This is a genomic window from Pantoea sp. sgz302252 (assembly GCF_047713085.1).
Lineage (GTDB): Bacteria > Pseudomonadota > Gammaproteobacteria > Enterobacterales > Enterobacteriaceae > Scandinavium.
On record NZ_JBLFJW010000009.1, the window covers coordinates 1 to 56436 of the forward strand.

General features: G+C 53.7%; 53 protein-coding genes, 1 pseudogene and 1 riboswitch. Of the genes and pseudogenes, 23 read left to right on the top strand and 31 right to left on the bottom strand.

Annotation, left to right across the window (positions count from 1 at the left end):
• From ACLW56_RS08760 to ACLW56_RS08775, 4 genes and pseudogenes are all read left to right on the top strand, one after another.
• On the top strand, positions 1 to 2226 hold a 2226-nt coding region (locus ACLW56_RS08760; RefSeq protein ID WP_330983393.1), incomplete at its 5' end, for an RHS repeat domain-containing protein.
• 9 nt (positions 2227 to 2235) lie between these two features.
• Positions 2236 to 2607 carry a hypothetical protein gene (locus ACLW56_RS08765; RefSeq protein WP_330983394.1) on the top strand — a complete coding sequence of 124 codons (372 nt, stop codon included), beginning with the start codon at positions 2236 to 2238 and terminating at the stop codon, positions 2605 to 2607.
• 70 nt (positions 2608 to 2677) lie between these two features.
• A pseudogene (locus ACLW56_RS08770) lies at positions 2678 to 3007 on the top strand (RHS repeat-associated core domain-containing protein); the annotation flags it as partial.
• 325 nt (positions 3008 to 3332) lie between these two features.
• The gene (locus tag ACLW56_RS08775) at positions 3333 to 3755 is read left to right on the top strand and encodes a hypothetical protein (RefSeq protein WP_330983395.1); all 423 of its coding nucleotides are present in this window, start codon (positions 3333 to 3335) and stop codon (positions 3753 to 3755) included.
• A gap of 396 nt (positions 3756 to 4151) precedes the next feature.
• On the opposite strand, the gene ACLW56_RS08780 is transcribed toward ACLW56_RS08775, so the two are convergent.
• Together ACLW56_RS08780 and bioA are read right to left on the bottom strand one after the other, a co-directional pair.
• Entirely contained in the window at positions 4152 to 4628 is a 477-nt protein-coding gene (locus ACLW56_RS08780) for a kinase inhibitor (RefSeq protein WP_330983396.1), read from the bottom strand.
• Between the two features lie 38 nt (positions 4629 to 4666).
• A complete protein-coding gene (bioA, locus tag ACLW56_RS08785) occupies positions 4667 to 5956 on the bottom strand; it encodes an adenosylmethionine--8-amino-7-oxononanoate transaminase (protein ID WP_330983541.1) in 1290 nt (429 codons plus the stop codon).
• Between the two features lie 87 nt (positions 5957 to 6043).
• On the opposite strand from bioA, the gene bioB reads away from it, so the two are divergent.
• Genes bioB through bioD form a run of 4 tightly spaced genes read left to right on the top strand, consistent with a single transcriptional unit; the run spans position 6044 to position 9659 of the window.
• Positions 6044 to 7084, top strand: a complete 1041-nt coding sequence (gene bioB, locus ACLW56_RS08790; RefSeq protein WP_330983397.1) for a biotin synthase BioB — start codon at positions 6044 to 6046, stop codon at positions 7082 to 7084.
• Positions 7081 to 8238 carry an 8-amino-7-oxononanoate synthase gene (bioF, locus tag ACLW56_RS08795; protein ID WP_330983398.1) on the top strand — a complete coding sequence of 386 codons (1158 nt, stop codon included), beginning with the start codon at positions 7081 to 7083 and terminating at the stop codon, positions 8236 to 8238. The genes bioB and bioF overlap by 4 nt, the downstream gene beginning before the upstream one ends.
• Positions 8222 to 8977 (top strand): malonyl-ACP O-methyltransferase BioC, encoded by a 756-nt coding sequence (gene bioC, locus ACLW56_RS08800; protein ID WP_330983399.1) that lies wholly within the window; start codon positions 8222 to 8224, stop codon positions 8975 to 8977. The genes bioF and bioC overlap by 17 nt, the downstream gene beginning before the upstream one ends.
• Positions 8970 to 9659 carry a dethiobiotin synthase gene (gene bioD, locus ACLW56_RS08805; protein ID WP_330983400.1) on the top strand — a complete coding sequence of 230 codons (690 nt, stop codon included), beginning with the start codon at positions 8970 to 8972 and terminating at the stop codon, positions 9657 to 9659. The genes bioC and bioD overlap by 8 nt, the downstream gene beginning before the upstream one ends.
• Here the strand turns inward: bioD and ACLW56_RS08810 are convergent.
• Positions 9634 to 10356, bottom strand: a complete 723-nt coding sequence (locus tag ACLW56_RS08810; protein WP_330983401.1) for an ABC transporter ATP-binding protein — start codon at positions 10354 to 10356, stop codon at positions 9634 to 9636. The two genes, bioD and ACLW56_RS08810, sit on opposite strands and share 26 nt — an antisense overlap.
• A gap of 754 nt (positions 10357 to 11110) precedes the next feature.
• On the opposite strand from ACLW56_RS08810, the gene uvrB reads away from it, so the two are divergent.
• Positions 11111 to 13132 (top strand): excinuclease ABC subunit UvrB, encoded by a 2022-nt coding sequence (gene uvrB, locus ACLW56_RS08815; protein WP_330983402.1) that lies wholly within the window; start codon positions 11111 to 11113, stop codon positions 13130 to 13132.
• Between the two features lie 281 nt (positions 13133 to 13413).
• Here uvrB and pmrB read toward each other — a convergent pair whose 3' ends face one another.
• From pmrB to ACLW56_RS08835, 4 genes are all read right to left on the bottom strand, one after another.
• Positions 13414 to 14490 carry a two-component system sensor histidine kinase PmrB gene (pmrB, locus tag ACLW56_RS08820; protein ID WP_330983403.1) on the bottom strand — a complete coding sequence of 359 codons (1077 nt, stop codon included), beginning with the start codon at positions 14488 to 14490 and terminating at the stop codon, positions 13414 to 13416.
• Positions 14491 to 15162, bottom strand: coding sequence for a two-component system response regulator PmrA (gene pmrA, locus ACLW56_RS08825; protein WP_330983404.1), 672 nt, complete (start codon positions 15160 to 15162; stop codon positions 14491 to 14493).
• Positions 15163 to 16803, bottom strand: a complete 1641-nt coding sequence (eptA, locus tag ACLW56_RS08830; protein WP_330983405.1) for a phosphoethanolamine transferase EptA — start codon at positions 16801 to 16803, stop codon at positions 15163 to 15165.
• A gap of 158 nt (positions 16804 to 16961) precedes the next feature.
• Positions 16962 to 17858: a LysR family transcriptional regulator gene (locus ACLW56_RS08835; protein ID WP_330983406.1), complete on the bottom strand. Its 897-nt coding sequence runs from the start codon at positions 17856 to 17858 to the stop codon at positions 16962 to 16964.
• Between the two features lie 192 nt (positions 17859 to 18050).
• Here ACLW56_RS08835 and ACLW56_RS08840 point away from each other — a divergent pair, with 192 nt between their 5' ends.
• Positions 18051 to 18746, top strand: a complete 696-nt coding sequence (locus ACLW56_RS08840; protein ID WP_330983407.1) for an HAD family phosphatase — start codon at positions 18051 to 18053, stop codon at positions 18744 to 18746.
• A 41-nt stretch (positions 18747 to 18787) separates the two neighbouring features.
• Here the strand turns inward: ACLW56_RS08840 and yvcK are convergent, their stop codons facing one another.
• Entirely contained in the window at positions 18788 to 19696 is a 909-nt protein-coding gene (gene yvcK / locus ACLW56_RS08845; RefSeq protein WP_330983408.1) for a uridine diphosphate-N-acetylglucosamine-binding protein YvcK, read from the bottom strand.
• A gap of 224 nt (positions 19697 to 19920) precedes the next feature.
• A riboswitch (molybdenum cofactor riboswitch) is annotated at positions 19921 to 20053 on the top strand.
• Here yvcK and moaA point away from each other — a divergent pair.
• From moaA to ACLW56_RS08875, 6 genes are all read left to right on the top strand, one after another.
• On the top strand, positions 20041 to 21030 hold the full coding sequence (moaA, locus tag ACLW56_RS08850) for a GTP 3',8-cyclase MoaA (protein WP_330983409.1): 990 nt from the start codon (positions 20041 to 20043) through the stop codon (positions 21028 to 21030). (Overlaps the previous riboswitch by 13 nt.)
• Positions 21031 to 21062: 32 nt before the next feature.
• Positions 21063 to 21575, top strand: a complete 513-nt coding sequence (moaB, locus tag ACLW56_RS08855) for a molybdenum cofactor biosynthesis protein B (protein WP_330983410.1) — start codon at positions 21063 to 21065, stop codon at positions 21573 to 21575.
• Between the two features lie 3 nt (positions 21576 to 21578).
• Positions 21579 to 22058 carry a cyclic pyranopterin monophosphate synthase MoaC gene (gene moaC, locus ACLW56_RS08860; RefSeq protein WP_330983411.1) on the top strand — a complete coding sequence of 160 codons (480 nt, stop codon included), beginning with the start codon at positions 21579 to 21581 and terminating at the stop codon, positions 22056 to 22058.
• Positions 22055 to 22300 (top strand): molybdopterin synthase sulfur carrier subunit, encoded by a 246-nt coding sequence (gene moaD / locus ACLW56_RS08865; protein ID WP_330983412.1) that lies wholly within the window; start codon positions 22055 to 22057, stop codon positions 22298 to 22300. The genes moaC and moaD overlap by 4 nt, the downstream gene beginning before the upstream one ends.
• A 2-nt stretch (positions 22301 to 22302) precedes the next feature.
• Complete coding sequence (gene moaE, locus ACLW56_RS08870) at positions 22303 to 22755, top strand: molybdopterin synthase catalytic subunit MoaE (protein ID WP_330983413.1); 453 nt, start codon at positions 22303 to 22305, stop codon at positions 22753 to 22755.
• Between the two features lie 75 nt (positions 22756 to 22830).
• A complete protein-coding gene (locus tag ACLW56_RS08875; RefSeq protein ID WP_330983414.1) occupies positions 22831 to 23535 on the top strand; it encodes a Bax inhibitor-1/YccA family protein in 705 nt (234 codons plus the stop codon).
• An 89-nt stretch (positions 23536 to 23624) separates the two neighbouring features.
• Here the strand turns inward: ACLW56_RS08875 and ACLW56_RS08880 are convergent, their stop codons facing one another.
• Genes ACLW56_RS08880 through ACLW56_RS08890 form a run of 3 tightly spaced genes read right to left on the bottom strand, consistent with a single transcriptional unit; the run spans position 23625 to position 26586 of the window.
• On the bottom strand, positions 23625 to 24587 hold the full coding sequence (locus ACLW56_RS08880) for a YbhN family protein (RefSeq protein WP_330983415.1): 963 nt from the start codon (positions 24585 to 24587) through the stop codon (positions 23625 to 23627).
• Complete coding sequence (gene clsB, locus ACLW56_RS08885; RefSeq protein ID WP_330983416.1) at positions 24587 to 25828, bottom strand: cardiolipin synthase ClsB; 1242 nt, start codon at positions 25826 to 25828, stop codon at positions 24587 to 24589. Before clsB ends, ACLW56_RS08880 begins: the two co-directional genes overlap by 1 nt.
• The gene (locus ACLW56_RS08890) at positions 25825 to 26586 is read right to left on the bottom strand and encodes an endonuclease/exonuclease/phosphatase family protein (RefSeq protein ID WP_330983417.1); all 762 of its coding nucleotides are present in this window, start codon (positions 26584 to 26586) and stop codon (positions 25825 to 25827) included. The genes clsB and ACLW56_RS08890 overlap by 4 nt, the downstream gene beginning before the upstream one ends.
• A 131-nt stretch (positions 26587 to 26717) precedes the next feature.
• Here ACLW56_RS08890 and ACLW56_RS08895 point away from each other — a divergent pair, with 131 nt between their 5' ends.
• Entirely contained in the window at positions 26718 to 27128 is a 411-nt protein-coding gene (locus tag ACLW56_RS08895) for a YbhQ family protein (protein ID WP_330983418.1), read from the top strand.
• Here ACLW56_RS08895 and ACLW56_RS08900 read toward each other — a convergent pair.
• The 5 genes from ACLW56_RS08900 to cecR all read right to left on the bottom strand — a co-directional run bounded on the left by ACLW56_RS08900 (position 27090) and on the right by cecR (position 32823).
• On the bottom strand, positions 27090 to 28196 hold the full coding sequence (locus ACLW56_RS08900; RefSeq protein WP_330983419.1) for an ABC transporter permease: 1107 nt from the start codon (positions 28194 to 28196) through the stop codon (positions 27090 to 27092). The two genes, ACLW56_RS08895 and ACLW56_RS08900, sit on opposite strands and share 39 nt — an antisense overlap.
• Before the next feature lie 103 nt (positions 28197 to 28299).
• Complete coding sequence (locus tag ACLW56_RS08905) at positions 28300 to 29433, bottom strand: ABC transporter permease (RefSeq protein ID WP_330983420.1); 1134 nt, start codon at positions 29431 to 29433, stop codon at positions 28300 to 28302.
• On the bottom strand, positions 29423 to 31162 hold the full coding sequence (locus ACLW56_RS08910; RefSeq protein WP_330983421.1) for an ATP-binding cassette domain-containing protein: 1740 nt from the start codon (positions 31160 to 31162) through the stop codon (positions 29423 to 29425). The genes ACLW56_RS08905 and ACLW56_RS08910 overlap by 11 nt, the downstream gene beginning before the upstream one ends.
• A complete protein-coding gene (hlyD, locus tag ACLW56_RS08915; RefSeq protein ID WP_330983422.1) occupies positions 31155 to 32150 on the bottom strand; it encodes a secretion protein HlyD in 996 nt (331 codons plus the stop codon). Before hlyD ends, ACLW56_RS08910 begins: the two co-directional genes overlap by 8 nt.
• Positions 32151 to 32154: 4 nt before the next feature.
• Complete coding sequence (gene cecR / locus ACLW56_RS08920; RefSeq protein ID WP_330983423.1) at positions 32155 to 32823, bottom strand: transcriptional regulator CecR; 669 nt, start codon at positions 32821 to 32823, stop codon at positions 32155 to 32157.
• Positions 32824 to 33056: 233 nt separating this feature from the next.
• On the opposite strand from cecR, the gene rhlE reads away from it, so the two are divergent.
• Entirely contained in the window at positions 33057 to 34448 is a 1392-nt protein-coding gene (gene rhlE, locus ACLW56_RS08925) for an ATP-dependent RNA helicase RhlE (protein WP_330983424.1), read from the top strand.
• Between the two features lie 187 nt (positions 34449 to 34635).
• On the top strand, positions 34636 to 36813 hold the full coding sequence (gene dinG, locus ACLW56_RS08930; RefSeq protein ID WP_330983425.1) for an ATP-dependent DNA helicase DinG: 2178 nt from the start codon (positions 34636 to 34638) through the stop codon (positions 36811 to 36813).
• Here the strand turns inward: dinG and ACLW56_RS08935 are convergent.
• From ACLW56_RS08935 to ACLW56_RS08955, 5 genes are all read right to left on the bottom strand, one after another.
• On the bottom strand, positions 36800 to 37303 hold the full coding sequence (locus ACLW56_RS08935; RefSeq protein WP_330983426.1) for a fimbrial protein: 504 nt from the start codon (positions 37301 to 37303) through the stop codon (positions 36800 to 36802). The genes dinG and ACLW56_RS08935 overlap by 14 nt on opposite strands.
• On the bottom strand, positions 37300 to 38286 hold the full coding sequence (locus ACLW56_RS08940) for a fimbrial protein (RefSeq protein WP_330983427.1): 987 nt from the start codon (positions 38284 to 38286) through the stop codon (positions 37300 to 37302). The genes ACLW56_RS08935 and ACLW56_RS08940 overlap by 4 nt, the downstream gene beginning before the upstream one ends.
• Positions 38287 to 38306: 20 nt before the next feature.
• Entirely contained in the window at positions 38307 to 40850 is a 2544-nt protein-coding gene (locus ACLW56_RS08945; protein ID WP_330983428.1) for a fimbria/pilus outer membrane usher protein, read from the bottom strand.
• A 21-nt stretch (positions 40851 to 40871) separates the two neighbouring features.
• Positions 40872 to 41546 (bottom strand): molecular chaperone, encoded by a 675-nt coding sequence (locus tag ACLW56_RS08950; protein ID WP_330983429.1) that lies wholly within the window; start codon positions 41544 to 41546, stop codon positions 40872 to 40874.
• A gap of 66 nt (positions 41547 to 41612) precedes the next feature.
• Entirely contained in the window at positions 41613 to 42149 is a 537-nt protein-coding gene (locus ACLW56_RS08955) for a fimbrial protein (RefSeq protein WP_330983430.1), read from the bottom strand.
• A gap of 266 nt (positions 42150 to 42415) precedes the next feature.
• Here ACLW56_RS08955 and ybiB point away from each other — a divergent pair, with 266 nt between their 5' ends.
• Positions 42416 to 43378: a DNA-binding protein YbiB gene (gene ybiB, locus ACLW56_RS08960; protein WP_330983431.1), complete on the top strand. Its 963-nt coding sequence runs from the start codon at positions 42416 to 42418 to the stop codon at positions 43376 to 43378.
• A gap of 146 nt (positions 43379 to 43524) precedes the next feature.
• Here the strand turns inward: ybiB and ybiJ are convergent, their stop codons facing one another.
• The 3 genes from ybiJ to ACLW56_RS08975 all read right to left on the bottom strand — a co-directional run bounded on the left by ybiJ (position 43525) and on the right by ACLW56_RS08975 (position 45261).
• Positions 43525 to 43785, bottom strand: a complete 261-nt coding sequence (gene ybiJ, locus ACLW56_RS08965; protein WP_330983432.1) for a DUF1471 family protein YbiJ — start codon at positions 43783 to 43785, stop codon at positions 43525 to 43527.
• Positions 43786 to 44219: 434 nt separating this feature from the next.
• On the bottom strand, positions 44220 to 44483 hold the full coding sequence (gene bhsA / locus ACLW56_RS08970; protein WP_330983433.1) for a multiple stress resistance protein BhsA: 264 nt from the start codon (positions 44481 to 44483) through the stop codon (positions 44220 to 44222).
• A 163-nt stretch (positions 44484 to 44646) separates the two neighbouring features.
• Positions 44647 to 45261 (bottom strand): flavin reductase family protein, encoded by a 615-nt coding sequence (locus tag ACLW56_RS08975; RefSeq protein WP_330983434.1) that lies wholly within the window; start codon positions 45259 to 45261, stop codon positions 44647 to 44649.
• A gap of 94 nt (positions 45262 to 45355) precedes the next feature.
• Between ACLW56_RS08975 and rlmF the strand changes: the two genes are divergently transcribed.
• Complete coding sequence (rlmF, locus tag ACLW56_RS08980) at positions 45356 to 46282, top strand: 23S rRNA (adenine(1618)-N(6))-methyltransferase RlmF (protein ID WP_330983435.1); 927 nt, start codon at positions 45356 to 45358, stop codon at positions 46280 to 46282.
• 151 nt (positions 46283 to 46433) lie between these two features.
• Here rlmF and ybiO read toward each other — a convergent pair whose 3' ends face one another.
• The 6 genes from ybiO to rhtA all read right to left on the bottom strand — a co-directional run bounded on the left by ybiO (position 46434) and on the right by rhtA (position 53790).
• Entirely contained in the window at positions 46434 to 48656 is a 2223-nt protein-coding gene (gene ybiO, locus ACLW56_RS08985) for a mechanosensitive channel protein (protein WP_330983436.1), read from the bottom strand.
• A gap of 117 nt (positions 48657 to 48773) precedes the next feature.
• Positions 48774 to 49496, bottom strand: coding sequence for a glutamine ABC transporter ATP-binding protein GlnQ (glnQ, locus tag ACLW56_RS08990; protein ID WP_330983437.1), 723 nt, complete (start codon positions 49494 to 49496; stop codon positions 48774 to 48776).
• On the bottom strand, positions 49493 to 50152 hold the full coding sequence (gene glnP, locus ACLW56_RS08995; RefSeq protein ID WP_330983438.1) for a glutamine ABC transporter permease GlnP: 660 nt from the start codon (positions 50150 to 50152) through the stop codon (positions 49493 to 49495). The genes glnQ and glnP overlap by 4 nt, the downstream gene beginning before the upstream one ends.
• A gap of 104 nt (positions 50153 to 50256) precedes the next feature.
• On the bottom strand, positions 50257 to 51003 hold the full coding sequence (glnH, locus tag ACLW56_RS09000; protein WP_330983439.1) for a glutamine ABC transporter substrate-binding protein GlnH: 747 nt from the start codon (positions 51001 to 51003) through the stop codon (positions 50257 to 50259).
• A gap of 360 nt (positions 51004 to 51363) precedes the next feature.
• A complete protein-coding gene (dps, locus tag ACLW56_RS09005; protein WP_330983440.1) occupies positions 51364 to 51867 on the bottom strand; it encodes a DNA starvation/stationary phase protection protein Dps in 504 nt (167 codons plus the stop codon).
• A gap of 1032 nt (positions 51868 to 52899) precedes the next feature.
• Positions 52900 to 53790: a threonine/homoserine exporter RhtA gene (gene rhtA, locus ACLW56_RS09010; RefSeq protein WP_330983441.1), complete on the bottom strand. Its 891-nt coding sequence runs from the start codon at positions 53788 to 53790 to the stop codon at positions 52900 to 52902.
• Between rhtA and ACLW56_RS09015 the strand changes: the two genes are divergently transcribed.
• Positions 53778 to 54107: a hypothetical protein gene (locus ACLW56_RS09015; RefSeq protein ID WP_330983443.1), complete on the top strand. Its 330-nt coding sequence runs from the start codon at positions 53778 to 53780 to the stop codon at positions 54105 to 54107. The two genes, rhtA and ACLW56_RS09015, sit on opposite strands and share 13 nt — an antisense overlap.
• A gap of 37 nt (positions 54108 to 54144) precedes the next feature.
• Positions 54145 to 54657: an outer membrane protein OmpX gene (gene ompX / locus ACLW56_RS09020; protein ID WP_330983444.1), complete on the top strand. Its 513-nt coding sequence runs from the start codon at positions 54145 to 54147 to the stop codon at positions 54655 to 54657.
• Positions 54658 to 54774: 117 nt separating this feature from the next.
• Here ompX and ACLW56_RS09025 read toward each other — a convergent pair whose 3' ends face one another.
• Entirely contained in the window at positions 54775 to 56358 is a 1584-nt protein-coding gene (locus ACLW56_RS09025) for a phosphoethanolamine transferase (protein ID WP_330983445.1), read from the bottom strand.
• Positions 56359 to 56436: the final 78 nt, after the last annotated feature.

Genomic DNA, 56436 nt, shown 5'->3' on the forward strand with positions numbered 1-56436 from the left:
GTGCTCCCGGACAGCACCCGCCGGGAAACGCAGTTCGACGCCGCCGGGCGACCGGTCAGTACCACTTCCGGCAGCCTGACCCGGCAGATGGCATATGATGATGCCGGGCGTGTCATTCAACTGACCAATGAAAACGGCCGCCACACGGAATTCACCTGGGATGCACTGGACCGCCTGATGCAGCAGACCGGGTTCGATGGCCGCACGCAGCGCTACCAATACGGGCTGACCGGCAAACTCACCCAAAGTGACGATGAAGGCCTCATCACCCTCTGGCACTACGATGAATCTGACCGGCTGACGCACCGCACGGTCAGCGGCGAACCGGCGGAGCAGTGGCAGTATGATGAGCGCGGCTGGCTGAGCGGTATCTGTCACCTCAGCGAAGGCCAGCGCGTGGCCGTTCACTATGACTACAACGACCAGGGCCGCCTCACACGTGAACGGCAGACCGTCCACGCCGCGGACTCTGAAGAACTGCTGTGGCAGCACGACACCCGCCACGCATGGCAGGCCGGACTCGCCACCTGCGTCACACCTGACGGTCTCCCGGCCGCAGAGTGGCTGACCTACGGCTCCGGCCATCTGGCAGGCATGAAGCTCGGTGACACACCGCTCATCGACTTCACCCGCGACCGCCTGCACCGCGAGACGCAGCGCACTTTCGGGAATTTTTCCCTCACCACCGGCTACATGCAGACAGGTCAGCTCAGTGACCGTACGGCCACGGTCCCGTCGCTCAGCCGGGCGTACCGCTGGAACGACAACGGCGAACTTATCACCCTGAGCGGCCCGCATACCCAGCGCCAGTATCAGTATGAGAACGGTCGTCTGCACAGCACGCATATCAACGACCAGCTGTACATCTCACTGACGGACCCGGCGGGCAACCGCCTGACCGGCAATCCGCTGCTGCCAGCGGTCTGGCCGGACAACCGTCCCGGACAGGACGCACATTTTTATTACCACCACGACCACCACGGCAATCTGACAGAGAAAGACGAACGGGCCATCCGCAAATTCGGCAGCCACACGCACCATTATCGCTACGACCCGCAGCACCGGCTGGTGGAGTATCAACAGAGGCAAAATGGCTATATCCACATAAAAAGCCGCTACCGCTATGACCCGCTGGGCCGCCGCATCAGCAAACAGGTGTGGAAGGCGACAGTATTCCACGACGGCAGCTGCAGCCAGCCGGAACTGAAGCAGACGGTGTGGTACGGCTGGGACGGCGACCGCCTGACCACCACGGAAACGGAAGGCACCCGCGTCCAGACAATTTATCTGCCGGGCAGCTTCACGCCGCTGCTGCGCATCGAAACACCGGCTGCGGAGCTGAGAAAAGCGGTCCGCCGCACGCTGGCGGAAAAGCTGCAACAGGAAGGCAGCGTGACGCTGCCGCCGGAACTGACCTCGCTGCTGGACAGGCTTGAACTGGAAATTCAGCAGAACGGCGTCAGCGAGGACATCCGCCAGTGGCTGGCAGGCTGTGGGCTGACGGTGGAGCAGATGGCCGGGCAGATGGAGCCTGTTTATATTCCGGATCGGAAAATTCATCTGTACCACTGCGACCACCGCGGACTGCCGCTGGCGTTAATCAACATGGACGGCAGCCTCGCCTGGCAGGCGGAATATGACGAATGGGGCAATCTGCTGCACGAGGATAATCCACAAAACCTGCAACAGCTTATCCGTCTGCCGGGCCAGCAGTCCGATGAAGAAACCGGGCTGTATTACAACCGCCACCGTTACTACGACCCGATGCAGGGGCGGTATATTACTCAGGACCCGATTGGGCTGCGGGGTGGGTGGAATGCTTATGGGTATCCGTTGGATCCTCTAAGAGAGGTTGATGCATTAGGATTAGAAAGAACTAAAATTGATGGCAGAAATATAACTGTCCATAATGCGGACGTTGACCCATGGCCGAGTGACCCGCATGGCCATATATATGATTCAAATGAAGTTATTGATAAAGATGGTAACATCTATGATAAGTCAACCGGTAAATATAGATGTGCTTTAGGGAAGAAATCATTGGCAAAGTGGACAGAGTTTTTAAAAGGGATTGGGAAAATATCTGCTATAGGTGATTTGTTTTTCATGCAAGATTTAAGCATGCTGATTACCAAAGAACAATGTATTATGGGTGATATGTCTGCGTGCAAAATATACAAGAAACTTGGTGGCGAAATAGCTAGCGAGCAACCTGAAATGATATAGGGATTTAAAATGAAAAACAAAACAATATATGCAGTGGTTTCCCCTTCTATAAGTATCGCTCAGTGGTTATCTCTTTGTGAAAAGTGGGATTCTGAACCTGACATTACCATGGATACATCATTAATTAACAGCAGTGAAGAGATAATGCACGTAGCTAAGCTTGCTTTCTTAACCAAAAATAGGTTTTTTTCATTGTCAGTAATGTCAAACCTGGCAGAAAAAGAATTAATTTCTAATGAATTGTTAGATACTATTTTTGATATTGGTGATCAAGCATGCAAGGAAACAGTTTGCTTAAGAAAAAATTTAAGCAAAGAACTAGATAGAAAATGCAAATCTGTGCCACTAACTCATCATTACAAAAAAAATAAAGAGCTTTGATGATGATATTCAGCCAAGAATACCATGCCAGATAAGAAAAATGATAATAACAGTCTGCTTATTGATCCGCCGTAGCCTGCCGCAGGCGCTGATAAACGAAGACGGCAGCACAGCATGGCAGGCAGACCACGACGCCTGGGGCAATGTGCTGACGGAAACAAATCCGCACAAGCTGAGCCAGCTTATCCGTCTGCCGGGCCAGCAGTCCGATGAAGAAACCGGGCTGTATTACAACCGCCACCGTTACTACGACCCGATGCAGGGCCGGTATATCACTCAGGATCCGATTGGACTGCGGGGTGGGTGGAATTTGTATACATATCCGTTGGATCCTTTAAGAGAGGTTGATGCATTAGGGCTTTTTCAGATGTGCCATAGAACATTTGATCCTATCCCAGTGCCTTATGCAAGACATTGCTATATAAAATTTGAAGATGGAACTACATCAAGTTTTGATAATAATGGTACCCATGCAGATCCGGCACCTAATAAGTCGGGAACAGTTTGCACTGAGCCTCAAAATCCTTCATTAGATGAGTGCATTCGAGAGTCAATGAAAAATTGTAAAGGTGAAAATTATAATTTCACCAAATTTAATTTTTGCCATTGTGCAGAATAGGCTATGAAAGCATGCGGGAAATCTATTCCTAAAACATCATGGCCAAACTCCCCAATCAATCCCGGGCCCCAACCTGGAGAGGCCGGATACAACCGGAGTCCAGTTTTTGGGCCAGATCCTGGTAATCATTGAAATGGGAAAAAAATTCCTCACTGATTTGTTATGGATATTGCTTTTTTTGTTTTTTTTGTTCCTTTGGTCATCGTTTGATGAGTATGTTTATGCACGATTAAATATTCATGGTGATTATGTTTTATATATAATTTGGGGGTTGCCATTAATTTGTGGTGGTAGAGTTTCATACATGTTAGGTTTTAGTGGTTTATGGTTTTGTTTCGGTTATGCATCAATTATTTTTATTGCCGTTTTTGTATTTAATTTCATTGCATATAGTTTTCATCAAGCGTCCGACTTCCCTGGGTGGGTGGGGGGGATATGGATAGCAACTATTTTTTTCACCTTAAGCTTTGCAGTGATGCTTTTAGGGTGTTTAGTCGGGGCCATTTCACGGAGTATATTTAAAAAATGAAACGGTCAATATTTAACTCAAGAAAGTTTTACAGGTTAATAGGGCAATGATATCTACACTGTGGCTGATATCATGGTATATCTATATGTTATTTAGTAGAGATATAAATAATGATGTAATTACTGATATGCCATAGTTAATATGAAAAATATGTTGCCATTGAGCTTTTTGGGGAGGGGAAGTCAACTCAGAATGAGTTTAGATTAAGAATGTATGAATGTTTTTAATGACTCGATACTTAGCGATGAGCCACATTTTCATCAGAAAATAGTGCTGAGATATATCTGAAAAATATCCTTCACAAGGAAAGAAAGATGACACTTATAAAGCTAATAGTGAAGGTAAACACCAGAAAAACATTGAACATTGAGCCTTCCTTTACGAAGGCTCAATGGGTCAGCTAAACATCGCCGTCACAGACGCACTTGCCAGGCTGTGGAAATGCACGTTAAAGCCGACCATGGCACCGCTTGCCCCTTCGTCTACTTCAATTTTGGCCACGTCCAGCGCATGCACCGTAAAGATGTAACGGTGCGTTTCGCCTTTCGGTGGAGCTGCTCCGCCGTAGCCTGCTTTGCCAAAATCGGTACGGGTCTGAATCGCGCCATCTGGCAGGTCGGCGATGCCTGAACCTGCGCCTTGCGGTAACACTCGCGTGTCGGCAGGCAGATTCACCACAACCCAGTGCCACCAGCCGGAACCGGTTGGCGCGTCCGGGTCATAGCAGGTCACGACAAAGCTTTTCGTGCCGGAGGGCACATCGTCCCACGCCAGGTGTGGCGACAGGTTGTCACCGTCGTAGCCCATGCCGTTGAACACCTGACGGTGCGGGAGCTTATCGCCGTCTTTAAAATCATGACTGACAAGTTTCATCGCTTTTCCTCGCCTCTGAATTAACGACTCAGTGTAGCTCAGCGGCTGAAAAGTGTGTTGTCACTTAGCGCGGCTTTTACCGCTTTCGTCAACTGATTTAACTGTTCCGGTGTAATGATAAACGGGGGCATCAGGTAAATCAGTTTGCCAAAAGGACGAACCCAGACTCCTTGTTCGACAAAGAATTTTTGCAGCCGCGCCATGTTGACGGGCTCTTTCGTTTCCACCACACCGATAGCGCCGAGAATGCGCACATCCGCCACCAAAGGCGAGTCGATGGCTTCTGAAAGCTCACATTTAAGCTGTGCCTCAATAGTTGCCACTTGCTGCTGCCAGTGGCCTTCTTCCAACAGCGCGAGGCTTTCTGCTGCCACGGCGCAGGCCAGCGGGTTGCCCATGAAAGTTGGGCCGTGCATAAAGCAACCGGCTTCCCCATTGCTGATGGTTTCTGCCACTTCGCGGGTGGTCAGGGTGGCGGAAAGCGTCATGGTGCCGCCAGTCAGGGCTTTGCCCAGACAGAGAATATCGGGCGCAATCCCGGCATGTTCACAGGCAAACAGTTTGCCTGTACGGCCAAATCCGGTGGCGATTTCATCGGCAATCAGCAGAATTCCTTCGCGGTCACACATCTTGCGCAGACGACGCAGCCACTCCGGGTGATACATGCGCATCCCGCCCGCGCCCTGAACGATAGGCTCGACGATAACGGCGGCAATCTCGCTGCGATGAGCCGCCATCAGGCGCGCAAAGGCCACCATATCGCGTTCATCCCACTCACCGTCAAAGCGGCTTTGCGGCGCAGGCGCGAACAGGTTTTCCGGCAGATAACCTTTCCACAGGCTGTGCATCGAATTGTCTGGATCGCAGACCGACATCGCACCAAACGTATCGCCATGATAGCCGTTGCGGAACGTCAGGAAGCGGCTACGAGATTCGCCTTTCGCCTGCCAGTATTGCAGGGCCATTTTCATCGCCACTTCCACCGCGACCGATCCTGAATCGGCCAGGAATACGCATTCGAGCGATTCCGGCGTCATTGCCACCAGTTTGCGGCACAACGCGATGGCGGCAGGGTGGGTTATCCCGCCAAACATCACATGCGACATCTGCTCAATCTGTTGGGTCATGGCGGCATTGAGGCGAGGATGGTTGTAGCCGTGGATCGCCGCCCACCATGACGACATGCCATCCACAAGTTGCTCACCGGAGGCGAGCTGCAACTCGCAGCCGTGCGCAGACACCACGGGGTAAACCGGGAGCGGGGAGGTCATTGACGTGTAGGGGTGCCAGATATGGCGCTGATCGAAAGCGAGATCGTCCTGGGTCATAATCGACTTGTAAACCATTTTAAAAAGTTTTAGGTTTACGATCCTACACTGAACCAAGAAACAACTGAACCCCTTTTGGAGACGCCAATGGCTCACCACCCACGCTGGACACTGTCGCAGGTCACTGAACTTTTTAATAAACCCTTGCTGGAACTGCTGTTTGAAGCGCAGCAGGTGCATCGTCAGCACTTCGATCCTCGCCAGGTGCAGGTCAGCACGCTGCTGTCGATTAAGACAGGCGCTTGCCCGGAAGACTGCAAATATTGCCCGCAAAGTGCTCGCTACAAAACCGGGCTTGAAGCCGAACGTCTGATGGAGGTTGATCAGGTGCTCGACTCTGCGCGTAAAGCGAAAAACGCCGGGTCGACCCGTTTTTGCATGGGCGCGGCGTGGAAAAATCCACATGAACGCGACATGCCCTACCTTGAGCAGATGGTCAAAGGCGTGAAAGAAATGGGCCTGGAAGCCTGCATGACGCTGGGCACGCTGTCCGATTCACAGGCACAGCGTCTGGGTGCGGCCGGGCTGGATTATTACAACCATAACCTCGATACCTCACCGGAGTTTTACGGCAACATTATCACCACTCGTACCTATCAGGAACGTCTGGATACGCTGGGCAAAGTGCGTGATGCGGGGATAAAAGTTTGCTCTGGTGGCATCGTAGGCCTGGGGGAAACGGTGAACGATCGCGCCGGTTTGTTGCTGCAACTGGCAAACCTGCCAACGCCGCCAGAAAGCGTGCCCATCAACATGCTGGTGAAGGTCAAAGGCACGCCGATGGAGAACAACGAAGACGTGGATGCGTTTGAGTTTATCCGCACCATCGCAGTGGCTCGCATCATGATGCCAACTTCGCACGTGCGCCTCTCCGCAGGCCGCGAGAAGATGAACGAGCAGACTCAGGCGATGTGTTTTATGGCGGGCGCAAACTCGATTTTCTATGGCTGCAAGCTGCTGACCACGCCGAACCCGGAAGAGGATAAAGACCTGCTGTTGTTCCGCAAACTGGGGATCAATCCGCAGCAGACTGAAGTGCTTTCAGGCGATATCGAACAGCAGCAGAAGCTGGAGCAGGCGCTGTTAACACCGGACACAGACGATTACTACAACGCGGCGACGGTATGAGCTGGCAGCAACGCATAGACACAGCGCTGGCAGAACGACGCTCGGCGCAAACCTTTCGCCAGCGTCAACCCGTTACGCAAGGTGCGGGCCGCTGGTTACAGCAGGGTGAGGAGCGCTGGCTGAATTTTTCCAGTAACGACTATCTGGGGCTGAGTCACCACCCGCAGATTGTCGCCGCCTGGCAGCAAGGCGCTGCGCTTTACGGCACAGGTAGCGGGGGGTCCGGGCATGTGACGGGTTACAGCGACGCGCACCAGCAGCTTGAACAGCAGCTGGCGGAGTGGCTGGGTTATCCTCGCGCGCTGCTGTTCATCTCTGGATTTGCCGCCAATCAGGCGCTGATTGCCGCGCTGATGGGCAAAGACGACAGGATTGTGGCCGATCGTCTGAGTCATGCCTCCTTGCTGGAAGCGGCTTCTCTCAGCCCGGCCCAGCTTCGACGCTTTGCGCACAACGACAGTGGGCAGCTTGCACAATTGCTGGCGAAACCGACTACAGGCCTTCAGCTCACGGTAACGGAAGGCATTTTCAGCATGGATGGTGACAGTGCGCCGCTGGCAGAGATTGCCGCAGCCACTCGTGAGGCTGATGGCTGGCTGATGGTGGATGATGCGCATGGTATCGGCGTTTGCGGTGAAGAGGGGCGAGGAAGCTGCTCGCAGCAGCAGGTTAAGCCCGATCTTCTGGTGGTCACCTTTGGCAAAGCTTTTGGCCTGAGCGGCGCGGCAGTGTTATGCAGTGAAGCCACCGCCGATTATCTGCTGCAATTCGCTCGCCATTTGATTTACAGCACCAGCATGCCTCCCGCGCAGGCTGTGGCGCTAAGCCAGGCTCTGGCAGTCATTCGAAGTGAGGAAGGCGATAGGCGGCGAGAAACACTGCGCAGTCACATCGCCCGTTTTCGCCACGGGGCAGAGCAACTGGGGATGACGCTGACCGCTTCACAAAGCGCCATTCAGCCGCTGATAGTCGGCGAGAACGAGCGAGCGCTGCGGTTAGCGCACCACTTGCGCGAACAGGGACTGTGGCTGACGGCTATTCGCCCCCCAACCGTGCCCGCAGGCACCGCACGTTTGCGGGTGACGCTGACGGCAGCGCATCAACCGGAAGATATCGACAAGCTATTGGAGGTGCTGAATGCCACCGGTCAATAAATCCGCTGTGGCCGCCGCTTTTGGCCGGGCTGCCGGTCACTATCAGCAGCATGATGCGCTACAGCGTCAGTGCGCAGCGGCGTTGAGGGCCCAGCTCCCCTCGCAGCCATTTGAGCGTGTGTTAGATGCAGGCTGTGGACCGGGAAGCGTCAGTCGCTTGTGGACGGAAGCCGGGAGTGAAGTCACCGCGCTGGATCTTTCGCCGCAGATGCTGGCAGAAGCACTACGCCAGAACGCCGCGCGTCACTATGTTCAGGCTGATATCGAATCTATGCCGTTAGCCGAGGGTCAGTACGATTTGGTCTGGAGCAACCTGGCCGTGCAGTGGTGTGAATCGTTGTGCGTGGCGCTACAAGAGCTCACTCGCACGGCACGTCCCGGCGGCGTGGTGGCGTTCAGCACGCTGTTGGCGGACTCGCTGCCTGAGCTGAATCAGGCCTGGCAGAGCGTCGACGGCCAGCCACACGCCAATCGTTTTTTATCGCAGGAGCACATTCTCTCGGTGTTAAAGCCGTACCGTTTTGAGCACCAGACTCAGACGTTCAGCCTGACGTTTGACGATGCGTTGAGCGCCATGCGCTCCCTGAAAGGGATTGGGGCGACGCATCTCCATGCGGGCAGAGCGGCTCAAACCCTGACGCGCAGCCATCTGCAACAGCTTCAGTTGGCCTGGCCGAAACAGCAGGGGCGCTGCGTGCTGAGCTACCACATTTTTACAGGAGTGATTTACCGTGACTGAACGTTTCTTTGTCACCGGCACCGATACCGAAGTGGGCAAGACGGTCGCCAGTTGCGCCTTATTGCAGGCAGCAACCCGTCTTCGCTATCAGACTGCGGGCTTTAAGCCTGTAGCCTCGGGCAGCGAAATGACAGCGCAAGGGCTGCGCAACAGCGATGCGGTGGCGTTGCAGCACAATAGCGCCGTCGTCTTAAGCTATGAAGAGGTCAACCCGTACACCTTCGCGGAACCCACCTCTCCGCACATTGTGAGCGAAGATGAGCAGCGCCCGATCGACATGCAGGTAATGTCGCGGGGATTACGAGCGCTCGAAGCCAAAGCCGATTGGGTGCTGGTTGAAGGCGCTGGAGGCTGGTATACGCCGCTTTCATCGTCCACAACCTTTGCTGATTGGGTTAAGGCTGAACAGTTGCCGGTGATTCTGGTGGTGGGGGTAAAACTCGGCTGCATCAATCACGCGGTGCTCACGGCGCAGGCCATTCAGCAGGCAGGGCTGACATTAGCGGGCTGGATAGCCAACGACGTTGTTCCACCTGGCAAACGGCATCAGGAATATCTGGCGACGCTAACGCGCATGCTGCCAGCGCCGTGTCTGGGGGAAATTCCCTGGCTGGAACAGGGCCCGGAGGCCGCTGAGCCAGGGCAGTATCTCACGCTCACAGCACTTCATTCTGGGTCATAAACTGTTCCAGTAGCCGGGTATCCAACTGCTGAACATTGCCTTGCGCCACGTTACGCCCACGGTGCAGCAGGCAAAATCTGTCGGCGACCCGGCTAATAAACGACAGGTGTTGCTCGGCGAGCAACACCGTCAATCCGAGCTCGCGATTCAGGCGCACAATAAAATCCCCCAATTTATGCATGAACCCTTGCCCCATGCCTCGCGTCGGCTCGTCGAGGATCAGCAGTTTCGGCTGTGTGACCAGTGCGCCAGCCAGTGCCAGCTGATATTGCGTGTCTTCACTCAGCGCGGACCCCTTCACTTGCCGTAACGGGTAGAGTTCTGGCAGGAGCTCATAGATATCGTGTCCCTGAGGCGTAAAACCGTCGCTGCCTGCTCTCTGTGCAATACGCAGATTTTCCTCGACGGTCATTTGCGAAAAAATGCGTTTGTCCTGCGGGACGTAACCGATGCCCATTGCGGCCCGTAGCGGCGGTGAAAGGGTCTGCAAATCACAAGGCGGCCCACTGGCCTCATGCCAGAAGATGCTGCCGCTTTCGATGTCCTGATAGCCCGCAATACAGTTGATGAGGGTGGTTTTTCCCATTCCCGGCAGTCCCATCAGGCAGGTGCAGCGCCCGGGTTCGAGGTCGAGGTCAACGTTCCAGAGCGTATGCTGACTGCCGTAATAGTGATTCACTGCGCGTAAACTCAACATGGGCCTCTCCTTCGTGGTGTGCCATCGGTGGCGATAAGATTCTGCAATTCCCTTGCCAGAACAGCGAAACATCCCGCCCGGCGCTTTTTTTCAGACAGAGCCGTAAGAAACCGCACAATTGACAGGCTAAAGGCGCAACGGGTGCACTTTGGCAGTGCCTGTTATGAAGCGCTGTGGTGCAGTGAGAATGCTGGATTTGCGAGCGATCTCTCAGTGCAAAATGGCAGATGCTTTACTGATTAAACGCAAAAAAGAACGATAAATATTTTTTCCCTGACGCGTTGTCTGACCTGAAGCGTTTTGCGCGAGTGGCAGGGGCGTTGGGCTGCAGACAGTTATCCACCATTCCTGTGGATAACCTTGTGCATTAGAGTTAGAAAACTAACGATGAGCGAGAGAATACGCGGCTTCCCGCCGAATTGCTGCGAAACGCGGCTTTTTAATATTTTCTTTTTTAATCAAGTGGTTGTATAAAATCAATGCCTGTAAGAAAAGTGTCACCCGCCGCCACAAAAGATTCATTACCTATATTGACAAATGTTAAAAATGGAAAAGTTCTGGGGATAACCCACCCGGACAGGTGTTTTATCTTGTCACAGCGTAAATTTCCGCCACAGTTGCTTGCTTGTGGAAGCGGTAACACAGATACGATAATGCGGTACTGTTTTTTTATCCAGTATTTTTGATTGGCAAATTTTGCTGCGGAGAGTAGAATTAAGCGTCCGCCCGTTTCCCCTTCATCAGGTTGTTACCCATGAGTAAACCGTTAAAACTGCATTCTGCTTTTCGTCCCTCCGGGGATCAGCCTGAAGCCATTCGTCGCCTGAAAGAAGGGCTGGAAGATGGCCTGGCGCATCAAACGCTGCTGGGCGTAACCGGGTCAGGGAAAACGTTTACTATCGCCAACGTGATTGCGGATCTTCAGCGCCCCACCATGATCCTCGCGCCCAACAAAACCCTGGCGGCACAGCTTTATGGCGAGATGAAAGAGTTCTTCCCAGAGAACGCGGTGGAATTTTTCGTCTCCTACTACGATTACTACCAGCCTGAAGCGTACGTCCCAAGTTCCGATACCTTTATCGAGAAAGACGCTTCGGTGAACGAACACATCGAGCAGATGCGCTTATCCGCCACCAAAGCGATGCTTGAACGCCGCGACGTTATCGTGGTGGCTTCTGTTTCGGCTATTTATGGTCTGGGTGATCCTGACCTGTACCTGAAAATGATGCTGCACCTGACGGTCGGCATGATCATCGATCAACGCTCCATTTTGCGCCGTCTGGCGGAGCTGCAATATGCCCGCAACGATCAGGCGTTCCAGCGTGGTACTTTCCGCGTGCGCGGTGAAGTGATAGATATTTTCCCTGCGGAATCCGACGACATTGCGCTACGCGTGGAACTGTTTGATGAAGAAGTCGAGCGTCTGTCGCTGTTCGATCCGCTGACAGGGCAGCTGGAATCGACCATCCAGCGCTTTACGGTGTACCCGAAAACGCACTACGTCACCCCGCGTGAACGTATTTTGCAGGCGATGGAAGAGATCAAAGAAGAGCTGGTCGACCGCCGCAAAGTGCTGCTGGAGAACAACAAACTGCTTGAAGAACAGCGCCTGTCGCAGCGTACGCAGTTTGACCTCGAAATGATGAACGAGCTGGGCTATTGCTCGGGCATTGAAAACTACTCTCGCTTTCTCTCCGGGCGCGGGCCGGGCGAGCCGCCACCGACGCTGTTTGACTACCTTCCGGCAGACGGCCTGCTGGTGATTGATGAATCCCACGTCACCGTGCCGCAAATTGGCGGGATGTACCGCGGCGACAGGGCGCGTAAAGAGACGCTGGTGGAATACGGCTTCCGTCTGCCGTCAGCGCTGGATAACCGCCCGCTGAAGTTTGAAGAATTTGAAGGCCTGGCACCGCAGACCATTTACGTGTCGGCCACACCGGGCAACTACGAGCTTGAGAAATCAGGCGGCGATGTGGTCGATCAGGTCGTGCGTCCAACCGGTCTGCTGGACCCGATTATCGAAGTGCGTCCTGTCGGCACGCAGGTTGATGACCTGCTTTCTGAAATCCGTTTGCGTGTAGCTATCAACGAACGTGTGCTGGTCACCACGCTGACCAAACGCATGGCCGAAGATTTAACCGAATATCTGGAAGAACACGGCGAGCGTGTGCGGTACCTGCATTCGGACATCGATACCGTTGAACGTATGGAAATCATCCGTGATTTACGCCTCGGCGAGTTCGACGTGCTGGTTGGCATTAACTTGTTGAGGGAAGGCCTCGACATGCCAGAAGTCTCGCTGGTGGCGATTCTGGATGCGGATAAAGAAGGCTTCCTGCGTTCTGAACGTTCGCTTATCCAGACCATGGGCCGCGCGGCGCGTAACGTTAACGGCAAAGCGATTCTCTATGCCGATAAAATCACGCCGTCGATGGCGAAGGCGATGGGTGAAACCGAGCGCCGCCGCGAGAAGCAGGAACGATACAACGAAGAAAATGGCATTGTGCCGCAGGGCCTGAACAAGAAAGTGGTCGATATTCTGTCGTTTGGCGAGAATATCGTGAAGGCCAAAGGCAAAGGCCGGGGTAAAGGGCGCTCTGCTGCCGATGTTGAAGCGGCTGAACTGGCACTGACCCCGAAAGCGCTGCAGCAGAAAATCAGCGAGCTGGAAACGCAGATGATGAAGCATGCGCAGAATCTCGAATTCGAAGAGGCGGCAGAGGTGCGAGACCGTTTACACCAACTGCGAGATCTGTTTATTGCTGCTTCGTAGAGCCACGCCGGATGGCGGCTTCGCCTTATACCGGCCTACGTTTATCCGGGGTTTGTAGGCCTGGCAAGCGTAGCGCCGCCGGGCAATGAATCAAAAATTAAGACCCCGGTCACACTCGGCGGCCAGGGTCTTAATGTTCCGTTAATGTAACCAGGCGATACTACCTTCACTTTAATGAGGGTAGCGTCATGCAAAAACAGGATTTGTTAACAACACTCACCGTTCTGGTTTCCTTTCTTATCGTCATCGGCTTTTTCCATCAGTGGATTTTGACTTACTGATTAACGCCCACGGCGGGAAAATTTCACCCACGCTTTCACGCCCGACACCGATTTACGGTTATGCAGAAAGAACTGCGCATCGTGCAACTGTGCGATGCGGGTAACAATGCTGAGCCCAAGTCCGATCCCGCCGTACCGGCTGTCCATCCGCACAAATGCTTTACTCAACTCGCCACTTTTCGCTTCATCAATGCCCGGGCCTTCATCTTCAACCGCCATCATCCCTTTATCGACTGTCACGGTGATGGTGGAGTTTTCAGGGCTGTAGCGATGGGCGTTTTCAACCAGATTGCGTAACAACACTCGCAGCAACGTGGCATCGCCAGAAACAGTGACTTCAGGTTCACCCTCAGGCAGCTTCAGGGTTTGCCCACGTTGTTCGAGCATGGTTTCCAGTTCGCCCTGAATCGGCAGGATCACCTCTTCAATGAGCGGTACCTGCTGGTAGCTTCCCGCAGAAAACGACTGGCCGACACGGGCCAACTGCAACAGTTGGGAAATGCTTTCGGTCATCTGATCCAGGCGTTGCAACAGCGGATCGACATTCGCGGTGTGCATCTTAGCCATCAACTCAAGATGCAGACGCAGTCCTGCAAGCGGAGTGCGAAGCTCGTGGGCGACGTCGGCGGTAAACATTCTTTCGCGATCGAGGGTCTGATTCAGGCGGCCTACCAGCTGATTAATCGCTGCGGTTACCTCGTCGACTTCGCTGACGGAATGTGGCAGTTCAATCGGCTTCAGGTTGTCTGGGGTGCGGGAGTTCAGTTCTTGCTGAAGATCTAACAGCGGGCGAGTGATGCGCTTCACGGCCTGCAAACAAATCCACAGCGCCAGCCCGATGATCAGCATGCTGGGGATCAGCAGGCTGGCAACGGCTTCACGCACTTCATGCTCAATGTGTTTATGGTTGTTGTGGCCGTCAACGGCGCTCTGCACTAAAAGCTGAATTTGCTCCTGGCTTTCATGCCACAGCCAGAACACGCTGATGACCTGACAAACCAACAGGATGCTGGCAATCGTCAGCAGGAGCTGACGACGCATTGTCCATTTCACATCTTGAAGGAACGGCAGATTCATTTACGCCTCTCCGTCGTCTTTCACCAGCATATAGCCAAAACCTCGCACCGTGCGGATACGGGATTTGCCGATTTTGTCGCGCAGGTTGTGGATATGCACTTCTAACGTATTGGTCGAAGGCTCGTTATCCCAACTGTAGATGTCGTTGTAGAGGATTTCGCGGTGCACCGGGCTGCCTGCTTTCGCCATCAGGCGAGACAGCAGGGCATACTCTTTCGGTGTTAATTCAAGCGGTGTCTCGCCCAGTGAAACCAGGCGACGGGTCACATTGACGTGCAGATTGCCGACGCTGATTTCGTTATCGCCCTGATTATTGTGACGACGCAGCAGGGCGCGTACACGGGCGTTGAGTTCTTCCAGAGCAAACGGTTTGACCAGATAGTCATCGGCACCGGTATCCAGCCCGGTGATACGGTCGCTGACGGTATCACGGGCGGTAAGGATCAAGACCGGCAAGCTGATTTTTTCACGACGAATACGCGCCAGAAAACTGAGGCCATCTTCATCAGGCAGCCCGAGATCTAACACGATCAGGCTGTAATGGCCGTTGGCCAGGCACAACGCGGCTTCATGGGCGGTGGTCACGCCATCGCAGACGTACCCTTCGCTTTGCATCGCGAGGATCAATCCTTGCAGTAATAACGCATCGTCTTCAACGACCAGCACTTTCATTTATTTCGCTCCTCTGCACGACGCCAGAATATCGTCGTTCGCCTGGTATTCCCTGGTACTCACACCCGCTAAACCTAACATGGTAGAGAATAAGTTATCCTGGGAATAGTCGTTTGCTTTTGCGTGATCTTTCAGACACTCATAATTCACGCCATAACGCTGCTGATAATCCGGTGACAGCCAAATGAGCATCGGCACATGCTTCTGCGTATCCGGAGCGATAGACCACGGCAGACCGTGCAGATAGACGCCATTTTCACCCAGTGATTCACCGTGATCGGACAGATAAACCAGGCTGGTGGTAAAGGTGTTCTGCTTCGACTCCAGCAATTTGATGGCCTTATCGACGATATAATCCACGTTCACAATGGTATTGTCGTAGGTATTCACCAGCTCTTCGCGAGAGCAGTTCTGAATTTCATTGCTGTCACAGGTTGGGCTGAACGTCCGCAGGTCTTTTGGATAGCGGTTGTAATAGGTTGGGCCGTGGCTGCCGATGGTGTGTAAGACAATTACGCCATCGCCTTTCAGGTTGTTGATGTAGTCTTCCAGACCGTGGAACAGTACGTCGTCATAGCATTCGCCGTTGATACACTGGCCCGGCAAATCCAGACGGGTCATGTCCTGATGCGGGACCCTGTCGCAAGCGCCTTTACAGCCACCGTCGTTTTCATTCCACAGCACGTTGATGCCAGCACGCTGAATCACGTCCAGCAGGCCTTCCTGATGCTGCGCCAGTTCAGCGTTGTAGTGGTCGCGTGGCATGTTGGAGAACATGCACGGCACGGAAACAGCCGTCGCGGTGCCACAAGAGGTGGTTTTCGGGAAATACACCACATCGTCTTTTGCCAGACGTGGATTAGTGTCGCGTTCGTAGCCGCCCAGCGAGAAGTTTTCTGCACGTGATGTTTCGCCCAACACCAGAATCGTCAGGTTACGGCGAGGGCCGTTTTTCATCTCAGGTTTTTGGGTCGCGTCTTCACCGATATGCACCAGCGGCAGGTGCGCCAGACGGTTGTGTGAATACCAGGAGTTGATGGCCACAACGCTGTTAGACGGGTTGAGTGACTTCACCAGCTCTTTGTTATTACGGAACAGCGACGCGTAATCTTTATAAAACAGCAGGGCGATAATCACGATCAGCAGCGCAGAGCCGCCAATGCTCGCCAGACGCAGCGCGATGCTTTTCCAGGCGCGGGCCGGTTTTTTCACCTTGATCCACAGTGCAATAAGCACCGCCAATACGCCAGAAAGCGCAATGGTCAGCACCATTTTGGTCGACATCAGGGCAAAGCTTTCTGCTGGCGTGGTGTCGATAATGTTGGTGATCATCGAGCGGTCAATCACCACGCCAAAGTTCATGATGAAGTACTGCGCCGAGGCACCCAGCAGAATAAAGAGGCTGACCAACAGGCGATCAAGCCACAGGAATGAGGACAGCGTCAGAATGATGTTAAGGGCACAAATCAGCACAATCGGCATGGTGGCGAACACCAGGGCGTTATGCAGGCCATCGACGGGCAGCAGCGCGAACGCTTGTTTATAGAATGCGACATTCAAAAACAGCGACATATAAAACGCGCACAGAATCAGATAGCTAACGTGCCCAAGGGTTGGACGACGAAGAGAAAATCGTGACATCACAAAGCATCCGGCAGAAAAAGATGACGCTATGATGACAATCCAGCTTTAAGACAACCTTAAGAAATTAAGGTTTGTCTTAAAATGCAGCAGACAAGCATGCGCAGCCACAGGCGGTAGGACTTGCCCGGATGCCAATCATCAACGGCCCCTTTGCGTCAGGACTTTGTGTCCGAATTGACGAGTACATTCTCGTCAATAGTCGCAATCAGTTCTAAGAAGGAATCCCGGAGAGGGTTTTTTATTTTAGGATTCCATGCGATTCCAATGGGCCAGCTGTCATTGATGAGAGGGCAAGGGATCAAGGTAACGTTCGGAGGCAAAAAATGACGAGCGGCAGAGGGCAGTAATGCAACACCGTTTTGGGCTGCGACTAAAGCGAGAAGGGTATGAATATCATCCGTTTCAGTATACACGCCGGGTTCTAATCCAACGTTCGCAATAAAGTTTTTGGTTAACCCGTAGAGGCAGGGAGAGGCATTTTCATTTATCATGATCAGGTTGTTATCCTGAATTATCGATTTTATTCCGATTGTTTTATTAATGTCCTGATGAACGGCGAGTGCAAAGTGTTCATTCATTATCATTGTGGCGCTAAGTTTTTCATCAACAGGTAAACGTAAGAATCCTATGTCAATATCTCCTTCAATTAATAACTGGCATTGTATATTTGAAGGGGTGTCTTTTAACGAAATTTCGATATTCTTGTTTCTTTTGTTAAATGTTTTAACTAGCTCAGGAGCTATTTTATAACTGGAAATTCCAAATGCAATGGACAGCTTTTGCGACTTTTCGTTTTTTATTGTATTAAGACAGGCATTGAATTCATTGTGCGTTTTTAAAAACTCTTTGCTTTTAGGGTAGAGATTCTCGCCCGTGGCGGTGAGATATGATCCATGCCGACCACGTATAAATAGCTTTGCTCCTATTTGTTTTTCTAATGTTTGAATGTATTTTGTTAAAGCAGGTTGGGTCACACAAAGGGCTTCAGCAGCAGAATGGTAGTTTTCATTTTCAGCCAGGGCGATGAAGGCTCTGATCAGCTTTACGTCCATATTATTTATTCCATTATGTTATCAAACCTGTGGTTTTCTTGATTATACATTTTATTTAGCTTTGGTAAATATGGGGTTGAAGACCGTTTTTATGACCTATTAGGGGCGTGATGAGCAATGATGACAGAATATCGTTAGGGCAATTAGTCATAGCAAACGAGAAATCAAAGTTAAACTAAAAGGATAGGGTAAATGAATGTAGATGATAGAAAAATTAAAGCAGTGCTATTTGATATGGATGGGGTATTGGTTGATTCCAGAGGCGTGATCGAAAGGGCCTGGACTGAAGCTGGAGAAATGTATGGGATAAAAATCTCAGAGGATGACATACATAATCATATCCACGGGCAACCCGGACCTCATACGATAAAGGCCTTATTTGGGCATCTGCCAACAATAGATCAGCAAAAAGTACAGACACATATTATCCACACTGAGAATACTGCGGATTTTGTGCCCATCCCAGGTGTTGCTGACTTCGTTAAAAAATTAACGGAGGCCGGCATCCCTTTGGGGATCGTCACTAGCGGATGGAGATATAAAATAGATCGTGTGATTGAGGCCCTCAATGCTCAATCATTTTTCTCGGTAATAGTGGAGAGAGACGATGTTAAAAGAGGCAAACCGTACCCCGATCCGTATCTTCTTGCGGCAGAAAAATTGACTCTTTCACCTGGGGAAACGCTTGTTTTTGAGGACGCTAAGAGTGGTGTTATTTCAGCAGTTTCAGCAGGCTCTCTCTGCATAGGCATTGGGGGGGATGAATTGATTTCCTGCGGGGCAGTGTTCACTGCTGTTGATTTTTTAGAAGCAAACACCTTTACGTATTCCAGTGAGGGGACGGTGATTTCGTTCGGGGAAAATAAAACCATTTACATTAGGGCGTAGTGATAAGCGTGCCAGTGCTCAACCAGCACGCAGAAAAGGCGTTAACCCAGCGCCTGAATGGCCTGTTCCAGCGCATCGCGCAGCAGGTGTCTGTCGTGGCGATAGCGAATATCACTGGCTTCGAGCTGGGTCTGAATCACGACCCGTCCTGCCATCTCAGACACATCCGCTTTTGGCCCAACGACCACGGCATCAATCACCGGCTTGCCGACGTAATGCTCCATCAGTTCGAGTTTAGCTTTCAGCGACAAACTGGCCGCGGCAGGGCTTAGCTCTTTGCCCAGATTGCCGATATAGACCATCGGCGCTGGCGTGCGACGAAGCGCTTGCGCCATATCTTCCAGCAGCAGAATCGGCATCAGGCTGGTGTAGAAACTGCCTGGGCCAATCAGGATTAAATCTGCTTCTGCAATCGCGTGCACCGCTTCGCGCGTGGCAGGCACGGACGGAGAAAGCATCAGTTCTTTCGGTGGCAGCTTCAGCTGATCGATATTCACTTCACCGTAGATTTCATGACCTTCATCGTCGATAGCCATCAGGTCAACCGGGACTTCGGACATCGGGATCAGCGAAGCCTCGACTTTCAACAGGTTTCTGATCAAATTGATCGCTTCCAGCGGCCGCACGCTCAGGTGATCCAGCGCTTTTAACATCAGATTACCGAGGTTATGCCCGGAAAGTTCGCCATTGCCACCAAAGCGGTACTCAAACATGGCGGAGGCCACGCTCGGCTCGGTGATTAATTGATTCAGACAATTGCGCATATCGCCCCAGGCAATGCCGCCTTCGGCGCGGCGAATACGACCGGTTGACCCGCCGTTATCGGTGGTGGTGACGATGCCTGTCAGGCGAGACCCCAGAGAGGAGAGCGAAGACATCACTCGCCCCAGACCGTGCCCGCCGCCGAGCGCCACAACCCTGTCGAGATCCGCAAAAGTACGATTGCGCATAAAATTCCTTATGAAAAACGAACCCTGCCACCTTAGCGTAACTCCCCCTAAAAAACGATGCCAGGGTTAGGGCAAAATGACACATATCAATGCAAAAGTGTGATTTTTGCGTATTCTGTAGCGAAACTGCACGATCAGGTCGCTATGTATAAGATTATATAGCGAATGCACGGAATGGCGAAACTGGCATTTCCACGCTACTATCGGCTTAACCCGCTTTCGAAAATCGAAAGTTACACTCTAGCCTTTGTGCCTAAGTCTGAGGATATGGCGCTCTGGCCGTGACGACAGTCACCAGGGTACAGAAAGAAATGACTGTGCCTCCCGTATCTGGAAAGGTGTACATGGCTCCACAACTCACCGATGCTTTCGCGCGCAAGTTCTACTATTTGCGTTTGTCGATTACCGATGTGTGCAACTTCCGTTGCACCTATTGCCTGCCCGATGGCTATAAGCCCGGCGGCGTCAGCAATAACGGCTTTCTCTCCGTGGCTGAAATCCGCCGTGTCACCCGTGCGTTTTCCGCCATGGGTACAGAAAAAGTGCGCCTGACGGGCGGCGAACCTTCGTTACGCCGTGATTTCACCGACATCATTGCCGCTGTGCGCGAAAACGAGCAGATTCGCCAGATTGCGGTCACCACCAACGGTTATCGTCTTGCGCGTGATGCACAAAACTGGCGCGAGGCCGGATTAACGCACGTCAATGTCAGCGTCGACAGCCTCGACGCACGCCAGTTTCACGCCATCACCGGGCAGGATAAATTCCAGCAGGTGATGGAGGGCATCGATGCGGCCTTTGCTGCCGGGTTTGAAAAAGTGAAGGTCAACACCGTGCTGATGCGTGATGTGAACCATCACCAGCTCGATACCTTCCTGGCCTGGATCAAACCGCGCCCGATTCAGTTGCGTTTCATTGAGTTGATGGAAACCGGCGAGGGCAGCGAGCTGTTCCACAAACATCACATCTCCGGCATGGTGCTGCGCGACGAACTGCTTAAACGCGGCTGGATCCACCAGATTCGCCAGCGCAGCGACGGCCCGGCGCAGGTCTTCTGCCACCCTGATTACGCCGGGGAAATTGGGCTCATCATGCCGTACGAGAAAGATTTCTGCGCCAGCTGCAACCGGCTGCGCGTCTCCTCTACGGGAAAACTGCATTTGTGCCTGTTCGGCGACGGTGGCGTTGATCTTCGCGATCTGCTGGCCGAAGACGCCCAGCAGCCCGATCTCGAAACCCGTATCTCAACCGCTCTGGCGCAGAAAAAGCAGACCCATTTCCTGCATCAGGGTGAGACCGGCATTACTCAGAATCTTTCATATATCGGCGGCTGAGCCGAGCCACCAGAAGAATAAGGAGGTTTGTTATGAGTCAGGTGAGTGCTGAATTTATCCCGACCCGCATCGCTATTCTTACCGTCTCCAGCCGTCGTGGCGAAGACGAAGACACGTCCGGCCATTATCTGCGTGATTCGGCGCAGGAAGCGGGCCACCATATTGCCGACAAAGCTATTGTGAAAGAGAACCGCTACGCGATTCGCGCCCAGGTCTCTGCGTGGATTGCCAGCGATGACGTGCAGGTTGTCCTGATTAACGGTGGCACCGGATTGACCGAGGGTGATCAGGTGCCAGAAGCGTTGCTGCCGTTGTTTGACCGCGAAGTCGAAGGCTTCGGCGAAGTGTTCCGCATGCTGTCGTTTGAAGAGATTGGCACCTCGACGCTGCAATCTCGCGCCGTCGCGGGCGTTGCCAACAAAACGCTGATTTTCGCGATGCCAGGGTCGACCAAAGCCTGCCGTACCGCGTGGGAAAACATCATTGCGCCGCAGCTTGATGCGCGCACCCGTCCGTGTAATTTTCATCCTCATTTGAAGAAATAAACCATGTCGCAACTGACGCATATTAACGCCGCCGGTGAAGCCCATATGGTGGATGTTTCCGCCAAAGCAGAAACGGTGCGCGAAGCGCGCGCCGAAGCGTTCGTCACCATGAAATCGGAAACGCTGGCGATGATCATCGACGGCAGCCACCACAAAGGCGATGTCTTCGCCACCGCGCGTATTGCCGGTATTCAGGCCGCTAAACGCACCTGGGATCTTATCCCGCTTTGCCATCCTCTGATGCTCAGTAAAGTGGAAGTGAACCTGGAAGCCCAGCCGGAACAAAACCAGGTGCGCATTGAAACGCTATGCCGTCTGACAGGCAAAACAGGCGTTGAAATGGAAGCCCTGACAGCGGCCTCCGTTGCCGCGCTGACCATCTACGACATGTGCAAAGCTGTGCAAAAAGACATGGTGATTGGCCCGGTTCGTTTGCTGACGAAAAGCGGCGGTAAGTCTGGCGATTTTAAGGCGGATGTATGATTAAGGTGCTTTTCTTCGCGCAGGTGCGTGAACTGGTGGGAACCGATGCGCTGCAACTCGACTGCAACGCCGCGACGGTAGAACAATTGCGTCAGCAACTGGCGGCGAAAGGCGATCGCTGGGCGTTAGCACTGGAAGAGGGCAAGCTGCTGTCGGCGGTGAACCAGACGCTGGTGGAAAGCTCTCACCCGATTGTCGATGGCGATGAAGTGGCTTTCTTCCCGCCGGTGACAGGAGGCTAATGATGAGCGAAACGCTGATCCGTGTGACGAGTGAGCGCTTTAACGTTGGCACCGAATATACCTGGCTGGCGGAGCGTGATGAAGACGGCGCGGTCGTCACCTTTACCGGCAAAGTACGCAACCACAATCTGGGCGACAGTGTGAAAGCGCTGACGCTGGAACACTACCCTGGCATGACGGAGAAGGCGCTGGCGGAAATCGTCGACGAAGCGCGTAACCGCTGGAAACTCGGCCGCGTTTCAGTCATTCATCGCATCGGCGAAATGTGGCCGGGCGAGGAAATTGTGTTTGTCGGCGTGACCAGCGTGCACCGCGGCAGCGCTTTTGCCGCCGGGGAATTCATTATGGATTACCTGAAAACGCGCGCCCCGTTCTGGAAACGAGAAGCCACGCCGGAAGGTGAACGCTGGGTGGAATCCCGCGACAGCGATCAGGAAGCCGCAAAGCGCTGGTAAAACACGTTTTTTGAACCTCTTTTACAAGCGCTTGTGATACGCTTATAAAACACCCATTTTTCAGAGGTATTCATCATGGACCGATACTCGCGTCCCGATTCAATCGTGCAGGCACGCTCAGGCCTGCAGACCTATATGGCGCAGGTGTATGGCTGGATGACCTGCGGATTGCTGCTGACGGCATTTGTGGCATGGTATGCCGCGAACACCCCGGCGGTGATGATGTTTGTCTTCTCCAGTAAAATCACTTTCTTTGGTTTGATCATCGCCCAACTGGCGCTGGTGTTCGTGCTTTCCGGCATGGTGCAGCGACTGAGTGCTGGCGTGGCGACCACGCTGTTCATGCTGTATTCCGCGCTAACCGGGCTGACGCTTTCCAGTATATTCCTCGCGTACACCTACAGCTCTATCGCCAGTACGTTTATCGTCACTGCGGGGATGTTCGGCGCGATGAGCCTCTACGGTTACACCACCAAACGCGATTTAACCGGCATGGGCAAAATGCTGTTTATGGCGCTGATTGGTATTGTGCTGGCCTCGCTGGTGAACATCTGGCTGAAGAGCACCCCGCTGATGTGGGCAGTCACTTACATCGGCGTGGTGGTGTTTGTGGGTCTGACAGCCTATGACACGCAGAAGCTGAAAAGAATTGGCGAGCAAATCGATACTCGCGACAGCAGTAACCTGCGCAAATACGCAATCCTCGGCGCGTTGACGCTGTACCTTGATTTCATCAACCTGTTCCTGATGCTGCTGCGCATTATGGGCAACCGCCGCTAAACCTTGTTGCCCGGTGGCGCTGACGCTTACCGGGCCTACAAGCCCGTAGGCCGGGTCAGCCGAAGCTGCCACCCGGCAATCAGGGAATCTCACTTGGCCATCACCTTCTCATTCTTCGCTCTCAGCTTCTTCGCCCGGCTTTCCAGCCCCAGATAACACACCGTCGCTAACGCTAGCGGAATAAAGAAATAGAGCACCCGATACGCCAGCAGCGCGGCGATAATGGTGCCTTGTGAAGCGTGTTCGCCTGCAAGCAGAGCGATGAATACCGCTTCGAGCACGCCAATGCCCGCTGGAATATGTACGATAACACCTGCGATACTGCTCACCAGCAACACGCCCAGCACAAAGAAATAATTCACCTCTTGCCCCAACAGCAGCCAGATGATCGCCCCCATGGCCATCCAGTTGGCGCTGGAAATCCCCATTTGCACGAGGGCGAAACGCCAGGAGGGCAACACCAGTTTTTGGCCTCTGACCGTCAGGTGACGTCGTTTAGCGAAGGCACAAGCCCAGAGATAAACCGCAATCATCAGTAGCAACGCCGCCCCGATGATGCGCAGCGTGGTATCGCTGATATACCAGTGTGCGGGCAAATCAACAACGCCGATGCTGAAGATAACTCCGCCAAGCAGAACGTACCCCAGCCAGTTAGTGGTGATACTCAAGGAGAAGATACGGGTGATGGTTGCGCCGGGTAATCCCAGCCGGGAATACAAGCGATAGCGCATGCCAATTCCGCCAACCCAGGTGCTCAGCGTCAGGTTAAAGGCATAACAGATAAACGACACCAGCATCACCTGGCGTTTCGCCAGCTTGTGGCCGCACCAGGCCCGGCCGAGCAAATCGTAGCAGCCGTAAATCAGGTAGCTGAAAATGACCAACGCAACGGCACTCAGCAGGGCGGTGCGGTTATAGTCACGAATGACATTCCACACTTCCTGCCAGTCGACTTTGCGCGCGTAAACCACCAGCAGCACCGCCACGGCGATGAAAAACAGCCACGTCAGGATTTTTTTTGCCAGCCGCCAGCGAGGATGTGAATGACTCATCAGGGTTTTACCCCCGGATTCTCTGGTTCAATTCGGTCCTGGGTTTCAAGCGTGGTTTGCACGGGCGGCGCTACCTGCGCCAGCTTCGGCGTGTGGGCTGGCAGCCAGCCGACCAACGCCGGGAAGTGGCGTAAGAAGTGGAACGCCAGCACGCTTTTGCTCAGATTCCACCAGCTGCGTTTCGGGATCATCGAAGCATCGACCTGCCGACTGTCCTGTTCGATCAACTGATTGAGGTTGTCCCGCAATGTCTGATTAAACGCTCTGTCGTGAACGATCAGGTTCGCTTCCAGATTGAGTGACAGACTTAATGGATCGAGATTACTGGAGCCGACCGTCGCCCAATGATCGTCCATCAGCGCCACTTTGCCGTGCAGCGGGCGGCGCTGATATTCGAAAATCCGCACGCCGCCTTTCACCAGATAGTTGTACAGCAGCCGCGCGCCGACTTTCACGATGGGCATGTCCGGTTCGCCCTGAACCACCAGTTTCACCGTCACACCGCGGCGTGCGGCATTGCGCATTGCGTGCAGCAGACGATAGCCCGGGAAGAAATAGGCATTGGCGATAATCACTTCCCGCCGGGCGTTAGCGAGCATCTTCAGATAATGCCGTTCGATGTCATCCCGATGTTCTTCGTTATCTCGCCAGACGAACAGCGTTTGCGCCTCGCCCGGCGTGCGGTTTTCCTCTGGTCGATGGCGACGTCGCCAGAAGCGGCGCGCGTTGGCGTTACCCGGCAAGTTTTCCAGCTCGAACTGCAAAATATCCTGTACCACCGGACCTTCCACGCGCACGGCGTAATCTTGTTTCGCTTCGGGCCCGTAGTCGGACATATGTTCTGCGGAATAGTTAATGCCGCCGACAAAAGCCACCACGCCATCGACCACCACAATTTTGCGGTGCATTCTGCGAAAGAGGTTGGTGCGCAGGCCAAACAGGCGAGGGCGCGGATCGTAATAGCGAAACACCACGCCCGCGGCGGTTAACTCGCCGACGAATTGATCGCTCAGATCCGGCGAGCCGTAGCCGTCGAGCAGAACTTCAATTTGCACACCGCGCTGGGCGGCTTTCAGTAAAACGTCGTGTAATTGCCAGCCGATGTTGTCTTCAAACCAGATAAACGTTTCCAGAATGATTTTGCTTTCAGCGTGCTCAATGGCGCTGAAAACCGCGGGATAATACTGGTCACCGTTCTCCAGAAGCTGGATTTGATTGCCTTCTCGCCAGCTGCATTTCATAGATGGATCTCCGCGCTCAACGGCGCATGGTCGGAAAGATGTCGCCACTGGCTCAGCGTCAAGGCTGTCGGCTGGCTGGCGTGAGCGTTTTTGACGTAGATTCTGTCCAGCCGTAATAAGGGAAAACGTACCGGGAAGGTTCGCACCGGGCGGCCCAGCGCGCGGGTGAAAATCTCTTCCAGCCCCGCATGTTTTTTTAACGGCGCGTTTGCCCGCAAACGCCAGTCGTTAAAGTCACCTGCCACAATCACCGGCTCATTTTTCGGCAAGCCGTTTACCCATTCGCTCAGCATCGTAAGCTGTGCCTGACGATGTGCCTCGCGCAAGCCGAGGTGTACGCAGATAACGTGAATGGGCGTTGATAAATGCGGCGGCACAATCCGGCAATAAAGCAGGCCGCGCTTTTCACTCTCGCCCACCGAGATATCCCGGTTTTCGTAATGCTCAATCGGGAAGCGCGACAGCACCGCATTACCGTGATGACCTTCGGGATAAACCGCGTTACGGCCGTAGGCATAGTCACTCCACATGGTATCGGCGAGAAATTCATAATGGCTGGTGTCCGGCCAGTTCTCGACATGCAGCGGGTGAACTTCATGGGCACCAAGGACTTCCTGCAGGCAAACAATATCAGCGCCCACGGTACGAACCGCATCGCGCAACTCCGGCAACATGAAGCGTCGGTTAAACGCGGCGAAGCCTTTATGGGTGTTGATCGTCAGTATTTTTAGGGAAAAAGGGGCTGAGTTCTGGGGCATCATTCTCCTGCCAGTGTCACTGTCCTGAATAAAATAGTGTAGTAGCCGTCACAAAAAGGTGCGGTGTTACGGAATTTTCCGTAAAGTCCGGTACTCTGAATAACAGTTGAAAATGCTTCGGGAGAGATGACATGAAGTGGCAACAACGAATTCGTGTCGCAACTGGCCTGAGCTGCTGGCAGATTGTTTTGCATCTGCTGGTCGTTGCAGTTCTGGTATTGGGATGGATGAGCGGGGCGCTGGTGCGCGTGGGGCTGGGGCTCTGCGTGCTTTACGGCGTCACGGTGCTGTTGATGTTAATGCTCCAGCGCCACCACGAAGAACGCTGGCGTGACGTGGGCGATTTTCTGGAGGAGCTGACCACCACCTGGTATTTCGGTGCGGCGGTGATCGTTCTGTGGTTGCTTTCACGCGTGCTGCAAAACAACCTGCTGCTGGCGCTGGCGGGCGTGGTCATTCTGGCCGGCCCGGCGATGGTGTCGCTGCTGGCGAAAGACAAAAAGTTAGGCAACGTGACGGCGAAACATCGCGTACGCCACTGAGCCTGTTGTGGTCGCTATCACCAGTAGCGGCCACAAGCTCTGCCAGACAATATCAAAGCTCGCATCCTTCAAATAAATCTGCTTGGTAATATCCGTAAAGTGACGAATCGGGTTAATCCACGTCGCGTTTTGCAACCATACGGGCATGTTCTCAACCGGGGAAACATATCCCGAAAGCAGGATTGCCGGCATCATAAACACAAACACGCCGATAAACGCCTGCTGCTGCGTTGAGCACAGCGACGAAATCAATAAGCCAAATCCCACCAGCGACAAGCCATACACAATCATGGTGAAGTAAAACAGCGCCAGCGATCCCGAGAACGGTATTTGATAGGCGAAGATACCTATCGCCAGCACGATACTGGCCTGGAAGGTGGCGACAATCAGCGCTGGCACCGCTTTGCCGACAAAAATCTGCCACGTGGCGAGCGGTGAAACCAGAAGCTGATCCAGCGTGCCTTGTTCGCGTTCACGCGCAACGGAAAGCGACGTGACAATCATCACCCCAATTGTGGTGATCATCGCTATCAATGACGGCACCACGAACCATTTGTAATCCAGATTTGGGTTGTACCAGTTGCGCACCACCAGCTTGCTGTTGTTGGGCTTAGGCTTGCCGTCGAGCAATTCCTGTTGGTAATCGTCCACAATCTGTTGCAGATAATTCGCCGCAATCTGGGCGCTGTTGGAGTTGCGTCCATCCAGAATCAGCTGCATCGGCGCAGTTTGCAGGCTGTCGATGTTGCGGGAGAAATCCGCCGGGAAGCGCACCAACAGCAAGGCCTTTTGCGTGTCGATGGTCGGCTGGATCTCCTGCGGGCTTTTCAGCAACAGAATATGGGTAAAGGCTTTAGCCCGGGCAAAGCGCTGAGTCAGTTCTACCGCATGTTTGCCGTTGTCTTCGTTGTAGATGGCAATCGTGGCGTTGGTGACTTCCAGCGTGGCGGCGAACGGGAACAGGAACACCTGAATCAGCACCGGCATAATCAGGATCGCCCGCGTCTGCGGTTCGCGCAGCAGCGATTGCAGCTCTTTTCGAATCAGTGTCCATAAGCGATGAAACATCTTTACTCCTTAATCACCCGCGTCGGGTGGCGGCTGCGCCTGACCCGACCTACAAACTGCATACCTCGTAGGCCCGGTCAGCGCAGCGCCACCGGGCAATGTGTCAGTCCAGCCGACGCCTGGTTTTCAGCCATGTCAGGCCGATAAACATCACCGCCGAGGCAATCAAAAACAGTACGTTAATCACCAGTACCACCGGGATGTTGCCCGCCAGAAACAGGCTTTGCAGAGTGCTGACGAAATAGCGTGCCGGAATGATGTACGTCACCACGCGAATCGCCGCTGGCATGCTGTCTATCTGGAAAATAAACCCGGACAGCATAATCGACGGCAAAAACGCGGCGTTGAGCGCCACCTGAGCAGCGTTAAACTGATTGCGGGTAATAGTGGAAATCAGCAGCCCCATGCCCAGCGTGCTGAGCAGAAACAGGCTGGTAATGAAGAATAAAATCACCAGCGAGCCGCGGTAGGGCACCCCGAGAATAAACACCGACACCAGCATACAAAGCAGCATCGCCAGCATCCCGAGGAAATAGTAAGGGATCAGTTTGCACAACAGCAGCTCGGCGCGGGTGACTTCGGTGGAGAGCAGCGCTTCCATGGTGCCGCGCTCCCACTCGCGGGCCACCACCAGCGAGGTAAGGATCGCGCCGATAACCGTCATGATGATGGTCACCGCGCCAGGAATAATAAAGTGCTGGCTGATGGCCGCCGGGTTAAACCAGTAGCGCGTCTGGACGTCGATAAGCGGCTCAAACTTTTCGCCCCTGTCCTCCGCTCGTTGCATCTGCCAGATTTGCCAGATCCCCTGCACGTAGCCTTGCACAAAGTTGGCAGTATTGGGTTCGCTGCCGTCGGTGATCACCTGAATCGGCGCTTCGTCACCGTCGCGCGCCATTTGCGCGGCAAAGTTCACCGGGATAACCACCAGCCCGCGAATTTTGCCCGCCTGCATTTTCTGGATAAGCGCCTGGCGGTTATCGCTTATGGTGGCGTCAATGTAGGGCGAACCGGTCATGGTGTGGGCGAAGTCGAGCGCTTCCTCGCTCCGTTGTTCCAGTAAAATTCCCACTCGCAGCTTGCTCGAATCGAGGTTGATGCCGTAGCCGAAGATAAAGAGCAGCATCAGCGGGATAACCACCGCAATCAGCCAACTGCTGGGATCGCGAATAATCTGCCGGGTTTCTTTCACGCACAAGGCGCGAACCCGTCGCCAGGAGAGAACGTTACTGGCCATCGGCATGCTCCTTATCCCAGTCATGGATAAGCGTAATAAACGCTTGTTCCATCGTTGGATCAGTCGTTTCCTCGTCAGCCGCCTTGGCTTTCAAATCATCCGGCGTGCCGCTGGCAATCAGCTTGCCGCGATACACCAGGCCAATGCGATCGCAATATTCCGCTTCGTCCATAAAGTGCGTTGTCACCATCACGGTGACGCCTTTTTCCACCATGCTGTTGATGTGCAGCCAGAACTCGCGGCGGGTGATAGGGTCGACGCCGGAGGTCGGCTCATCAAGAAACAAAATATCCGGCTCGTGCATCAACGAGCAGGCCAGCGCCAGTCGTTGCTTAAAGCCGAGCGGCAAATCGTCCGTGGCGTGGTTGCTGATGCTTTTCAGGCCGAAAGCGTCGCTCATCTTGTCGATTTTTTCGGTCTGTGCTTTCCCGCGCAGACCGTACACGCCAGAGAAAAAGCGCATGTTCTGCTCGACCGTCAGGTTGCCGTACAGCGAGAACTTTTGCGCCATATAGCCCAGATGCTGACGAGCCTTGCCGGAGCTGACTTTCAAATCCATGTCCAGCACCAGCGCTTTGCCGGAGGTAGGTACCAGCAGGCCACACATCATTTTAAAGGTGGTGGATTTGCCCGCTCCATTTGGGCCGAGCAGGCCGAAAATCTCGCCGCGTTTAACGGCAAAGTTGACATGATCGGTGGCGGCAAAATCACCGAATTTCTTGGTGAGTTCTTTGGCCTCAATCACTGTTTCTCCGGGCTCGCCCTCTACGGTGTGAAGAATGGCGGCGAGAGGCGATTCAGATGTGCCAGCGCCGCCCAGCAGGTCGATAAACGCATCCTCAAAACGAGGGTCGGTTTCAGCTATCTCAATGTCTGGCATGCCTTCTGCCTGACGAATATCTTTAGCTGCGGCGTCTTTCTTAAGGATGAGGCGCACGGAGCGGCCCTGAATCATGCCGTCGCTCACTTGCGGTAATTTGAGCGTGCGTTGCAGCAGCTTGCGATTGTTCTCTTGCGAGCTGTTCAGCAGAAAACTGCGTCCGCGCATGGTGTCGGTCAATGCTTTTGGTTCGCCTTGATACAGCAGCTCGCCTTCGTTCATCAGCAGCACGTCGCGACACTGTTCGGCCTCATCCAGATAAGACGTGCTCCAGAGGATCAGCATCCCGTCGCCAGCCAGTTCATGCACCATTTGCCACAGTTCGCGGCGTGAAATCGGGTCAACTCCGACGCCCGGTTCATCAAGCAGCAAAACTTTTGGCTCGCCGACCAGCGTACAAGCCAGGCCTAATTTTTGTTTCATCCCACCGGAAAGCTTGCCCGCCAGACGTTCGGTAAACGGGCCAAGCGACGTAAATTCCAGCAACCGGGCGAAGGTTTTCTCGCGAACGTCACCGGTGACGCTGCGTAAATCGGCATACAGCGTCAGGTTTTCCATCACCGTTAAATCTTCGTACAACCCGAATTTTTGCGGCATATAGCCGAGCGCGGCGTGCAGGGCGCTGCTGTCGTTAATTGGGTCGTAGCCGATAACGCTCACGCTGCCTTCATCGGGTTTCAGTAATCCCGCCAGCATCCGCATCAGTGTGGTTTTGCCCGCGCCATCGGGGCCGACGAGCCCGGTGACATAGCCTGATTGTATTGTGCAATCCAGCTTTGCTACCGCAGGCTTATCCATGCCGGTAAAGCGTTTGATAAGCCCGTTAAGCTTAATCACCGCTTCACTCATGAGCGTCTCCCTGCTGGAATTTCACGGTCACCGGCATGCCCTGACGCAGGGCATCATCGGCATCGGTCACGATAATGCGTAAGCGATAGACGAGATCTGTGCGCAGGTCTGGGGTTTCAACCGTTTTGGGGGTGAATTCTGCCGTCGGGGAAACAAAGCCAATTTTGCCGTGATAAGGCTTATTTGGGCGACCATCTGTATAGAGCAGCAGTTCGCGCCCTGGCTGGGCCTGATTCAGGCTGCTTTCATCGACATAAGCTCGCACCCAAACCGGGCGCGTCAGGGAAAGCGTCAACACGGTACTTCCGGCGTTGAGCATGCTGCCGGGCTCTACGGCGCGAGTCAGGATAGTGCCGTCAGACGGGGCGAGCAGGGTGGTGTCCTGCAAATCGAGCTGCGATTGTGCCAGCTGCGCCTGAGCCTGTTCGAGGCTGGCTTTGGCCTGAGCAATTTCCTGCGGACGGTTACCGGCGTGATACTGGTTCAGTTTGTCCTGGGCTGATTTCAGCGTCGCTTGCGCCTGGTCACGTGATGAACGGGCATTTTCCAGGTCGTTGGCGGAAATAGTCCGGCTTTTCCACAACCCCTGCTGACGTTGATAGAAGTTTTGCGCATAATCAGCGGCGGCTTTTGCCTGACGCACCGCGGCGGCGGCCTGCGCGATTTCTTCGTCGCGATAACCTGCCACCAGCAAGTCATATTTCGCCTGGGCTGCGGCCACGTTGGCTTTGGCCTGCATCAGCGCATTTTCATAAGGGGCATGATCCAGCTCGCCCACTGTTTGCCCGGCTTTAATCGCATCCCCTTCATCCACCTGCAAAGCCTGCAAGCGTCCCCCGACACGGAAACTCATATTGACGGTGCGAATATCCACGTTGCCATAGAGGGTCAGGCCGTTGTCTTTTTTGCTCTGATACCAGAAAGCCCCTGCGGCAATGGCCGCGACGATGAGTGCCACCGTCAGACCGAGGATAATGGGTTTTTTCATGACTTCAGCTCCTTTGCGAGAGTCCTTGCAGCAAGAGATCGATATGGGTGGCGATCACCTGGAAAATGATCCCGGCTTTTTCCTCATCAAACTTCGCCCAGCCAGTGCGCAGCAAAATGGTTTCCTGGCCTAAACGGAAGGCGAGGATTTGGCCGAGCAGCGCGTGGGTGTGCAAAATGGTTTGGGTGTCGTTGGGATCAAGCCCTGTCCAGGCGGCAATCAGGCGCGTCAAATGCCCGTGCAGCGGGGCAATCACCTGGTCGTGAATTAATTGATAAGCGGGTGAGGGCGAAAGCTGCTCACGGGAGATAAACTTACTGAGATTGACGGTTTCATCCTGAGTCAGCAGCAGGATCATGTTTTTACTGGCGCTGAGGATGAGGTCGCGAATCGCGTCTTTGTCTGGATTGGGCTGGCTCAACAACTGCTCGCCTGTTTCGGCAAGCGGGCGGAAGTTGCTGCCAATGAAATCGGCAATCCACTGGGCGCAGGCGAGATAGAGATCTTCCTTCGAGCCAAAATAGTAGGGAATGGCGGCGATGTTTTGCCCGGCAAGGGCGGCAATATCGCGGGTGGTGGCATGCAGGCCATATTCACCAAACTGGGCGATAGCCGCCCGGATAAGCTGGTTTTTGGCTTGTTCGCCTTTGCTGGTAATGGGCGTGGTATTCATCGCGCCTCGCAAAGTTAATCAATCGATTGATTAAGATTATGACTGTTTTTTCACCTTGTCCACATTCAGTGGCAATTTATTTCGTAGATGAAGAGAAGAGGGATATTTTATGCGGTGTGTCACAAAAACTGCTACACTCCGCCCCTTGCTGACATTATCGTTTTTGTCTTACCGCACTATCACTATCACCCTGAAAACGATACCTGTCATGGTCGGGGCGGTTCGGAGTTGTTATGTCTTTTGAAACCCTTGGCCTGAACGCTGAGATCCTGCGCGCGATTGCGGAGCAGGGCTACAGCCAGCCTACCCCTATTCAGCAGCAGGCTATTCCTTGCGTACTGCAGGGCCGCGACCTGATGGCGAGCGCCCAGACCGGTACCGGCAAAACCGCCGGATTTACCCTGCCGCTGCTGCAACAGCTGGTGCAGAAAGAGCCGCACGCGAAAGGCCGTCGCCCGGTTCGTGCGCTGATCCTCACCCCCACTCGTGAACTGGCCGCTCAGGTGGGCGAGAACGTTCGCGAGTACAGTAAATACCTCAATATTCGTTCGATGGTTGTGTTTGGCGGCGTGAGCATTAACCCGCAGATGCTGAAACTGCGCGGGGGTGTTGACGTGCTGGTGGCAACGCCGGGTCGTCTGTTAGACCTCGAACACCAGAATGCGGTGAGCCTCGATAAAGTCGAAATTCTGGTACTGGACGAAGCCGACCGCATGCTGGATATGGGCTTCATCCATGATATCCGCCGCGTGCTGGCGAAATTGCCTGCTAAGCGTCAGAACCTGCTGTTCTCCGCGACCTTCTCCGATGAGATCAAAGCGCTGGCCTCTAAATTGCTGCATAACCCGCTGGAAGTGGAAGTGGCGCGTCGCAACACCGCTTCTGAGCAAGTCACTCAGCACGTGCATTTCGTGGATAAGAAACGCAAGCGGGAACTGCTGTCGCAGATGATTGGCGAAGGCGACTGGAAACAGGTGCTGGTGTTCACCCGTACCAAGCATGGCGCCAACCATCTGGCAGAGCAGTTGAACAAAGACGGCATTCGCAGCGCCGCAATTCACGGGAACAAGAGCCAGGGCGCACGTACTCGTGCCCTGGCAGAGTTTAAATCCGGCGATCTGCGCGTGCTGGTGGCAACGGATATCGCGGCGCGTGGCCTGGATATCGAAGAGCTGCCGCACGTGGTGAACTACGAGCTGCCAAACGTCCCGGAAGATTACGTGCACCGTATCGGTCGTACCGGGCGTGCAGCCGCGACGGGTGAAGCGCTGTCACTGGTTTGTGTGGATGAACACAAACTGCTGCGCGACATCGAGCGTTTGCTGAAAAAAGAGATCCCGCGTATTGCGGTGCCGGGCTATGACGTCGATCCATCTATCCAGGCAGAGCCGATTCAAAACGGTCGTCAAAGCCGTGGCGGCGGGGGTCGTGGTCAAGGCCAGCCTCGTCGTAACGACGGTGGTCAGGCACGCCGCAGTGATAAACCAGCCGGTAACGGCCAGGCGCGTCGCAGTGACAAACCAGCCGCAGGCGGTCAGGCTCGTCGCGCTGAGGGCGATCAGCCACGCAGAGAAGGTGCCGCACCGCGTCGTCGCCGTCCGCGTAAGCCTGCTGCTGCGCAGTAAGTGCGAAACTGAACAATGGTCGCTCCGGCGGCCATTTTTTTTGCCCCATTTTTCTGGCGCACAAGCTCGGTATCTCTCGTAGGCCGGTGTCAGGCGAAGCCGCCACCCGGCTTCTCGTGAATGTTTTGCCCCCACCGCCGGAAAGTGTCAGAATAGTGGCTGTTTATACAGTATTCGGACTTCTTCAATGGCACTTACCGCCGCGCTGAAGGCGCAAATCGCGTCCTGGTATAAGGCGCTTCAGGAACAGATCCCCGATTTCATTCCCCGGGCACCGCAACGGCAAATGATTGCTGATGTGGCGAAAACGCTCACCGGTGAAGAGGGCAGGCATCTGGCTATCGAAGCGCCAACTGGCGTCGGTAAAACGCTGTCTTACCTGATTCCCGGTATCGCCATTGCTCGTGAAGAAGAAAAAACGTTGGTCATCAGTACCGCCAACGTGGCCCTTCAGGATCAGATCTACAGCAAAGACCTGCCGCTACTGAAAAAAATCATTCCCGATCTGCGTTTTACCGCGGCCTTTGGTCGTGGGCGTTATGTCTGCCCGCGTAATCTCGCCGGGCTTTCTAGCTCTGAGCCGACACAGCAGGATTTGCTGGCGTTTCTGGATGATGACCTCACGCCCAATAGCAAAGAAGAACAAAAACGCTGCGCAAAGCTGAAAGCCGATCTCGACAGCTATAAATGGGATGGCCTGCGCGATCACACCGATCAGGCCATTGACGATGCGCTGTGGAGCCGTTTAAGCACGGACAAAGCCAGTTGCCTGAACCGTAACTGTTTCTACTATCGCGAGTGTCCTTTCTTTGTGGCTCGTCGCGAAATTCAGGAAGCAGAAGTGGTGGTCGCTAACCATGCGCTGGTGATGGCGGCGATGGAAAGTGAAGCGGTATTGCCGGAGCCGAAAAACCTGCTGTTGGTGCTCGATGAGGGCCACCATCTGCCGGATGTTGCCCGCGATGCGCTGGAGATGAGCGCGGAAATTACCGCGCCGTGGTTCCGGTTGCAGCTCGATTTGTTCAGTAACCTGGTGGCGACCTGCATGGAGCAATTCCGCCCGAAAACCACGCCACCGTTGGCGATACCAGAGCGCCTGAAAGAGCACTGTGACGAACTCCAGGAACACATCGTTTCGCTCAACAATATCCTGAATTTGTACATGCCTGCCGGGCCGGAAGCGGAACACCGTTTTGCCATGGGCGAGCTACCGGAAGAGGTGATGGCCCATTGTCAGCGGCTGGCGAAACTGACTGAAATGCTGCGCGGTCTGGCGGAATTGTTCCTCAACGATTTAAGTGAACGCACCGGTTCTCACGATATCGTGCGTTTGCACCGCGTGTTGCTACAGATGAACCGCGCACTCGGGATGTTTGAGTCGCAGAGCAAACTCTGGCGTTTGGCATCACTCGCCCAGGCTTCAGGCGCGCCCGTCAGCAAGTGGGCCACGCGGGACACGCGAGACGGGCAGCCGCACGTCTGGTTCCACTGCGTGGGCATTCGCGTCAGCGATCAGCTGGAAAAACTGCTGTGGCGCAGCGTGCCTCACATTGTGGTGACGTCCGCGACGCTGCGTTCGCTGAACAGTTTTTCTCGTTTGCAGGAAATGAGCGGCCTGAAGGAGAAAGCCGGAGATCGCTTCGTGGCGCTGGACTCACCGTTTAACCACGTCGAACAGGGCAAAATCATCATTCCACAGATGCACTTTGAACCGTTGATGGAACACGAAGAGCAGCACATCGCGGAGATGGCCGCCTTCTTCCGTGAACAGGTGGAAAGTAAAAAGCATCTCGGCATGCTGGTGCTGTTCGCCAGCGGACGTGCCATGCAGCGCTTCTTAGAGTGCGTGCCGGATTTGCGCTTACTCCTGCTGGTGCAAGGTGATCAGCCACGTTATCGGTTAGTGGAACTGCACCGCAAACGGGTTGAAGGCGGTGAGCGAAGCGTGCTGGTTGGGTTGCAATCCTTCGCGGAAGGCCTCGACCTGAAAGGCGAATTGCTCAGTCAGGTGCACATCCACAAAATTGCTTTCCCGCCAATCGACAGCCCGGTGGTGATCACCGAAGGCGAATGGCTGAAAAGCCTCAATCGTTACCCGTTTGAGGTGCAAAGCCTGCCAGCGGCGTCGTTCAATCTGATTCAGCAGGTGGGGCGACTGATTCGTAGCCACGGCTGCTGGGGCGAGATAGTGATTTATGACAAGCGCCTGCTGACCAAAAATTATGGCCCGCGTTTGCTCAACGCCTTGCCTGTGTTCCCGATTGAGCGCCCCGAAGTGCCGGAAGTCAAAAAAAGCCCGGCAAAAGTGGCTGCCGGGCCGAAAAAAAGCATCCGTGCTAAGAGGCGCGGTCCTACTGGTAAATAAAGGTCACCTGCACCACGCTGCTGAACGTCCCGGCGCTGACGGGCGTTGAAGTGGTGTAATAGCGTGCGGCAAGCGGAAAATCGGCGGTGTGATTACTTTGGTTAACCAGCACGCTAAAGCTGGCATCCGGTGCGATCAAAATCTGATCCTGAGGATCGGACAGCTCCAGCGCCAGACCTTTCGCGCTACCGGTGTTGGCAAATTTTGTCGGGTGAACACTGTCTGCCTGTCCGTGAAAGGTGGCGGTGGCGAGCACGATGCTTGTCGGGCATTTTGAGAGCGTTAAATCAAAGTTTTTCCATTCCCCGTCATCACCCACCTGTTTGAAATCCTTTGCAACGGCCTGACCCAGGTTGACCGTCAGATTTTGACTGGCACTGTCGACCTGGCAGGTATTAGCCACAATATTTCCGTGAATATGAATCGGGATTTCGTCTGCCAGCGCCTGGCAGGCCAGTCCGAGTAGCAGCACAGTGAGTAACTTTTTCATTTATACCCCAACGTAATCGTGGCCACGGAATTGGCTGTGCCCGGTGTCACCTGCGAACTTATTTGCTCATAGGCGAGAATAAATGGAATCGACAGCGGAACGTTCGCGTAGGCCGGTGTCGGCGTGTCGGTATAGGAGCCAAAATTCGGTGGCTGGCCATTGGAGTTTATTTTGACGCCCACGCCGGTGGCGACGCCGTCTTCCGGCGTTAATTTAATGACGTCCGCATAGTTTTGCTCGTAGCCATTCGCGCTGGTTATCATCATCTGCGGTTGCACCGTGTTGTTGCAGCTCACCGTGATAGTAAAGTTTGTCTGGGCGACCACAGTGCCTTGTCCGGTAAAAGCGCTGATCGGCAGGTTGCCCAACATGACGGTAAGCGATTTCGGCGAGACGTTACAGGTCACCTCTTTGACCGTGACATTCCCTGCATAAGAGAGGTGATTCGGGTTACCGATCGCATCATGTTGATAAACGCCGACCCCAAAGACCGTCTGGCTCCCTACCAACGTTCCGGGTGTCACTGTGTCACTGATTTTCACCAGTTCGAGCGTCACGTTAAAATCGAAGGAAAGGCTTCCGTCGGACGCGATATAACCCAGTGGCGTTGAGGAGGAGTTGCAATAAACGCCGCTGGCGCCTGTGATCCGCTGCCCTCTGTCGTTTATCAACGCGATGCCAATCCCTTGCAGCCCGGAAGAATAGACGCCGCTCATTCCCGGCACCTCAGTGCCTGACCCGAAGTAACAGGCAATAATCGGTAAGCCCGCTTCAGCGGAACTGGTGCAGTTACCTGCGACATGCACGCTCTGTTCCGTTCCCGGAATGGTGGAGCCCACAGCCAGCGTGGTGGAGACCGAAATCGAGGCGAGCGTGAACTCTTTTGGAATATTCGGCGAGGTGCAGCTGGCTTTCGCGTGCGGCATAAAAAATGCCGCTGCCGCGAGAATCAAAAGTAAAAAGGACTGTTTTGCTATCGACATCTTAGGGTTTCCCTCGTGAATCAGTGACACTGCCCGGCAGCGTGAATAATGTTGGCTTGGTCTTTTTTATCCTTCAGGGCATAGTCGACGATGCAGCGCTCACTGGCGTCATTCCCCCAGGAAACGAACAGTTTTCCGTGTTGGGCAAGGCCGGTGAGATAAACCTGGCCGTCATTGCCGACAATAAATTCATTGCTTTTATCTTCGGTGGTGACCGTTGCGCCAAATGGCAACGGTTTACCGTTATGACCCAGCGTCATTAAGACTCTGTTCCCCACGCGAGTAGTGAACGAGGCTCGCACCACTGCGCCACGTGTTGGCGTGACCGTCAGTGCGGCGTGGGTGACATCGGCGTCATCCGGCAGCGTTTCAGTGTCCAGCGTGAGCAGGTTGTGGCGATAGGCGGTGACAAAAGGCACCACGGTATAACCGCGATAGTCCGTTTCGACGCCAGTCTGGTTAGCGACAAACGTGCCGTGCGTGCCGGGTGCTTTGATAAGCGCAATGGTTTCTCCCAGTGGCTGACCCAGCGTGATACCGTCGGCATGAGCCACGATGCCACCCTGAATACCGGCACTCACGGTACGCTGATATTTGTCCTGGCTGGCGTTGCCTGTGACTTCGCCGTAAGTCCCTTTGTAGTCCGCATTCAGGCTGGTAGAGTTGGCTGAGTTGGCACTGCCGACACCCTGCTGCACGTTCCAGCTCAGGTTGTCATTGTCCAGCGCCGTGCCGTTGAGCCCCAGGTTGTAGGTGCTCCCGTCTTTGCTGTTATTCATGTTCATGGTCGCCCAGGTGTTATGCATCCAGTGGTCGAGCGGCACGGACACGCTCAGGCTGAACTGGTTGTCATTGCTGACGTCTCTGTCGTTATCGTCAGTGCTGTAGGTATTTTTGTTTCGGCTGTAGCTCAGGGTGTAACTGACGTCGTGCCAGCTGTTGTTGTAGTTAACGCTGAGCGAGGTCATGTCCTGACTGTTGTCCCAGTAGGTTTCTTTCACCATGCTCAGGGTGACTGAGCCCCAGCCTTCGGGAAGGGTCTGATCGACGGTGGCTTCCGCGCGTGCCTGTTTTTGTTGTGGGGCTGACCAGTCGCTGGAATCAGTCCAGGACTCCATGGTGTCCTGAAGGGTGTAGAAGCCCTGGCTGTTGTAGCGGTAACCCGCCAGTGAAAAGTTGGTGCCGGTGGTGGCGACATCTTTGCTGTAACGAACGCGCCAGGAGCGACCACGGCTGGCTTCGCTATTTTTCAGCAGCGCTTTGGCGTGGGTTACGTCGATAGAAAAAGCCCCTAAATCACCGAAGTTTTTACCTACCCCAATCGCCAGAGACTGATAGCGACTGCTGCCCTGAACACCGCCATAAGCAGTCACGCCATACGGCAAACCATAAATGGCGCTGGCCTGGGCGAAAGGTGTTTTTTCCACGCTGTTGTCGTAAGAGCGATACTGGCCAGCGGTCACGCTATATTTCAGGTGTTTTTCTCGTTGCAAAACGGGCACAGAAGCATAGGGCACTACAAAGTGGCTTTCGCTGCCGTCCGTTTCTTTGATGGTCACCTGGAGATCACCGCTGCTGCCGGTAGGGTAAAGATCGTTAATCTCAAATGCCCCTGGCGCGACGGTGTTTTGATAGATGATGTACCCGTTCTGGCGAACCATCACCAACGCATTACTGTGTGCGGTGCCGCGCACCACGGGGGCATAACCGCGCTCGCTCTCTGGCAGCATGTCGCTGTCAGAATTAAGCTGCGCGCCGGTGTAGGGAACGCTGTCAAAAACATCCGCAGGCGTTGTGCTTTGCCCTAAGGTAAGGTCACTTTTCAGCGCGATAATGTCGCGCTGGGCATAGGTATACACGGACGTGAATTCGCTGTTTTCGGTTTGGCCCGTTGTGTTGCGGTTCCAGGTCGAATAGTTACGTACACGCCAGGCACCGATGTTAAAACCAGGGCGCAGGTTGATGTACTGGCTGCTGCTGTCTTCTTCGCCTTTCTGACGTGCAAAGCTCTGGCTGACGTTGGCACTGTAATTCAGCAGACCGGCGGTTATCCCTTCATCGTATTCTTTGGGGTCGATATAGCCGCGTGGAACCTGGCCCAACGCGACCTGGGGAATACTCAACAGCAGTTGCTGGTTTCTGACATGAAAGCTGGCTGAAGCTGAAGGAATGGCGCTTAAGTCGGCGCATTTTCCACCAGCGGAGAGGTTGGGATAGTTTTCTGTTTTTATGCCTAGCTTCGCTAACTCGCTGACGCTGAAACAAGGCTGCAGTGAACGAGTGCCTTGTGCATCTTCCTGAAGCGTGAAAACGACGTCGTGGCTATCGACTTTATTATTATTGATAAAGATAGCCACCGGATATTTCCCCGGTGCTTGTCCAGGGCCATTTTCATATAACTCAAGATCGGTTTTCCCCTGCGCTGGATTATCAATGTCCAGCAGTGCCGGGTTAAAATAATCGTCGGCCCAGGTTTGCGGCGCAAAAAATGCCCCTGCCAGGCCACAAACGATGACCAGCAGAGCAAGGCATTGGCGAACCAGAGACTTTTGATGAGTATACATGGGAGAGTAGGCAACCAGGTCTTAATGTAAGGTCGCAGACCAGGTTTTACTGATGCTGCCGTAATCGGTGATCACGGACCAGGAAACGCTGGTGCCGCTGGTATTTGCCGGGAGCGCAAAGTGTGTCTCGGTATCAGGCACAGCCCAGGTGGCGCTGGTCACTTTATGCCCGTTCAGGGTCACGGCCTGGAAGTTCATATAAAAAGGTGTCGGGTTATTGACCACCAGATCATTCCCTTCGCGATGCCATTGAAGTTTTTCAGCGACGTCTTCAGGCTTGCCTTTTACACTCTCTGGGCGGTACAGCAATTTAATACGCGTATTAATAGCGATTTGTAGAGTATTCGTATCATCGCTGTGGTGCGATGAAGGGATTGCTTTTATATTAAGCCAATAAAGGGATTCTCTGTCTTCTGGCAATGTCCCGCCAGTCCGTACCACGCGTAACACGTTATCTTCTTTCGCATCCAGTCTGAACAGCGGTGGCGTAATAAGAAAAGGAACACTGGCCTTTTTCCCTGTGCCTGCATCAACCCAGGATTGCACCAGATAATTAATATTATCCGGATTGGACACCCCAATGGATGACTCCTGTTTGTTTCCCTGATAGACCATTCGGGTGCCATTAATAATCACGCCAGCATGGGTGGTGGCTGCGACTAATAACAGGCTGCTTAATAAATAACTGTAACGCATGAATGTTTCTCAATAAAGAAGGAGACAGAGTTCTTCTTGCGAAAAAGAGTGCCTCCTGGTGGGGGATCAGTTATAAATAACCGTAAAGGTGGACGCGGAATTAGCCGGACCTGCCGTTACCGAGGCTTTGGTCTGGATATAGCGGGCACCAAATTGCAGATTGTTCATCGTACTGCCAGACGTCAAAGCATACGGCTGAGAAGGCGAGTATAAATCGATAGGCTGCTCGGAGGCGTCAACCAACTGAATCGCCACGCCTGTTGCAGCGCCCGATCCAGGCGTTAATGCCAGGGTCGTGTTATTGTCCGCATCCGGAATTCCACCGAAATTAATCGCAGCCGTTGTGACGGTATCTGGACAATCTGTAAGCTGAATATTAAACAGCGTTAAGGTGGTGGTCGAGCCCGTCCCCTTAAACATCGTTTTGGAGACTTTCCCTAACGCGACATTTAATGGATTGCTTAACCCATTCACCACCTGACAGGCCGAATCAATAATTTCGCCCGTGAAGTTAATTTGACCTTCGCCATTGGTTTCCGCGAAAGCGGAAGCCGAACAGCCGATCGCTGAGGCGATCAGTAAACCTAATGCAATCTTTTTCATAATATGACCTGTAAATATCTCCTTCCGAAAGAGGATGTCCTGTTTATAGTGAATCCATCACTCAACAACTCACTGTGGATTATTTAATCAAAAAATGCGGGCTAGCGATGCTTATACCGGACTGATAAATATCTCAGATAAAACTTGAATAATATTTTGCTGTTGAAAAACAGCGCGTTGTATTGACAGGTGGCGGACATAAAAAACTATCAGCGGGGAGGTCATCAGGGCTATATTGTTAACATCATGCTACAAGGAGTGACACCGTGGATTATCGTAAAATTATTAAAGAAGTGGGGCGCGGTAAAAATCATGCCCGCGACCTGGACACCGAGACGGCGCGCGGCCTTTATGCTCAGATGCTGAAAGGCGAAGTGCCGGAACTGGAGCTGGGCGGTATTCTGATTGCCCTGCGTATTAAAGGAGAGGGCGAAGCGGAGATGCTCGGCTTCTATCAGGCGATGCAACACCACACGATTACGCTGACACCGCCCGTCGGCAAGCCGATGCCGATAGTGATCCCCAGCTACAACGGTGCGCGTAAGCAGGCCAACCTGACGCCGCTGTTGGCGATGCTGCTGCACAAATTGGGTTTTCCGGTGCTGGTGCACGGCGTTAGCCACGATCCAACTCGTATCTTGACCGAAACGATTTTCACCCTACTGGGCATTGAGCCGACGCTACACGCCGGCCAGGCGCAGGCCAAACTCGACAGCCATCAGCCGGTGTATATGCCGATCGGTGCATTTTGCCCGCCGCTGGAAAATCAGCTTGGGATGCGCTGGCGGATGGGGGTGCGTAACAGTGCGCACACGCTGGCTAAACTGGCTACGCCATTTGCCGAAGAGGCAGCGCTGCGCTTATCCAGTGTTTCTCACCCGGAATATGTGCCGCGCGTGGGCAAGTTTTTTGCTGATATCGGCGGCCGTGCTTTGTTAATGCACGGTACCGAAGGCGAAGTCTATGCCAATCCGCAACGCTGTCCGCAAATCAGCCTGATCGACCGCACCGGAACGCGTGTCGTGGTGGAACGTGAAGATGCCCTGCGTGAAGTGCAGTTGCCAGAATCAAAAGATCCGGAAGTGACGGCGAGATGGCTTGAGCGTTGTGTGGCGGGTGTGGAGCCGGTGCCTGAAGTGCTGAAAATTCAGATAGCCGCCTGCCTGCTGGCAACCGGAGAAGTGCCCAACCTTGAAGAAGGAATGAAACGGGTGAATGCCTGCTGGTGATCGGCGGGTCGAATTTGTAGGCCTGGCAAGCGCAGCGCCGCCGGGCAATAAAGCAAAAAAAAGCCCGTCCAGTGGCAGGACGGGCAAAATAAGGGTTAAACAGGTACTGCGGCAATAGTCAATGAGGGGTAATTCAATTCAGGCTGTTATTTGTAGATAACAGCGGTACCGCTAATTTTGTTGTTGGTGTTAGCAGAAGTAATGCTGTAACCGGTAGCACCTGCTGCCGCAGCCTTCTCAGCCAGTTTGGCTTCCAGACCGTCCAGGGTGCTTGCACCGTCTACGGACACGGTACCGATTTTGTTCAGGCTCTGCGCTTCAGACGGGGAAACCGGCTGGGCCGCGAAAGCGCCAAAAGAAAGAGCAGAAAGAGCGATAGCAATAGCAGCAGTTTTGATGGTTTTCATGGTTAATCTCTCGCAGGTTATTCTTTAAAAGTGACGTTGTTCCGTCGATGTGATGAGTATCACGCTTTTTGGCGAAAGATAAAATCGAACAACCTTGACAGACTCAATCGAAAAAATTGAACGATGAATAATTTACTGATTATTAATAAATTATTTTCCGTTCTGACGAGAAACGGCCGGAGAGAAATTTTTAGGGCACATTTTGCGACTTCTTTCGCCAAAAACTGTGCGTGTAAAGACAACCGCTTACGCTGTGTTTTTAGCTGTAGTTTTGTCAATAAAGCTGCTGAAATCAGGATTGGCTGAAACTATACACTGAGTATTGTCAGTTTTTAAAGTGTTTATTCCAGGGTTTTGTCAGGGCAGGTTAACAGCAGTAAAAAGAAATGCGCCCGTGAAAAGAGGCGCATTTTGGGGTGAAAAACTTAGACAGATTATTTGTAGATGGTGGCGGTGCCGAACATTTTGTTGTCACCGCTGGCGGAATTGACCACAAACCCTTTGGCGCCTTCTTGCTGAGCTTTTTCGGCAAGCTTACTTTGCAAATCCTGGAAATCATCGGCACCTGAAACGGAAACCGTACCTGCCGGACGCAATTGTCCGGTATCACCTTGCTTCAGTTGTTGAGTATCGGCGGTCGCCGAAAACGAGAGCATCGACAACGCACCAGCAGCGATCAGAATCATCATTCTCTTCATGTGCACAGCCTCTCTGTTACCACGGGGGATAGGTAAAGTGTAGGTGCTGGCGAAGTGTGACATGCCGCAAAAAATTGAGGATCATCTGCTCATTTTTTGAACGACATTACTTGACAATAAGCTGACAAATCAGCCACATACAAGTGGCTGATAAACTGAGGAATTATCGGGCATCCGGGCGTATCAGGTCGAAACGCTGGCTTTCATCAATGCTGTAATACGCGGTCGGTCCGCCTGCTCGCAGCACAGGCCGAGCTTTTGCCGTCTGATAAATGCCGTTTTCCAGCAGGGATTCATCGATATGCACGGCCACCACTTCGCCCAATACCAGCCAGGTGTCTACGGCGGTGCCGTCTGCGCCCGTCAACTGGATGCATTGTGAAAGTCGGCACTCGAAGTTGACCGGGCTTTCTGCGACTCGCGGCGCACGAATGATCCGGCTTTCTGCGGGTGTCAGCCCGGCGCGAGTGAATTCGTCTTCACCGTGCGGCAAGCTGGCTGAGGTTTCATTCATGGCTTTTGCCAGATCAACGGTGGTGAGATTCCACACGAATTCTTTGGTCTCAATAACGTTGCGCACGCTGTCTTTCCAGCCGTTGCTGGAAAAACCGATGATCGGTGGGCGATAGTTAAAGCAGTTAAAGAAGCTGTACGGCGCAAGGTTGCGGCGGCCCTCAGCATCTTGTGAGGAAATCCAGCCAATCGGGCGTGGGCCAACAATGGCATTGAGCGGGTCGTGAGGCAGTCCATGTCCGTTCGACGGTTGATAAAAATACATAGCGCACCAGGGAAGTTAACGGATTATCCAGACTCACTTATTTACGCCACCCGCGTCAACGGGTATCTTACGCAGCCGTCCACAGGAGGAAGCCATGAAAGCCCAAAAGCCGGGATTGCACCCGCGTAACCGCCACCACGATCGCTACGATTTACCCACACTGTGCAAGGAAACGCCTGCGCTGTCGGCGTTTATCGTCACGACGCCTGCGGGTGAGCAGAGCATTAATTTTGCCGATCCGGATGCGGTAAAAACCCTCAATAAGGCGCTGCTGGCCCATTTTTATCAGGTTAAAGCGTGGGATATTCCGGAAGGCTTCCTGTGCCCGCCAGTGCCGGGTCGTGCCGACTATTTGCATCATTTAGCTGATTTGCTGGCTGAAGCGACCGGGAGTGTGCCAACGAATGCCAGCGTACTGGATATCGGCACGGGCGCAAATCTGATTTACCCGCTGATCGGCAGCCACGAATACGGCTGGCGCTTTACCGGTACTGAAGTGAATGCCGAAGCCCTTGCCAGCGCACAGGCGATTATCGATGCCAATCCTGGGATGAGCCGCCAAATTCGTTTGCGTCGCCAGAAAGATGCGCAGGCCATTCTGACCGGCATGATCCATAAAAATGAAGTCTTCGACGCGATGGTGTGTAACCCGCCGTTCCATGATTCCGCCGCCAGCGCGCGTGAAGGCAGCGAGCGTAAACGTCGTAATTTAGGCCAAGGGAAAGACGAAGCCCTGAACTTCGGCGGCCAGCAGCAGGAGCTGTGGTGCGAAGGCGGCGAGGTGGCATTTATCCGTAAGATGATTGAGGAAAGCCGCCAGTATGGGCGTCAGGTGATGTGGTTTACCTCGCTGGTTTCGCGTGGCGACAACCTGCCATTCCTCTATCCGGCTCTGACCGAAGCGGGCGCGGTGAAAGTGGTGAAAAAAGAGATGGCGCAAGGGCAGAAGCAAAGCCGCTTCATTGCCTGGACTTTCCTGGATGACGATAAGCGTCGTCGTTTTGCTGCTCGCGCACGATAAATACCGATCTGCCGGATGGCGCTAACGGATTGCCGGGTGGTGCTTCGGATTGCCGGGTGGCGCTAACGCTTACCCGGCCTACAAATCTGGCATGCAAATCTGGCGTGCAAAACCGTAGGCCGGGCAAACGCAGTGCCGCCCGGCAATTCCGTTACAGCGTGGGTTCACTCGGTGCAGGTGGCAAAACTGGCTGTGCCGCAACGGGCGCTGGCAGCATCTGATAAGTCTGCACCGGCGCGCGAACGCCCGCCGCATCGAAATGTTTTTTCACCTGCGTATCCAGCGCAAAACGCACCGTCCACTGCTTCAGCGGCAGGGTGGTGAAGGACACGCGTAAGGTAAAGGCGGTATTGGTCAGCCCGACCAGCCCGGCAAATGACGGCTCGCCAATCACCAGCCCACGAATCTCTTCCTGCTCCATCAGCTCTGCCACGGCGGCTTTCAGCGCATCGTTGGCTTTGTCTAACTCTTCCCCCCGATCCACGTCGTAATTCGCCACCACGGAACCAATACCGCGCACGAAGTTGGCAAAGGTTGTTATCGAAGACCACGGAATGATGTGGTAGGCCCCGGTATCCTGACGCACGCCAACCGAGCGAATCGACATGCGCTCGACGGTGCCGGTCAGCGGCCCGATGGTCACCAGGTCACCGGTGTTCATGCCATTCTCAAACTGGATGAAGATCCCGGTGATGATGTCTTTCACCAGCGTTTGCGCACCGAAGGAAATCGCCAGCCCTAACGCACCCGCACCGGCCAGCAGTGGGGCGATATTCACGCCAATTTCAGAAAGTAAAATCATCACCGTGATGGTGCTGATCACCACCGCCAATGCGTTGCGAAACAGCGTCAGCAGCGTCCGGGCGCGTGCGCTTGGCAGTGGGCGACCGTGAATATCCGAGGCCAGACGGTTTTCGATTAAACTCGCCAGAACTGTCCAGCCAATGGCGGAGAAGAAGAGGATCAGGGCTATGCGAATCAACACGTCGACGGTCTTCTGCCCTGTGTCGTTGTGCAGCCAGTCCCGGAAATCAAACAGTCCCCAGGCGCTTAGGAGCAGCATCACCGCGACGCACACGGTCAAAATGCGGGCCGCTTTTAACGAGGCTGACACCCAGCCATTGAGGCGCTTTTGCAGCTCCGGATAGTTGCGCTGTGTTTCGGGCGACAGGGTGATGGTTTTGGCAATCCAGCGCGACAAGATGCCCGACACAAACGCTGCAATGCCGATAATCGCCAGGCTTCTCACCGATGCACCCATCATAAATTTCAGGCTGTTGCCTGGGTCAAACAACGAGAAGAAAAACAGCACGATAAAATAGGCGCTGGCGAGCCAATGCCACACAAGCGCAAAGGCGCGGATAAACAAACTGAAGAACGCCAGCGAACGGTCTGCCAGTTGGATCAGGCTCTCGGTAATGGCCTGCTTGTTGCGATAAATCAGGTACAGCGCCCAGGCGGTGATACACAGCATGATGATGATGTTGGCGAGCGCGCCGGTCTGCACGTTGACCTGATTAGAAATAATCGGCACCGCCACAATCAGCCCGTAACCAATCAATCCGCTCAGTAAGCTCAGCCGCAGGCTCCAGTAGCGAGCCGTGTCGTCTTGTACGTTGAATGGGCGAAGTTCGGGTACGCGTGGGCAAAAGATCAGGCGCAGGATAGCTTTGAAAAACTCAATCAGGGCGAAGGCGTTGAGGAACAGGCTTTGCTGGAAGGCGATGGTCGGATTGCCTGCGTTGAGGTTATCGCTCAGCACTTGCCCGACGAACAGCGTCAGCCCGAGCAGCAGCAAATCAATCACAATCGCCAGGGTTATCATCGCCGGAAGGTGTACCCAGTTGCTGCGGTCGCGGTTCTTTTTGCGTCCCCATTTGCCCATTTTACGGTACAGCGGCAGGGCGCAAAGGCGAAGCAGCGAGTAGAACGCGAACACCAACACAGCCAGCAGCAGGAAATGCGTTGCGGCGTTACTGAACGTTTGCGAGTTAAACGATTTATGCGGTGCGGTGGAGATGTTGCGCCAAAGCTGAGCGAAACGTTCCGACAGCGCCGTGCCATAGTGACGGCTGACATCGGTGACGCTCTCCAGCACGGTTTTCTCATCAGCAACCGGCGGTGGGTTCAGTTTTGGCGTCGGATCTTGTGGCGGTGTCGCTGCGGCGGTTCTGAGCTGGGTGATTAATTCTTTGCGCGCAGCCTCGTTTTCCAGCACATCGGCAAGCGCTGCGTAAGCGGCTTTCTTTTGTGCAGCATCGGGTTCGGCGGGGGGGCTCTGGTTGGCGGTTGCGGATGTCGTGACACCGGGAATTGTCACCGCCTGTAAGGGCGCGCAAAACAGCACAGCAATCAGCAGCAAAAAACGCGGCACAGGCTTCTCCCTTTCAAATCATTAGCAAAATGCTAAGTATAGCGGGTGGACACGCGCGGTTATTTTTTGCGGGATTATCTGAAGAAAACCCTCTCCGGTGAAGGAGAGGATGAGAGATCAAGACACGTGCTGGAGGAATTCCTGCAGGCGCTGGCTTGGCGGATTGTCGATAAGTTGCTGCGGGTTGCCGTCTTCGGCAATGCGGCCTTTGTCGATGAAGATCAGGCGGGAAGCCACTTTTTCGGCAAAGCCGATTTCGTGGGTCACGATGACCATGGTCATGCCTTCTTCAGCCAGATCCTGCATGACTTTCAGCACTTCATGGCGAAGTTCTGGGTCAAGCGCAGAGGTTGGCTCATCAAACAGCATCATTTTCGGTTTTACCGCCAGCGCGCGGGCAATCGCCACACGCTGCTGCTGGCCGCCGGACAGTTCAGACGGATAGTGATGTCCACGCTCAGCGAGGCCCACTTTCGCCAGCAAATCTTTCGCCAGCTTTTCCGCTTCAGCTTTGGACGCACCGCGTACACGCTGCGGGCCAAACATCACGTTTTCCAGCGCCGTCAGGTGTGGGAACAGATAAAACTGCTGGAACACCATGCCCGCTTCCTGACGAATCAGGCGCTCGTCCACTTTCGGGTCGTTCACCTTCAGGCCATCAACAATCAGCTCGCCGCTGGTTACCTCTTCCAGCTTGTTGATGCAGCGCAGCAGGGTCGATTTACCGGAGCCGGACGGCCCGATAATGACCACCACTTCACCTTTAGCAACGCTCAAATCGATATTGTGCAGCACCTGGGTGTGACCAAAGTGCTTGGAAACATTTTTAAATTCAATCACAGGATTTTCATCCTTCTTTCAAGACGGCGCAGAACAAAGCTCAGAACCAGAGTGATGATGAGGTAAATCACGGCCACGGCGCTCCAGATTTCCAGCGCGCGGAAGTTGCCGGCGATGATTTCCTGGCCCTGACGTGTCAGTTCGGCCACGCCGATAACGATAAACAGCGAAGTGTCCTTGATGCTGATGATCCACTGGTTACCCAGCGGTGGCAGCATGCGACGCAACGCCAGCGGCAGGATCACGTGGCGAATGGTTTCCCGACGGGAAAGCCCGAGTGCCAGCCCTGCTTCGCCGAACCCTTTGTGAATCGACAGCACCGCACCACGGGTGATTTCCGCAATGTAGGCGCCGGAGTTGATCATGATGGTGACCACCGCGGCGGAGAACGGATCGATACGCAGATCGGTAAAGGCCATCGGCAGGGCGAAGTAGATAAACATCACCTGCACCACGATAGGCGTACCGCGGATAACTTCGATGAACACAAGGGCGACGTGATTGGCAATCCAGCCGCCATAGGTGCGGGCAAAACCGGCCACTAAGCCGATAATTAACCCGCCGACTAACCCGAGGACCGAAATCCACAGGGTCATTTTGGCGCCTTCAAGCAAGATGGGAATGGCAGGCCAGATGGCGCTCCAGTCAAACTGCATGATGATATCCTGTTACCGTGTTAATACTCGGGTGAAAGACACCCTCTAAAAAAACAGGCCCGGTCACGAGGCGCAATCGGGCATGACTCGTCAATCAGACGTTATTATTTTGGTTCAGTACCGAACCATTTTTTGTAAATTTCGTTGTACTGGCCGTTCTCGTGCAGTTTTTTCAGCGCGCCGTTCACTTTTTCACGCAGCTCGTCGCTGCCTTTCGGGAACGCGATACCGTACTGCTGCGCTTCCAGAGACTCGCCTACAGCCTTGAACTGACCGTGACCGGCAGTTTTGATGAAGTACAGAATGTTTGGTGTGTCGTGCAGCACGGCGTCAGCACGGTTGGTGCCCAGTTCCATATAGGCGTTATCGATGTTCGGGAACTGACGCAGATCTTTGGTTTTGATGTTGGCTTTCGCGTAATCAACAGAACCGGTGCCGCCTTTGACTGCCACCACTTTGCCGTCGAGATCTTTTACGCTTTTGATGTCGTTGTTGTTGGCTTTCACCATCACCAGCAGACCACTTTTGTAGTAGCCGTCAGAGAAGTCGATGGCTTTTTTACGTTCGTCAGTGATGGTGATACCGGCCAGCGCCAGGTCGATGTTTTTGGTTTGCAGAGCAGGGATGATGCCGCTGAAATCCATTGGCTTCAGGGTGTAATCGAGCTTCAGTTCTTTCGCAATTGCGGCCCACAGGTCCACGTCGAAACCAACGTATTTATCGCCCTGTTTGAATTCGAAGGGAACGAACGCCGTGTCAGTCGCCACAACCAGTTGTTTTTCCGCAGCCTGAGAAGACACCGCAAAAGCCAGGGTCAGTGCAGCCAGTGAAACTTTAAATACAGACTTCATAGCATTTCCTTTTATAACCACGGGGTAATCCCCTGCGTGAACAATCCGCCTATGAAAGAATCGTGCCAGTTTTACAACTTATTGTTTTGCAACGAGGCGGCCGCCATTGGTTGCACAAAAAGTGTAGCAGAGCACTGTCTTTGCACCACAATGAGGCACCAAAATAGTGCGAGCTTTGCAGTGTGCAGGAGAAGCGGGTATTAAGCGCAAATTATGCTGATAAAACAATCTTTCGTTAACGGTTTTGTGAAGTGATAGTTACAACCGATTTACTTTCACGAGGGTTAAGCGGGGTGGCTTGCACCAATGATGTGCAAAACCCCTCTCAGGAGGGGTTTGAAAAATCAGACAACACGAAGCTTATTCGATGTTGGATTCGATGAACCACAGGAACTTATCCAGGTCGCGCGAGGCGGCAGTAAAGATATCTGCGGTGTCTTCATCTTTGGCTTCGCCAATCGCCTTACGCACATCGTTTGCCACGATGGCATAACGATCGGCCAGCTCTTTCAGGTGTTGCTGAACGGTATGAATGTCGAGCGGGTAGCTTTTCAGCGGTGTTTTGCTGTTAATGACCTGAGTGGTACCCAGCGCCACGCCGCCCAACTGCACGGCGCGTTCTGCCATGGTATCCAGATGATCGGTCAGGGCGGTGCGGAAGCCATCCAGCATTTCATGAACGGCAATAAAGTTGGCACCGCGCATATTCCAGTGGGCCTGCTTGGTGATCAACGACAGATCAATGAACTGGATAACCTGACGATTGAGCAACTCGATGGTCGCTTTCTTTTCGCTGTCCGATACATCGTTACGGGTATAGTGCAGAGTAGATGTTTTGGTTTTGACCAGTTTAGCGGTACTCATAATCTCATATCCTCTTGATGTGACTGTCCAATGAATTTCCGGGATTCAGTATAGCACCAGGTTTTCAGGCTACCGGAATGGTACTGCCTATTGGTTTAATAGCGTGGGTTAAATTGAAATCATACAAATCAATGTAAAACAGTTGGTTATGATATTTTCGTCAGTGTGTGAGGTAATTATCCAGGAAAGGTCTGTTTATCAGTGGGATATTTGCGGTGGGAAATGATTATTCTGGGAAATATAGGCAGGCAGTTGCGGGGCTTTTATCGCTATGGGGGCTGATGGAACTCAGTAGGTTTTTATATAATGCTGTTCAGAGCACTGTTCCGTTCACTTTATGACTTGCAGTCACTTTAACTTTCGCAGCACGTGAACGGGACAAGGGAGACTCTCGCGTCTCCCTTGTCAATCCCTGCGACCCCGCGAATGAAACCGGTGCTTTGCACTAAACCTCCCTGCCAACCAGCTGCCTGCGGCCGGCTCGACTCGACGTCCCTGTCTCATTTCGCCTCAGTCCGCCATCCATGGCGGCCTGACCTTGTCATCTGGTCGTCAGCTCGGCGGTTTCAGCGGGGACCAACACCAGTGCCCACCTCAGCTAATGGAACAGAGGTTTTGACCCTGGTTTTGACCTTGATGTTGAGTCCGGCTGAAAATCGCCTCAACCTTCAGCGACTGGCCGGGGCAGCCCGCATGGATGCGGGCTGAGGGCGTGACTTACAGGGACGTTGCATCTCGCCCGACCCGATTAGCCAGTTGCTGAAGGTTGAGGTTCCGTGAAGCGGCGATTTTCTTTTGCCGGGAGCCGGGACAAATTTGTCGGGAACAAATTTGAACAGCGCTTGCGCTGGCCCCGAAGGGGTGAGGCCCATGGATGGGCCGAATAATGTAAGGGAATGGCGGTGAATTCCCTTAGCACGTTCACCGCAGCGGGGATAACAGAGTAGCAGTGGACTCATAGTGAACGGAACGATTCCACTGCTGTTTTATATACATTCGTTTCTGGGGATGACTCAATCCCGAGATAGTAGATCACTCTTTAATATCAACTTCTTCAATTTTACTTTCACGACGCAGGGTCAGCGTAGAGCCCATTGAAGCGGCGATGATCGCCAGCAGCGCCAGGGTCTGGGTGCCCGTTAACGTCTCGCCAAGGAAGATCATCCCGGAGACGGCGGCAAGCGCAGGTTCGAGGCTCATTAACGTGCCGAAGGTGCGGGACGGCATGCGGGTGAGGGCAATCATTTCCAGAGAATAAGGCAGCGCGGTCGAGAGAATGGCAATCCCCAATCCCAGAGGCAAAATCGACCATTGCCACAGCACGTCACCGGCTTGCAAAGCGCCAATCGGCACGAAAACCACCGCCGCAATCAATGAGCCCATCGCCACCGTCGCCGGGCCATGTTCTTCACCTGCGCGTTGCCCGGTGAGGATATAAACCGCCCAACAAGCCCCAGCACCCAACGCCAGCGCCGCGCCCGTTAAATCGACGTGGGCAATGTTTTGCCCCAACGGCAGCAGGAACCAGAGGCCGAGCACCGCCAGCGCCACCCATAAAAAGTCGACAGGGCGGCGGGAACCGAACAGCGCGACGGCCAAAGGCCCGGTGAACTCCAGGGCGACAGCAACACCGAGCGGGATACGCTGGATAGAGAGGTAAAAGAGGTAGTTCATTGCGCCAAGCGACAGGCCGTATAGCAGCAGAGGGACTCGCTGCTCTGCTGTAAACCGTAAACGCCAGGGTTTAAAGACGCAGACCAAAATCAGCGTGCCCAGCGCCAGACGCAGGGCCGTCACACCAGGAGCGCCGACCAGAGGAAAAAGGGATTTCGCCAGCGCAGCGCCGCTCTGTATCGAACACATGGCAATGAGGATTACAACGATCGGCAGCCAGACCGGCATCTTACGGGATGACCCAGGCATCCTTTCTCCTGTCAATTTTTGTCAAAGGAAGTAAAACAGGCAGTGTAAATGAATTACCCTTGTGCGGTTTAGGTATTGTTGAAAAAAAGCAACAAAAAGGGCCGTACAATAAAGTTCAGTTGATGGCGAAAAAGACTGTCAATTTAAGATTAATCTGGATGAATGCGCCATCCATTGAGCGCAATAATGACCAAATCTGCGAGGAACCTGCTGATTTTCAAAAGGGAATGTCAATGATGGAAACATCTGGTTACATGAAGTTCCCCTTAGACAACGTGAATCGCAAAGAGTTTCTTAACAATTTTTGGTATATTTAAAACTTACGGATTTACTTGAAGCACATTTGAGGTGGTTATGAAAAAAATTGCATGTCTTTCAGCACTGGCCCTGGTTCTGGCCGCATCCGCAGGTACTGCAGTCGCTGCAACCTCTACCGTTACTGGCGGTTACGCTCAGAGCGATATGCAGGGCGAAGCGAACAAAGCGGGCGGTTTCAACCTGAAATACCGTTACGAGCAAGACAACAGCCCACTGGGTGTTATCGGTTCCTTCACTTACACTGAGAAAAACCGTAGTGAAGATGGCGTGTATAACAAAGGTCAGTACTACGGCATCACTGCTGGTCCGGCTTACCGCATCAATGACTGGGCAAGCATCTACGGTGTCGTCGGTGTTGGCTACGGTAAATTCCAGGCGAACGATTTCCCAGCCAGCAAATCCGACATGAGCGACTACGGTTTCTCTTACGGTGCAGGTATGCAGTTCAACCCAATCGAAAACGTAGCGCTGGACTTCTCCTACGAGCAGTCTCGCATTCGTAACGTTGACGTTGGCACCTGGATCGCGGGTGTTGGTTACCGTTTCTAATCACTTCGGTGATAATAAAAAATCCGCTCTTGGGCGGATTTTTTTTGTCTGTAAATTGGCGTGGGCAACGATTTTGTAGGCCGGGTAAGCGCAGCGTCACCCGGCAAATCTCTTGAATTAATGCGTTCCTGTTGAGAACACATCCGTCCCGAGATGATCGTATTCCACTTTTTGTAACTGGAAGTTAGTGACGTACACCGGGCCCGCTTTCTGATTGGAAATAAAGCGGTACGGAGTAGCAATTTCCTGCGCCTGGATCCCTGTCCACTGTGAGAAGAAACTCAGGAAATCGTTGGCTGAGCGCCGCGCCTTAATAATGCGATGCGCTTTATCGTCGCTCGACAGCACCATAAACGGCACCTGGAAGTTCTGCTGGAACTTATCGTCGTGCGCCAGATACTGTACCGCTTTGCCCCGTTCTTTGAAGGCCAGACCATGGTCGGAGAAATAAACCAGCGAGAAGCTGTCTCCGGCATTGCGTAGCTGATCGTAGAGCTTGCTCAACAACTGATCGGTTTGCGTCATGGTATAGAGGTAACAGGATGTCTCTTTCGACTGCACAAAATCCGTGTATTTCCCCTGAGTCCTGTCGCAGGCCTGCGGATGCGATCCCATCAGATGCAACACAATCAGCTGCGGCTGAGTGCGTTCGGTCGCCAGCACCTGCGCAGTCATTTTTAGCAGCTCTTCATCGTGGGTATTTTTATCCGCTTCAAAATCACCGTTTTTCAGAAAATGCACTTCGTCAGCGCGTTTGGCGATACTGGCGATAGCCGTATCGTATTCGCCAATCTGCCCCTGATTAGAGAACCACCAGGTCTGGAAGCCCGCGCGGTTAGCCAGCGTCACAAAGTTATTTTGATATTGCGGCTTGCCATCCACCACGTGGTTGAGCGTCAGACCGAGCGATTTTTGCGTCGAGCCACTGGCGGCGACATAGTTGGTGAACAGGTAGCCATTGACCTGGCTTTCAAACGGGGTGTTATCCCAATGGCCGCCGAAGGCACCCATCGCGTCCCGGCGTGCGCTCTCGCCAATCACCACCACGTAAGTGTGATATTTCGGTTTGACCGCCACCACATTCCAGGTGTCTTTTTGGTTTGAGAATTCGGCCAGCCGCGCTTGTTCTTCCAGTACCTGCTGGTTGCTTATCACCACATCATGCACAAAGCGCGCGACGGGATAGCCCACTTTAGTGATGCGGAACACGCCATCCCAGGCAATCTCCTGAACCGGGCGGACGAAAATCATGCCGACGGCAAACAGCAGACACAGAATATCGATTTTGCCCCAGGCGCGTTTTTCTTCCTTTTTACGGCGAATAGCAATGACCCCGAGCGCGAAAATAAACAGCGAAATAAAGTAGCTGTACCACGGGAAGATGGTCAGGATTTCCGCCGATTCCTCGGCGTTGGTGGAGTGCAGCGCCAGCAGGGTATTGAAGTTCGGCGCGCCGTAAGCCTGGCCAAATGGATAATAGAAAGCGGAAATAAGCGAAATAATCCCAAGCAGCACTTTTTGCGTGCGAGGCGCGGCACGCCATACCACATGCAGTACACAGGTAAAGGCTATGGCATACAGCAGGCTGAAAGGATATCCCAGCGCCAGATTAATCAGCAGTGATTGTAAAAAGTAAAATCCGGTCCATGGGTTGAGCGCCAGACCACGTGCGGCCAGCGATTCTTTCAGCGTTACATTCATAGGTCACAGTCAAAAAGCCGCCATGTGCGTCCCCTGGCGTCAAAGGGTAAAACCTGCTGTGCAGTGCGTGAAGAAAGG

What these genes read in the sequence shown, in the direction of transcription:
- ACLW56_RS08935 (WP_330983426.1), bottom strand. Translation starts at nt 37,303, where the DNA reads ATGAAAAAGTTACTCACTGTGCTGCTACTCGGACTGGCCTGCCAGGCG.
- pmrA (WP_330983404.1), bottom strand. Translation starts at nt 15,162, where the DNA reads ATGAAAGTGCTGGTCGTTGAAGACGATGCGTTATTACTGCAAGGATTG.
- ACLW56_RS08880 (WP_330983415.1), bottom strand. Translation starts at nt 24,587, where the DNA reads ATGAGTCATTCACATCCTCGCTGGCGGCTGGCAAAAAAAATCCTGACG.
- hlyD (WP_330983422.1), bottom strand. Translation starts at nt 32,150, where the DNA reads ATGAAAAAACCCATTATCCTCGGTCTGACGGTGGCACTCATCGTCGCG.
- ACLW56_RS09025 (WP_330983445.1), bottom strand. Translation starts at nt 56,358, where the DNA reads ATGAATGTAACGCTGAAAGAATCGCTGGCCGCACGTGGTCTGGCGCTC.
- glnP (WP_330983438.1), bottom strand. Translation starts at nt 50,152, where the DNA reads ATGCAGTTTGACTGGAGCGCCATCTGGCCTGCCATTCCCATCTTGCTT.
- yvcK (WP_330983408.1), bottom strand. Translation starts at nt 19,696, where the DNA reads ATGCGCAATCGTACTTTTGCGGATCTCGACAGGGTTGTGGCGCTCGGC.
- ACLW56_RS08900 (WP_330983419.1), bottom strand. Translation starts at nt 28,196, where the DNA reads ATGTTTCATCGCTTATGGACACTGATTCGAAAAGAGCTGCAATCGCTG.
- pmrB (WP_330983403.1), bottom strand. Translation starts at nt 14,490, where the DNA reads ATGAATCTGCCGTTCCTTCAAGATGTGAAATGGACAATGCGTCGTCAG.
- glnH (WP_330983439.1), bottom strand. Translation starts at nt 51,003, where the DNA reads ATGAAGTCTGTATTTAAAGTTTCACTGGCTGCACTGACCCTGGCTTTT.
- bioB (WP_330983397.1), top strand. Translation starts at nt 6,044, where the DNA reads ATGGCTCACCACCCACGCTGGACACTGTCGCAGGTCACTGAACTTTTT.
- ACLW56_RS08810 (WP_330983401.1), bottom strand. Translation starts at nt 10,356, where the DNA reads ATGTTGAGTTTACGCGCAGTGAATCACTATTACGGCAGTCAGCATACG.
- ACLW56_RS08895 (WP_330983418.1), top strand. Translation starts at nt 26,718, where the DNA reads ATGAAGTGGCAACAACGAATTCGTGTCGCAACTGGCCTGAGCTGCTGG.
- clsB (WP_330983416.1), bottom strand. Translation starts at nt 25,828, where the DNA reads ATGAAATGCAGCTGGCGAGAAGGCAATCAAATCCAGCTTCTGGAGAAC.
- ACLW56_RS08950 (WP_330983429.1), bottom strand. Translation starts at nt 41,546, where the DNA reads ATGCGTTACAGTTATTTATTAAGCAGCCTGTTATTAGTCGCAGCCACC.
- ACLW56_RS08975 (WP_330983434.1), bottom strand. Translation starts at nt 45,261, where the DNA reads ATGTATTTTTATCAACCGTCGAACGGACATGGACTGCCTCACGACCCG.
- bioC (WP_330983399.1), top strand. Translation starts at nt 8,222, where the DNA reads ATGCCACCGGTCAATAAATCCGCTGTGGCCGCCGCTTTTGGCCGGGCT.
- ACLW56_RS09015 (WP_330983443.1), top strand. Translation starts at nt 53,778, where the DNA reads ATGACCCAGGCATCCTTTCTCCTGTCAATTTTTGTCAAAGGAAGTAAA.
- rhtA (WP_330983441.1), bottom strand. Translation starts at nt 53,790, where the DNA reads ATGCCTGGGTCATCCCGTAAGATGCCGGTCTGGCTGCCGATCGTTGTA.
- ybiJ (WP_330983432.1), bottom strand. Translation starts at nt 43,785, where the DNA reads ATGAAAACCATCAAAACTGCTGCTATTGCTATCGCTCTTTCTGCTCTT.
- ACLW56_RS08940 (WP_330983427.1), bottom strand. Translation starts at nt 38,286, where the DNA reads ATGTCGATAGCAAAACAGTCCTTTTTACTTTTGATTCTCGCGGCAGCG.
- moaB (WP_330983410.1), top strand. Translation starts at nt 21,063, where the DNA reads ATGAGTCAGGTGAGTGCTGAATTTATCCCGACCCGCATCGCTATTCTT.
- ACLW56_RS08955 (WP_330983430.1), bottom strand. Translation starts at nt 42,149, where the DNA reads ATGAAAAAGATTGCATTAGGTTTACTGATCGCCTCAGCGATCGGCTGT.
- ACLW56_RS08780 (WP_330983396.1), bottom strand. Translation starts at nt 4,628, where the DNA reads ATGAAACTTGTCAGTCATGATTTTAAAGACGGCGATAAGCTCCCGCAC.
- rlmF (WP_330983435.1), top strand. Translation starts at nt 45,356, where the DNA reads ATGAAAGCCCAAAAGCCGGGATTGCACCCGCGTAACCGCCACCACGAT.
- moaC (WP_330983411.1), top strand. Translation starts at nt 21,579, where the DNA reads ATGTCGCAACTGACGCATATTAACGCCGCCGGTGAAGCCCATATGGTG.
- dps (WP_330983440.1), bottom strand. Translation starts at nt 51,867, where the DNA reads ATGAGTACCGCTAAACTGGTCAAAACCAAAACATCTACTCTGCACTAT.
- ACLW56_RS08945 (WP_330983428.1), bottom strand. Translation starts at nt 40,850, where the DNA reads ATGTATACTCATCAAAAGTCTCTGGTTCGCCAATGCCTTGCTCTGCTG.
- bhsA (WP_330983433.1), bottom strand. Translation starts at nt 44,483, where the DNA reads ATGAAGAGAATGATGATTCTGATCGCTGCTGGTGCGTTGTCGATGCTC.
- eptA (WP_330983405.1), bottom strand. Translation starts at nt 16,803, where the DNA reads ATGTCACGATTTTCTCTTCGTCGTCCAACCCTTGGGCACGTTAGCTAT.
- ACLW56_RS08890 (WP_330983417.1), bottom strand. Translation starts at nt 26,586, where the DNA reads ATGCCCCAGAACTCAGCCCCTTTTTCCCTAAAAATACTGACGATCAAC.
- ompX (WP_330983444.1), top strand. Translation starts at nt 54,145, where the DNA reads ATGAAAAAAATTGCATGTCTTTCAGCACTGGCCCTGGTTCTGGCCGCA.
- moaE (WP_330983413.1), top strand. Translation starts at nt 22,303, where the DNA reads ATGAGCGAAACGCTGATCCGTGTGACGAGTGAGCGCTTTAACGTTGGC.
- moaA (WP_330983409.1), top strand. Translation starts at nt 20,041, where the DNA reads ATGGCTCCACAACTCACCGATGCTTTCGCGCGCAAGTTCTACTATTTG.
- rhlE (WP_330983424.1), top strand. Translation starts at nt 33,057, where the DNA reads ATGTCTTTTGAAACCCTTGGCCTGAACGCTGAGATCCTGCGCGCGATT.
- bioA (WP_330983541.1), bottom strand. Translation starts at nt 5,956, where the DNA reads ATGACCCAGGACGATCTCGCTTTCGATCAGCGCCATATCTGGCACCCC.
- ACLW56_RS08875 (WP_330983414.1), top strand. Translation starts at nt 22,831, where the DNA reads ATGGACCGATACTCGCGTCCCGATTCAATCGTGCAGGCACGCTCAGGC.
- ACLW56_RS08840 (WP_330983407.1), top strand. Translation starts at nt 18,051, where the DNA reads ATGAATGTAGATGATAGAAAAATTAAAGCAGTGCTATTTGATATGGAT.
- cecR (WP_330983423.1), bottom strand. Translation starts at nt 32,823, where the DNA reads ATGAATACCACGCCCATTACCAGCAAAGGCGAACAAGCCAAAAACCAG.
- moaD (WP_330983412.1), top strand. Translation starts at nt 22,055, where the DNA reads ATGATTAAGGTGCTTTTCTTCGCGCAGGTGCGTGAACTGGTGGGAACC.
- bioF (WP_330983398.1), top strand. Translation starts at nt 7,081, where the DNA reads ATGAGCTGGCAGCAACGCATAGACACAGCGCTGGCAGAACGACGCTCG.
- dinG (WP_330983425.1), top strand. Translation starts at nt 34,636, where the DNA reads ATGGCACTTACCGCCGCGCTGAAGGCGCAAATCGCGTCCTGGTATAAG.
- ACLW56_RS08835 (WP_330983406.1), bottom strand. Translation starts at nt 17,858, where the DNA reads ATGGACGTAAAGCTGATCAGAGCCTTCATCGCCCTGGCTGAAAATGAA.
- uvrB (WP_330983402.1), top strand. Translation starts at nt 11,111, where the DNA reads ATGAGTAAACCGTTAAAACTGCATTCTGCTTTTCGTCCCTCCGGGGAT.
- ACLW56_RS08905 (WP_330983420.1), bottom strand. Translation starts at nt 29,433, where the DNA reads ATGGCCAGTAACGTTCTCTCCTGGCGACGGGTTCGCGCCTTGTGCGTG.
- ACLW56_RS08765 (WP_330983394.1), top strand. Translation starts at nt 2,236, where the DNA reads ATGAAAAACAAAACAATATATGCAGTGGTTTCCCCTTCTATAAGTATC.
- ACLW56_RS08910 (WP_330983421.1), bottom strand. Translation starts at nt 31,162, where the DNA reads ATGAGTGAAGCGGTGATTAAGCTTAACGGGCTTATCAAACGCTTTACC.